Raw genomic sequence first — 44,268 nt, 5'->3', positions numbered from 1 at the left:
GACAAAGGTGCTGTCATTCCGGCGGTTTTGGCAGCACCTTTGTCGAGATCATCGCGGAGTAGGGGCGCATCGGGACGGTGGCCGCCACGAACGCGCTCAACCACCCGCCCACCTGGTCGCGCCACCTGCCCGGACCGCGGGGGCCTCGCGCCCGGCAGGCAGGGCCCGGGAACCGCCCTCCTCCGTCGTCGCCGCCCTCCACCCCGCACTCCGGCGGTCCGCCGCCCGGCTGGGGCCCAGGAGCGGGGTACCTGCTCAGCCGCCCGACCGCCCGCACCGACAGGAACCCGCCGCCGCCCGGATCGCAACCCCGGAACGCACCTCGGAGGGCGGCCGCACGTCGGCCCCGTCGTGCCCCACTCGGCCGGATCAGGGGGTGGGCTCGCCCGAGCCCGCGTACCTCTCCGCTCCGGCCAGGGCCAGGGTCACGATGCGGCGGGTCAGGGTCTCCGGGGTCTCCTCGGGGTGCTGGAGGAGCCAGTCGGTCAGGGCGTCCGCCGCTCCCGCCGCCATGTGGGCCAGCACCTCGGCGTCCTTCTCCGAGACCAGCCTGCCGCCGTCCTCGGTCGCCGTCCCCGTCACCACCAGGGAGGTGATCTCCTCCATCACCCTGCAGCGCGCCTGGAAGACCTCCCGGGAGAACGGCTCGCCCTGGGTCCTGGCCTGCTGGTAGAGGACGATCCAGCTCTCCCTGTTGTCGGCGACGAAGTCGAAGAACGCCCGCAGCCCGGCCCACAGCCCCGACTCCGGGGTCGGGCAGCCGGAAACGCCCGCGCGGACCGCCTCGACCAGGCGGTCGGCCTCGCGCCGGATGCACGCGGTGAACACGCCCTCCTTGGAACCGAGGTAGATGTAGACCATCGGCTTGGAGATGCCCGCCTCCTCGGCGATCTCCTCCACGCCGGCGCTGTGGTAGCCCCGGCGCGAGAAGACGCCGATGGCGGCGTCGATCATCTGCTGCTCGCGGACCTCCCGCGGAAGCCGCCTGTGCTTGGTTCCCACGGCGCACGACCCTATCGAGGCGCGCGGCGCCCCTCCCCCGCCGGTCGGCCCGGGCGGTGGGGAGGGGCCGGGGACACCGCGGGGCGATGGGCCCGTGTGCGGGGTGCCGGCCCCCGGGACCCGGAAAGGTCCGACCGTCACACCTGGACTCCCGGATGATTGCACTCCGTATACACGAAGTGGCCTGATCCGGCCGCCGAACCCCTCTGGACCTCTTCCCGGCCCCGGTCTAGGGGACCCATCCCGACCGTCGTGACCACCGGAGATAAAGCCCAGCTAAAGGCCGCTCCCGACGTTGGACCGACCGTCGCCCTCCGGCGCCTCCCCCTACCGCCGTGTATCGCCGCCCCCGCCCTCCGCTAGGCACGGTGTGCAACAGCCGTGTTGCTCGACGGGTGATTCGCTTATAGTCGCCAACTGTTTACCGATCGTCCGGTGGACACTCCGCCCGGCCCACAAGGCCGGGTGCCCCAAGACGCCGCCTCCCCGGCTCCGGCCGCAGGTCAGGCGGCGTACGACCGCTCGACGAGTTCGTTAACTCCCCACCGCAAGGAGTAAAGAACGTGCGGAAATCCCCCTTCATTCGCTTCCTCGGCGGATCGGTGCTGGCCGTGGGCCTGATCGCCGCCGCCCCCGCCGGCGCCCAGGCCGACGCCTTCCCCGAGGGCACCGAGCCGCTGGCCAAGGCCCTGGAGCGCGACCTGGGCGTCGCCTCCGGCCAGGCCGACGACCTCCTGAGCGCCGAGGCCGACGCCCGCTCCGTCCAGCAGGCCGCCGAGGAGGCCGCGGGCGCGGCGTTCGCCGGCGCGGTCTTCGACACCCGGACCCGCGAGCTGACCGTCTCGGTCGCCGACGCCTCCGCCGTGGAGGCCGTCGAGGCGACCGGCGCCCAGGCCCGCGTGGTCGAGGCCAGCCAGGACGACCTGGAGGCCGTCATGGCCGACCTGGACGCCGAGGCCGAGGACGGCGTCTCGGACAAGGTGACCGGCTGGTACGTCGACGTGGAGTCCAACTCCGTGGTCGTCGAGGCCGTGGACGGCGCCGAGGGCCTGGCCGAGGACCTCGTCGCCGAGGCCGGCATCGAGGCGTCCGAGGTCACCGTCAAGGAGGGCGCCGCCAAGCCGGAGCCCTTCGCCGCGATCGTCGGCGGCGACGCCTACTACCCCGGCAGCAGCCGCTGCTCGATCGGCTTCTCGGTGTCGGGCGGGTTCGTGACCGCCGGGCACTGCGGCAGCACCGGCACCTCCGTGCGCGGTTCGGCCGGCGAGTCGGGCACCGTGGCCGGCTCCATCTTCCCCGGCCGTGACATGGGCTGGGTGCGGGCGGGCTCCGGCTGGACCCCCTCCCCCTACGTGAACAACTACTCCGGCGGCCGGGTGACCGTCCGGGGCAGCCAGGAGGCGTCGGTCGGCGCCTCGGTGTGCCGCTCGGGCTCGACCACCGGCTGGCACTGCGGCACCATCCAGGCCAAGAACCAGACCGTCAACTACTCGCAGGGCGCCGTCCGCGGCCTGACCCGCACCACCGCGTGCGCCGAGCCGGGCGACTCCGGCGGCTCCTGGATGAGCGGCAACCAGGCCCAGGGCGTCACCTCCGGCGGCTCGGGCAACTGCACCTGGGGCGGGACCACCTTCTTCCAGCCGGTGAACCCGATCCTCAGCCAGTGGGGCCTGTCCCTGACCACCGGCTGACCCCTCGCGCTCCATCCCCTGCCTCGCAACGGCGGCGGCGTCCCCTCGGGGGCGTCGCCGCCCGGCGTATGCGAGGGCCGTGACCAGGGGTCCTGTGGGCCCCGGCCGGTCCGCCTCTAGATTACCGACCGGTTGGTCTTGTAGGCTCGCGCACACCCCCGGGGCGCGAACCCCCTCGTCGCGCCCCTGCCACGCACGCGCGGGAGACGCCACATGAGCACCACCGTCCGGGCCGCCCTGTTCACCTCCGCCGGTGAACCCCCCGCCATCGGCGAGGTCCTCCTCCCCGACCCGGGCCCCGGTCAGGTGCGGGTCCGGCTGTCGGCCGCGGGCGTGTGCCACTCCGACCTCTCGCTGTCCAACGGCACGCTCCCCCAGACGATGCCCGCCGTCCTGGGGCACGAGGGCGCGGGCACGGTCGAGGCCGTGGGCGCGGGCGTCACCTCCGCCTCCCCCGGCGACCGCGTCGTGCTGAACTGGGCCCCCGCCTGCCGCGACTGCTGGTTCTGCGCCAACGAAGAGCCGTACCTGTGCGAGCGCTCCGGCGAGGCCGCGCGCACGCCCTACGCCGCCCTCCCCGACGGCACGCCCGTGCACGCCGGGCTGGGCACCGCCGCCTTCGCCGAGGCGACCAACGTCCCCGAGAACGCCCTGGTCCCCCTGCCCGACGGCGTCGACGCGGCCGCCGCCGCGCTGCTGGGGTGCGCCGTCCTGACCGGCTGGGGCGCGGTCGCCAACTCCGCCGATGTGCGCGCGGGCGCCTCGGCCGCGGTCATCGGCCTGGGCGGGGTCGGGCTGGCGGCGCTTCAGGCCGCCCGCATCGCCGGGGCCGACCCGGTCATCGCCGTCGACGTCTCCCCCGCCAAGGAGGAACTCGCCCGCGCGCTGGGCGCCACCCACTTCGTCACCGCCGGCGACGCCGCGGCCAAGGAGGTCCGCGCCCTGACCGGGGGCCGCGGCGTCGACCACGCCTTCGAGGTGGTCGGCTCCTCCGCCGCGATCCGCAGCGCCTGGAGCATGACCCGGCGCGGCGGCACGACCACCGTCGTGGGCGTGGGCTCCAAGGACGACCGGGTCTCCTTCAGCGCGCTGGAGCTGTTCCACTTCGCCCGCACCCTGCGCGGCTGCGTCTACGGCTCCTCCGACCCCGCGCGCGACGTGCCCGCCCTGGCCGGGCTCGTCCGCGACGGGTCGCTCGACCTGGCCTCCATGGTCACCGACGAGATCGGCCTGGACGGCCTGCCCGACGCCTTCCTCCGGATGCGGGAGGGGCGCGGCGGCAGGTCGCTCGTCCGCTTCGGCCCCTGAGCCGGGGGCGCCCCTGGACGGGGCCGATCGCTGTTCCCTCCCCGCCCTGCCCCGGGCGGGGTCCGACCCTAGGGAGTGTGCGCATGACCGAACCCCCCGTCCAGCGACCGGTGCGCGCGATCGGCGCCGTGACCGCCCGCCTGCTCCATGCGGGAAGCCCCTATGAGATCGGGATCGCCGATGTCGGCGGGGTACCGACGCGGGTGTGGAAGCACGCCGTGCCGACGCTCCGGGCGGCCCTGGAGGCGAGCCGGGGCTTCGGCGACGCGCCCGCCCTCGTGTACGGGGACGAGCGCCTCACCCACGCCGAGTTCTACCGCCACGCCGCCACCATGGCGCGGCGCATGGCCGAGGAGTACGGGGTCGCCAAGGGCGACCGGGTGGCGCTGGCGCTGCGCAACTACCCCGAATGGGTCATCGCCTACTACGCCGCCGCCGCGATCGGCGCTGTCCTCGTCCCGCTGAACGCCTGGTGGAAGGGGAAGGAGCTGGAGTTCGGCCTCACCGACAGCGGGGCGAAGCTGCTGGTGGCCGACGGCGAGCGGATCGCCGCGCTGGGCGGGGCCCTGCCGCGCCTGGGCCTGCCGGTGATCGCGGTGCGCACCGATGGCCCGCTGCCCGATACGGCGCGCCCGTGGCCGGAGGTGCTGGGCGAGGTGGCCCCCGACGCCGAGCCCCCGGCGGCCGAGCTGCACCCCGACGAGCCGGCCAACATCTTCTACACCTCCGGCACGACCGGCCGCCCCAAGGGCGCGGTGGGCTCGCACCGGAACATGATCTCCAACCAGATCTCGGCCGACTACGCGCGCATCCGCTCGCTCATGCGGCTCGGCCTGGACATGCCCGACGCCCAGGCGTTCCTGGACGCGGTCGGGGCGGCCACGGTGCTGTGCACGGTGCCGCTGTTCCACACCACCGGCGCCCAGTCGGTGATGTACCCGGCGCTGGCCAAGGGCGGGGCGCTGGTGCTGATGTACAGGTGGGACGCCGAGGAGGCGCTGCGCCTCATCGAGCGGGAGAAGGTCACCGCCATCACCGCGGTCCCGGCGATGATCTCGCAGATGCTCGCCTCGCCCCGGCTCGGCGAGTACGACCTGTCGAGCCTGCTGGTGCTCTCCAGCGGGGGCGCCCCGGCGGCGCCGGCCCTGGTCTCGCGCGCCCGCTCGGGGCTGCACGACCTGATGCTGGGCCAGGGGTACGGGCTGACCGAGTCGTCGGCGATCGCCACGGTCAACGGCGGCAGCGACTACCTGCTGCGGCCCGACAGCGCCGGGCTGCCGGTGGCGGTGGTCGACGTGAAGATCGCCGGGCCGGACGGCACCGAGCTGCCGCCGGGCGAGGTCGGGGAGGTCCTGCTGAACGGTCCCGGGATCGTGCACGGGTACTGGAACCGCCCCGAGGCGACCGCCGAGACGTTCAAGGGCGGCTGGCTGCACACCGGCGACCTGGGCCGCCTGGACGAGGAGGGGTTCCTCTACATCGTCGACCGCGCCAAGGACATGATCATCCGCGGCGGGGAGAACGTGTACTGCGCCGAGGTGGAGGCGGCGATCCACGAGCACCCCGCCGTGGGCGAGGTGGCGGTGGTGGGCGTGCCGCACGAGGTGTACGGCGAGGAGGTGGCCGCGGTGGTCGGCCTGCTGCCGGGCGCCGAGCTCACCGGGGAGGGGCTGCGCGCCTACCTGGAGCCGAAGCTGGCGGCGTTCAAGATCCCCGCGCACATCCGCATCGTGTCCGAGGAGCTGCCGCGGAACGCGGCGGGCAAGCTGCTGAAGAAGCGGGTGAAGGAGGAGTTCGGCCTGGGGCGCGGACAGAAGGGCTGAGGCACCCGGGCGCACCGGCCCCTTCCGGCGTTGATCTCGGGGATCCGGGCCGGTGGGGCCCTCACGCGCGCCGGTCGCGGGGAAGGCCCAGGACGCGCTCGGCGATGATGTCGCGCTGCACCTCGTCGGTGCCCGCGTAGATGGTGTCGGCCCGCGAGAACAGGAACAGCCGCTGCCAGCGGTCCAGGTCGTAAGGGGGCCCGGAGGCGAGCACGCCTCCGGGCCCCGCGACGTCCATGGCCAGCTCGCCCAGGCGCCGGTGCCACCGTGCCCAGTGGATCTTGGAGATCGACGCCTCCGGGCCCGGTGCGCCCTCGGACAGGCCCGCCATGGTGCGCAGAGCGGTGGCGCGCATGGCCCGCACGTCGATCCACGCGCGTGTGAGCCGGTCGCGGAGCAGGGGGTCGCGGGCGGCGCCGTTGGCACGGGCCAGCTCGACCAGCGCGCGCAGTTCGCGCTCATAGCCGACCTGCCGCCCGAGCGTGGAGACGTCGCGCTCGAACCCCAGGGTGGCCATGGCGACGCGCCACCCCTCCCCCGGCGCGCCGACGATGTGGTCGGCCTCGGCGCGCGCGCCGTCGAAGAACACCTCGTTGAACTCCGACGTTCCGGTGAGCTGTGTGATGGGGCGGATCTCCACCCCGGCCTGGCGGAGGGGGACGAGGAGGTAGCCGAGACCGTGCCTGCGCGTGGAGGCGGGGTCGGTGCGCGCGAGTACGAAGCACCAGTCGGCCTCGCGCGCGTGGGAGGTCCACACCTTCTGCCCGTGGATGCGCCAGTGCGGGCCGCCCGGCCCGTCGCGCCATTCGGCGCGGGTGGAGACGGCCGCCAGGTCGGATCCGGCTCCGGGCTCGGAGTAGCCCTGACACCACAGTTCCTCACCGCGCCTGATGGGCGGGAGGAAGCGGCGCCGCTGTTCGGGCGTGCCCAGTGCGATGAGCGTAGGTCCCAGGAGTTCTTCGCCGATGTGGTTGACGCGCGCGGGGGCGTCGGCGAGAGCGTACTCCTCGTGGAAGGCGACCTGGCGTTCGATGTCGGCGCCGCGTCCGCCGTACTCGGTGGGCCAGCCGATGCAGGTCCACCCGGCGGCGGCCAGGTGCCGCTCCCATGAGCGGCGCAGGGCGAAGGCCTCATGGTCGCGGCCGGGGCCGCCTTTGCCGCGCGCGTCGGCGAAGGCACCGGTGAGGTTCTCCTCCAACCAGGAACGGAACGCACGGCGGAACCCGTCCACGGTGTCGGCGTCGGCTCGGGCAGAGTCGGCGGTGGACATGCACGGCCCCCTCTGGTCCACGGCGGCGCACGTGATTAACCTATCAAACGATTGTTAGGTGAACGAAGAGGGCCCCGGGGAGGCCGCCATGCGATTCCGTCCCGAGCACGCGGAGCTGCGCGCCGGAGTCCGGCGCCTGCTGGCCCGCCACGACGGCGGCGCGGCCTGGCGGCTCCTGGCGGAACAGGTCGGGGCGCCGGGGCTCGCCGTCCCTGAACGCTTCGGCGGCGCCGGGTTCGGGGCGCTGGAAGTGCACGCGGTGATGGAGGAGCTGGGGCACGCGCTCGCGGAGGTTCCGTTCCTGTCCTCTTCGGTCCTGGCCACGCAGGCGCTCTTGGGCTGCGAGGCCTCCCCCGCCCGGGACACGTGGCTCAGGCGTCTCGCGGAGGGGCAGGCCACCGCGACCCTGGCATGGGAGGAGGACGGCCGCGCGGCCGGGGAGGGGGGCGCTGACGCCTCCACGTGCTGGAGGATCACCGGCCGCAGGCCGCGCGTGCTGGACGCGGCGACGGCCGACCTCTTCATCGTGGCGGCGGCGACCGGCGACGGTCCGGCCCTGTTCGCGGTCGCACCGGACGCCGAAGGCGTCACGCTCACCGAACGCGTCCCCCTGGACCTCACGCGGCCCCGGGCCGACGTCGCGTTCGACCGCACGGAGGCGCTGCCGCTCACCTTCCAGGGCGAGCGGGTGCTGGCCGACGCCTTGACGGCCGCGAGCACCGCGCTCACGGCCGAACAGGTCGGCGGCGCCGCACGCTGCGTGGAGATGACGGTCGCGTACGCCGGGACGCGCGAGCAGTTCGGCCGCCCCATCGGGTCGTTCCAGGCGGTCAAGCACCGCCTCGCCGACATGTACGTGGCTCTGGAGAGCGCCCGTTCGCTCTCCTATGCGGCGGCGTTCTCCCTGGACTCCGGGAACGCCGAGGCGTGGGTCGACGCCTCGGCGGCGAAGTCCGCCTGCTCGGAGGCCTACCGGGAGATCGCCGGGGAGGCGATCCAGCTGCACGGCGGCATCGGCGTCACGTGGGAGCACGAGGCGCAGCGGCACTTCAAGCGCGCGCACGGCTCGGCGTCGCTCTTCGGAGCACCCGAATGGCACCGGCGGCGGCTGGAATCCGTCATAGGCCTGGAGGGCGGCGCCGCGGACCGGCATCCCGGCGGCGCACTCCCCTCGTGAGCACCCGGCCGCGGGGACGCAGCGGCACGGCCGCCCGACCGTGGAAGACGCATGCAGCAGCCGAACCATGACCACCCGTACGGCCATGACCCGCTGAAGGAAGGGATCCGTGTCGACGGTGTCCGGGCGAGCCCGGGCGGACGGCGGACCCTGCGGTTCGGGACGGGCGGTTACACGACCGACCCGCGCCCGATCGTGAAGGCGCTCGACCGCGTGTTCTCCGCCTGGCCCATGTTCACCGCGTTCATCGTCCTGGTCCTGTCGGCGATCGGGTGGATGGTCGGCGACCCCGGCACGCCGCTCCACGCGTTCCTCCCGGTGTTCCAGGGCGGCGTCGTCGGCGGCCTGGCGTACCTGATCGCGGGCCTGCTCTACCACCAGGGCGGGGAGATCCTCGGCGAGATCGCGGCGTACGCCCTGATGGGGGTGCTGCTGTGGCTGCTCATGGTGTGGGTGGTGGTCTGGCTGCTCCTGCTGCCGTTCCCGCCGGTGCGGCGGGCCCTGAAGGCGTGGTGGAAGAGGCGCTGGCCGGACAAGGAGGACGGGAGCCGCCGCAAGTGGCGCAAGCGGGCCGCGGGCGAGCGGGTGCCCTATTCCAAGGTGGCATCGGGGAGCCTCTCCTACGACCGGCGCGGCGGGGCGGTGGTCACCCTGTGGTTCGTGGACGGCAGCCGCATCGTGTACGCGGCCTGGGGCGAGTCCGGACAGCGCTTGGCCGGCGCCTTCCACCGGGCGCTGGGCGTCCGTCTGCGCACCGCCCTATAGACGCGGCCCCGGCAGCGGATCAGCTGCCGACCAGGGGTTGCACGGTGCCGAGGATGTCGGCCGTCTCCTCCGGGCGGCTGACATGGGGGCAGTGCCCGGAGGCCAGCTCCACGGGGCGGACGCCCAGCCGTTCCAGGGCGGCGCGGCGCATCCAGTCCGGGCGCAGCGTACGGTCCGCGGTCGGCAGGATGTAGGTGGAGCGGCCCTCCGGGCGGCCGGTGGCCGGGCGGCTCCGGTAGACCTCGGGCGGGGCGAACATGCGCAGCGTGCTGAGCGCCCACTCCTGCACGTCCTTGGCGCAGTCGTGGAACAGGAACCGGCGGGCGGCGTCGTGGTCGGAGGAGGGGTCGACGCCGATCCAGTCCTCGGCGAACATCGCCGCGGGGTCGGCCTGGGCCTCCTCCAGGAGGCTGCGCCCGCCGGCGGTGTCGGGGACGTAGGCAGCGAGCCAGACCAGGGCCCCGGCGCCGACGGCGCCGGCCACGGCGGGGAGCAGGGCGCCCGAGCCGGAGTGCGCCACCACCACCGGGGCACGGACGCGCGCGGGTATCTGCCCGGCTGCGATCCGCGCGTGGTCCTCGACGCCGAGGGCGGGATCGCCCGGCAGGTCGATGGGGATACCGGTGTGGCCGCGCTGCGCGAGCGCCTCGCGCAGCAGGTCCCACCCGGCCGGGGACTGGGTCGTTCCGTGTATGAGGACGAAGTCGGTCATGGCGCTCCCCTGCCCGCCCGGCGCCACTCCGACTCACGGCGCGGGCGATGTGTCCCGCAGGGAACTGCGATAGTCGTCCCATGGCGATGTACGACGGTGCACGGGTCGAGATCCACGACGAACTCTGGGGCGAAGGCGACGGGCCGGAACCGGAAACGGAGCTGAACCGCACCATCTCGGTCTGGGGGCGCGCCGCCTCCGGTGTGTGGCTGACGCCCGAGGATGCGCAATGCTCGCTCGTGGAGGAGGACATCGAGGTCCTGATGGAGAACGACGGCTTCCTGTTCGTCAGCCTGGACGGCAGAGAACAACTCGTCGAGCAGGTCTCCGCCGCCTTTCCCGGGGCCGATGTCCGCTACTTCTCCGAGGACGAGGACGGAGAGGACAGGGAACTGGACGTCGCCGGCGTGGCGCCCGTCTTCCAGATCGAGTACTCCATGGACATCCTCATGGACGACTGACGCCGACTCCCCCGCTGCTCGACGCGGCCGACGGCTTCGCCGCAGGCCCGGGCCCGAGAAGCGTCACGGCGAGCGCCCCCAGGGCGAGGGTGCCGCCGAGCACCATGGCCGATGTGCCGCCGAAGCCGTCGACCGCCCATCCCCCGACGAGTGCGCCGAGGGCGATGCTGGCGTTGAACACTCCGACGAACAGCGCCGTGACGGTCTCGGTGTTCTCGGGCGCGGCCTTCATCATCCATGTCTGGGACGCCACCGACACGCCCCCGTAGGCCAGGCCCCACAGGACCATCAAGGCGCCTGCGCCGAGAACGGTGACCCCGCCCCAGGGGACCACGAGCACGGCGCCGGCGATCTCCAGGGCGAGGAGGGTGGCTACAGGGGGTGAGTCCTCAGGTGTCTGAGGAACGCCTGCCACTCGTCGCTCGGGAAGTCGAGGTGACCGCGGCCTGGGTTCTGGCTGTCGCGGACTTGGACGACGTGGGCATGTGACCGGCACTCGACGCAGTTCGAGTCCCCCTTGCTAAAGCTGGACTTGTGCCAGCTCTCGCCGAGGCGGCACTCAACGCAGTTCGCGTCTCCGCCCTTCGAATGGCTCGACTTCTGCCACGTCTCACTAAGACGAAACTCGACACAGTCGTTGCTTCCACCGCTGTAGCTGGACTTGCGCCATTCATCCATCATGTTCGGATCCTATCCAGCTCGTCTCTCAGCAGCGCCAGCGACTGCCCAGGGGCCGCTGCCGCAGCCTGCAGCGACGCGAAGAGTGCCCGCCGACGGCACACAGTCCCCACACTCGTGAGGATCTGCCCGTGCTCTGGAGACTCCACATACGCCATGTCTCTCCCATCAGGCATTGTCAGCACCCTGAACCCGCCGCTGTTCCCTGGGTGCTCCGGCAGATCCTCTGGAACCACCTGCAGAGTGATGCGCCCCGACTCACCCAGCTGAATCACGTAATCGATCTGTTCAGCGGTGGCGCTCGCACCCCCATAACGCCGCCGAAGCACGGAGCTGTCCACCACGACCCAGATCATGGGGCGGTCGGACATTCGCATTTGCTCAACCCGCTTGAGGCGTTCCGCAAGGCGCACGTCAAGCTCTTCCTTGCTCATCCCAGGGAGCGCCGACCGGATGAGCGCGAAGGCGTATCCCTCAGTCTGAAGGTAGCTGGGAAAGGTGAGCGCCTGGTAATCGTAGACGGCATGCGCGGCACGCATGGCGGCGGCGATCTCTCCCAGCCACTCGGGGCGCCCGTCCCCCATGACCTCAGCCCACAGACGCCCCAGGCGCCCGCCGCCGACAACGGAATCCAAGGCTTCACGCAGGGCCGACGACGGGCTCATCTGCCCAAGCTCAACCCTGGACAGCTGGCTCTTATTGCTCTGGACGCGAGCCGCCAGGGCGACCAGCGTAAAACCGGAATCTAGCCGACATTTCCGAACTTCACGACCATACTTCTCCAAAGGCGTGGCCCCTGGGGAGTCCTGACGAGCCATACCACAAGGAGAGCACGTTCATCCCCCACCCGCGATCAGTTCCCAAGAATTCCCAGAGCTTGGGAATGTTTCTGCGACATTCCCGATCGTCTTCACTCCGACAGGCGGCGCACGCACACTCGATGCCACGAAGGGCCCCGGCGACCGCGTGACCGGCCCCGGGGCGTGGCCTCACCTGCATCGGAGATGAGACATATGGACGATATCCCACAGATCGCGACCACGGAGTACGAGGCCGCCATCACCCGCGTCGCGAACAAGGCCGCCGTCTACGGCCTCCGGCTCGATCGGCGCCCCACGCCCGCCGGGCAGCTCTACACGCTCACCGACCGCGGCGGCCGCGTCGTCGCCTCCCGTGCCTACCTGGCCGACATCCAGTCCGCCCTCCGCCGGCTCGGCATCGACGCCTGAAGCCGGGCTGCTGCGCGGTAGGCGAGGGGGCCGCGCAGCAGCCCACCCCGACCACCCGCCCCCATTGACAACACGTTGTCAATTCGACAGACTGTTGTCATGACGAACGGAACAGTCCACCTCGCCGTCTACGACACCCTCGCCGACTGGGAGACCGGGTACCTCACCCCGCACCTGCGCAGCGGGGTCGCGCACAAGAAGCCCGGCGGCTACGGCGTGACCACCGTCGGCCCCACCACCGACCCCGTCACCACCATGGGCGGCGTGCGCATCGCGCCCGACATCGCCCTCGCCGACCTCGACCCGGCCGACAGCGCGATGCTCATCCTCCCGGGCGCGTCGGCCTGGGACACCGACGCCGACCTGCTCGCCCCCTTCGCCCGGGCCGCGCGCGCCTTCCTCGACTCCGGCGTCCCCGTGGCCGCCATCTGCGGGGCCACCGCGGGCCTCGCCCGTGAAGGGCTGCTCGACGACCGGGCCCACACCTCGAACGCACCCGACTACCTGGCGGCGACCGGCTACGCAGGGGCCGCGCACTACTGCGACGAGCCCGCCGCCACCGGCGGGAACGTGGTCACCGCCGGGGCCACCGCCCCGGTCGCGTTCGCCCGGGAGGCCTTCGCCCTGCTCGACGTCTTCGAGCCCGACGTGCTCGACGCCTGGTACCGCCTCTTCGCCCACGAGGACACCAGCGCCTTCGAGGTGCTCCAGCGCGCCGCCGGCGCGACCGAGGGGGCCTGAGTGGCGGCGGAGTCCCCCACCGCACCGGACGCGCAGGAACTGCTCTCAGGGGCCGCGCTCACCTCGTTCCGGCTCAACGGCCGGTTCCTCGCGGTGGCCGAGGCCATGGCGCGGCCCGCCGGGCTCACCGCCGCGCGCTGGCAGGTGCTCGGCGCGGTCCTCCACGAGCCGCTGACGGTGTCGGGCATCGCCCGCGCCATGGGCATGACGCGCCAGGCGGTCCAGCGCACGGCCGATCTCCTCGTCGGGCAGGGCCTCGCCGAGTACCGGCCCAACCCCGCGCACAGCAGGGCCAAGCTGTTCGCTCCGACCGAAGAAGGCCTCGCCGCCGTGCGCGGGATCGGCCCCGCCCACGGCGAGTTCGCCGCACGCCTCGCCGACGCCATGGGCCCTGAGGAGCTGGCGCGCACCGTCGAGGCGATGCGCAGGCTGGCCGACGCCGTCGAGTCCCTGGAGGAGCCGGACGCCGGGCAGTGACGCCGCACCACCCCGCTTCCCCGTTGATCTCGGGGAAATAGACGTTAAAACCGCGCCTGTAGCGTCGCTTTTCCCGAGATCAACAACGGACCGGACCTGGCTCAGTCGGCGTTGGCCTCTTCGTAGGCGTCGACGACCTCGGCCGCCGTGCCGTCCATGATCAGCTCTCCGCGCTCCATCCACAGCGCGCGGTCGCACGTGTCGCGGATCGTCTTGTTGCTGTGACTGACCAGGAACACCGTCCCGGCCTTCTCCCGCAGCTCCTTGATGCGCTTCTCCGAGCGCTTGCGGAAGGCGCGGTCACCCGTCGCCAGCGCCTCATCGATCAGCAGCACGTCGTGGTCGCGCGCCGCGGCGATGGCGAAGCGCAACCGGGCCGCCATGCCCGAGGAGTAGGTGCGCATGGGCAGGGAGATGAAGTCGCCCTTGTCGTTGATCCCCGAGAAGTCGACGATGTCGTCGTAGCGCTCGCGCACCTCGGCCGGCGTCATGCCCATCGCCAGGCAGCCCAGCACCACGTTGCGCTCGCCCGGCAGCTCGTTCATCAGCGCGGCGTTCACGCCCAGCAGCGACGGCTGGCCGTTGGTGTACACCTGGCCGCGCTCCGGCGGGATCAGCCCGGCGACGGCCCGGAGCAGGGTCGACTTGCCCGACCCGTTGGAGCCGATGACGCCGATCGCCTCGCCCCTGCGGGCCACGAAGCTCACGCCCTTGACCGCGTGCACCTCGCGTGCACCGCCGCCGCCCTTGCGGCGGGTCAGCGCGCGCAGCAGGGCGGCTGGGCCCCCGCCGCCGGAGCGCCCGGCGGCGCCCCGCACCCGGTAGACCACGTGCAGCCCGTCGGCGATGACCGTCGGCTCTCCGAGGTCGGACGGGGCGTCGGGCGAAGCGGCGCCCAGCGCCTCGGCGGCCTCCGCCGCCTGCGCGGTCGCCGTGGCCCCCTCAGTCGCGGCCATAGCTCTCCTCCGCCTTCCAGAAGTAGACGAACCCGCCGATGAGCACCGCGACCGCCCACCCCGCGGCCGTCCACCACGCGTTGGGCGGCATCTCCGAGGCGGTGAAGCTGTCGATCAGCGCGAAGCGCATCAGGTCGATGTAGACGGCCGCCGGGTTGACGTCGAGGACGAACCGCACCGCCGCCGGGGCGTTGGCGGCCATCACCGAGATCGAGTACATCACGCCCGAGGCGTACATCCACGTCCGCAGGACGAACGGCATGAGCTGCGCCAGGTCGCTCACCTTGGCGCCGGCGCGGGCGAAGACCAGCGACAGGCCGGTGTTGAACAGCGCCTGCAGCAGCAGCGCGGGCACCGCCAGCAGCCAGTTCCACTGCGGCACCTGGCCGGTCACCATCACGATGACGAGCAGCACGCCCATCGTCACGAGCATCTGCCGCATCTGCACCAGCGCCAGCGAGATCGGCAGCGCGGCGCGCGGGAAGTGCAGTGCCCGGATCAGCCCCAGGTTCCCGGAGATCGCGCGCACCCCGGCCAGCACGGTCTGCTGGGTGAAGGTGAACACGAACACGCCGGTGACCAGGAAGGGGATGAAGTCCTCGACGCCGCGGTCGGTCTGCAGCAGCAGGCCGAAGATGAGGTAGTACACGGCCGCGTTGAGCAGCGGCGTGCCGACCTCCCACAGGCGCCCGAGGTTGGCCTTGCTGTACTTGGCGCTGGCCCGTGCGCGGGCGAAGGCGTCGATGAAGTGGCGGTGCCGCCACAGCGCCTTCAGGTACCGGCCCAGCGGCGGCCGCTTGCCGCTGGGGGCGAGTCCGTGCCGCGCGGCGAGTTCCGCGAGGCCTGCGGCCTCCGGGGCGCTCGGGGCGTCCGGGTCCGCGTCCGCCGGGGCGGCCGCCCGCGCGGAGGACGGGGAACTGCTCACGCTCGGCTCGCTTTCGATTCGGGACCGCGGTGGGTAGAGTCGTCGGCCGCTCCACCGTGACGCGACCGTTTCGCCGCTGGAGAGCGTAGGCGACGCCACGACAGAACGCAACCGTTTCGTCGCGGCCCTGCGTTAGGCTTCGTCACATGGCCGAACCCGAAACGCCCGCCCCCAGACGCGCCCCGGCCGGCGCCGCGGTCCTGCAGGAGGACGTCACGCGCGCCATCCGGGCCGCCGTCTTCACCGAGCTGGCCACGTCGGGCTACGGCCGGCTGTCCATCGAGGCCGTGGCCAAGCGCGCGGGGGTGGGCAAGACCGCCGTCTACCGCCGGTGGAAGTCCAAGCTGGAGCTGGTCCTGGACGTGGTGTCCGAGGTCGCCGGGCAGGTCACCCCCGTGCCCGACACCGGCTCGCTCCGCGGCGACGTGCACGAGCTCGTCACCACGGCCGCCCAGGCGCTGCGCCACCCGCTCGCCCGGCAGATCGTGCCCGACCTGCTGGCCGAGGCCGCGCGCAGCCCCGAGATCGCCGCCACCCTGGAGGAGGCGCTGCAGCGCACGCAGCGCGGCATCGCCGGTGTCGTCATCCGCAACGCCGTGGAGCGCGGAGAGCTTCCCGAGGGCACCGACCCCGAACTCGCGCTCGACCTCATCCTCGGCCCCGTGTACTGGCGGCTGGCGGTCATCCGCGAGGAGCTGACCCCGGCCCAGGCGCGGAGCCTAACGCGCGCCGCGATGGCGGCGCTGGCCGATGCCGGAACCGAATAGCGGCCGAAAGCCCCTTTCGTGTTCCGCAATCCCCCTCTCAAAAGGCGATCGGCGTTCTAGGGTGGACACGACGCCGGATCAAGAGAGGATGCCACGCATGCTCCACCGTGAGCGCGGTCGGGCCCGCCGCGCGATCACCGAGGCTGCGAACGAGTACCGACGCTCTCTCAAGTCGTTCGACGTCGGGACCCCGCCCCCGGCCACCTGGCGCCAGCACGCCTTCGACACCGACCCCGGCCGCCGCTCGCACGTCAGCGCCGCCCGCGTCCGGGAGGCCCTGGCCGACGTCGACACCGCGCTGCGCCGCATGCCGGAGATCCTGGAGGCCATCGACGCGGTCGAGGTGGACGACCTGATGGCGCAGGAGCTGATCAAGCTCAGCGGAGGCGACCCCGACTCCTTCTCGGACGAGCTGGACAACGCCGTCTGCGAGGAGCGGCTGCACCGCTCCGAGGAGCTCGGCTACACCGACGAGGTGGCCGCCTTCCTGCGGTTCGGCAACCTCGTCGTCCAGTCGCGCACGACCGACCGCTACCGGTGCCTCGTCCTCGACCTCAAGGAGTTCCGCCCCGAGCCCGCCCTGGCCTACAACATCTACGACGCCCTGCGCGTGTACAACAACCTGAGCAGTTCGCGGTTCCACGACACCGTGAAGATCTTCCGCGACATGGGGCGGATCGACTAGCACGGGCGGCCCCGCACCGCGGGGCCGGTGCGGGGCCGCTTCAGGACGGTCAGGGGAACGCCGATCGGGCGGTAATCCGAACGGGGAGGACTCCGCGGGCGATGCGCCGAACGGGGGATGCGTCCCGACGGTGCCGGTGGAGCCCGGTCACCCGGCCGAGGCGTTGGAGTCGCGCGACCCCAGCGCGGGGCCGTGCCGGAAGCGCCCCTCCGGCTCGGAGGCCGGGACCTCCGGGAACGGCGGCATCTCGCCCGCGGCGAGCCCGGCACCGGCCAGGCGCCCGTTCCCCATCGCGCTCAGCCGCGCGCCCACGTCCCTGCGCAGCTGCGGCAGCATCGCATAGAGGCGGTCGCCCGGGCAGGCGGTGGCGTTCAGGTCGCGGTGCCCGATGATGGCCGACGTCGGCCGCCCGTAGGCCGAGCACAGCCAGGCGCAGGTCTCCACCAGCGCGTTGTACAGCGCCGTCGTGGGCGTGGCCGAGGTGTAGGTGCCCTGGTTCTCGATGCCCACGGCCCGGGAGTTGTAGTTCGCCACGTGCGCGCCGACCACGTGGCGGCCGTTGTTGATGGCCGACAGCGAGGAGTTGCGGCCCTCCATGATGTGGCCGCCGCGGGAGATGGTGAGCTGCTGGCCCGTGTCCGCCCAGCCGTTGGAGTCCATGTGGTAGTTCTGGATCGACCTGGACAGGGCGTACGCGGCGGCCAGCGAGTAGTCGGTGCTGTTCCCCGTCGCGGTGTGGTGCACCACGATGTAGGTGGGGGCCTGGTTCAGCACCTGGGCCGGGCTCGTCGGCGGCCGGGCGTTCCAGGCGGCGCGCGTGCGCACGGTGGGCGCCGCCGCGGCGGCCGCGGCGCTCGGCGCCGCGACGGCCTGCGCCGCCCCGCCGAACAGCACGCCCCCCGCCACCGCCGCCCCCGTGAACAGGGCCGCGCGCCTGCTCACCGCCCGCCGGTCCGACGGATACTGTCTACGGTCTTCTGGCATCGTTCCGTCCTCGGAATCATCGGGTACCGGGTCGTACGCGAACGATCGAAACACGCTCCGTGGCGGCGCGAATAGGGATGCGGACGGGACTCCCCGACCGAAAGCGGCCTCCGAAAGGCCCTTGACGGCCGCCTCCGGCCCGCAGGCGCCGCTCCGTCCCCCGGTGCCGGTAATCTGCGGCGCGAAGGGAGGCCCCGTGGACGCCGTCGCCGCCCCCGCACGCCCCCTGGCCACCGCGCTCATCGCGGCCATGGCGCTGACCGCCGCCGTCGCGGCGGCGGTGCTGCTGTCCGGCCCGCCCGCGCCCGCACCGGCGTCGGCCCCCGAGGAGGCCTTCAGCGCCGAGCGGGCCGCCGTCCACCTGGAGGCCGTCGCCGCCGAGCCGAGGCCGCCCGGCTCCGACGGCCACGCGGCGGCGCGGGACCTGATCGCCGGGGAGCTGGAGAAGGCCGGGCTGGAGACCGAGGTCCAGTCCGCCGTGGGCACCACCTCCTCCCCGGGGTCCGTCAACGCCGCGGCGACCGAAAACGTGATCGGTGTGCTCCCCGGGACGGACCCCACGGGCCGGGTGGTGGTCGCAGCGCACTACGACACCGTCCCCGGGAGCCCCGGCGCGGGCGACGACGGGGCCGGGGTGGCGGCCATGCTCGAAGCGGCGCGCGCGATGGCCGCCGGGGAGGCGCCGCGCAACGACGTCGTCTTCCTGTTCACCGACGCCGAGGAGCCGGGGCTTCTCGGCGCGGAGGCGTTCACCTCCCAGCACCCCCTGGGGCGGGACGGGGGCGTGGTCCTGAACTGGGAGGGCCGCGGCTCCTCAGGCCCCTCGTCCGTCTTCCGCACGGCGCCGCTGAACGATTCGGGTGTCATCGGGGTCCTGGCCGAGGAGGCGCCCCACCCGCGCGGCGACTCGGCGTCGGCCGCGAGCTTCGCCGACCAGCCTTACGACACCGACATGACGGTGTTCACGGACGCCGGATTCGCGGGGCTGGACTCGGCCTTCGGCGGGGACGCGGCGCACTACCACAGCGCCCAGGACACGGTGGAGAACCTGTCCCGCGCGACGCTTCAGCACCACGGCGACAACATGCTCGGCATGGCCCGCGCCCTCGGCGGGCGCGACCTCGGTTCCCTGGAGAGCGGGGAACCGGCGACCTTCTTCAACGCGGCGGGGCGAATGGCGGCCTACCCCTCGTCCCTGGACCTGCCCATCGGCGCGGCGGCGCTGGCGCTGTCACTGGTCGCCGCCGTCGTGGCGCGCATGCGCCGGGCCGCGACCGTGCCGCGGATGCTGGGCGGCCTCGTCGCGGCGGCGGCCGCCGCGGCTCTGGCCTACGGCGCCGCGCTCGCCCTGTGGCAGGGCGTCCTCCTGCTGCGGCCGGACCTGGCACCCCTGGCGGTGGTGGGCGACCTGTACCGGCCCGCATGGCTGCGCGCGGCGTCGGTCGCCGTGACGGTCGGGGTGCTGGCCGGCTGGTACCTGGCCGCGCGGCGGCTGCTGGGGCCGACCGCGACGGCGGTCGGCGGCACGGTCGCGGTCGCGCTGCTGGGGGCGCTGAGCGCATTCGAGCCGGGCGTCTCCCACACGTACACGATCCCCGCGCTCCTCACGGGTGCAGGGCTCACGGCCGCTCTCGTCCTGCCGGAACGGATGTGGATCGCCCGGACGGCCGCCGTGGCCCTCGGATCGCTGGGCGCCGTGCTGCTGCTGGTCGCCCCCGCGGTCTCCGCGCTCACCGAGACCGGGATCCCGGGCGCTCCCGTGCTGGCGCTCCTGTGGGCGCCCGGGGCCGTGCTGCTCGCCCCGGTGCTGGAGATCGTCCTGCCGCGCGCGCGGCGGAACCCCGATACCGGGGACGGGACACCGGAGGAGGCGCCCGTCCCCCGCCCCCTGCGCCGACCCGTCTGGATCGCGGTCGCGCTGGTCTCCGCGGGGGCGGTGGTCGCGGCCGGGACGGTCCTGCGCCCCGGGTACACCGACGCCGAGCACCCCCTGCCGGTGGACCTGGCCTACGTCCTCGACGCGGACACCGGGGAGGCCGTGTGGGCCGCCCGCGGGTCCCACGAGCACCCGTGGGCGGCACCTTACGTCGAAGGCGACGTCCCGTTCGACGCCTCGGAGCTCCTGGTGTCGGTACCGCCGCGGTTCCCCGTCGCCCAGGGGCCCGCCACGGGCGCCGACCTCGCCGCCCCCACGGCCGAGGCGCGCCCCGCGCCGCCCGACGACGTGGCGGGCCGGGAGGCGGTGCTCCGGGTCGGCTCCGCACGAGGCGCCACCGACCTGCGCGTGGACCTGAACCGCGTCCCGGAGGAGCTGGAGATCGCCTACCCGGGGGTGGACGGACGCACCCCCGGCGTTGAGGAGCGGAAGGCCGAGATCCAGCGCAGCGACGAGGAGGACGCGGCATTCAGGATCGGCCTGTCGGCCGTCCCGGAGGACGGCGTGGAGCTGCGGATGCGGTTCGCCTCCGAAGAGGAGGTGGAGGTCAGGGTCACCGATCGCACGCGCGGGCTCGAAGGGCTGCCCGACTACACCGAACCGCCGGGGGATGTGGGGCCGTGGGTCATGCCGGATTCGCATTCGACGCTGGTGACACGGACGGTCCGGATCTGACGGGCGGTGCCCGCACGGCGGGGGAGGCGCCTCAGTCGCGTCCGGGGCCGGGGACCCGGCCCCTGTGCCCGGGGACGTGGGCGAGCGCCATCTCGACGATGGGGTACACGTCCAGCAGCTCGTCGATCCTGAGCGCGTCGAGGGTGCGCTGCACCTGCGGCGTCGGCTCGGCCAGGACCATGTGGCGCCCCTGGGCCGTCAGGACCTTGTAGGCGGTGAGGACCGCCCGGACGGCGCTGGCGTCGAAGAACGTCACCCGGGAGAGGTCGACCACCACGCATCTGCGCTCGGCGGCCGCGGCCGCCTCGATCACGTCATCGCGCATCCGGTCCGCGGTCGCGATGTCGATCTCGCCCCGGACCGGCACCACTGTGGCACTCCCGCATGGGAAGCGCTCCATAGGTCCTCCATGCACGCCGCGCCGCCTCTCAGTCGCGCCCCCGAGTAACTTCACGATCACCCCCGTGCGCAAGATCGTATCGCCCCATTGGCGCCTTGAGGGGGTTTTCTCGGAAATCCGCGGCGCGCCTCGCGTTCAAGGGACTTTCGTCCCCGTTCGCCAGCGCACCAGGGCCCGTCACCACCGTTCCCCCACCTCAGGCGTTCACCGGGGCCGCCTCCAACAGGCGCATCTCCAATGGCATCTCGGATTCGCCCACGGCACGCAGTCCGGCCTGTTTGAGGACGGCCTGATATTCGGATCCGGTGCGTTCCACGCCGCCCGTCATCACCATCATGTGCACGTCGAAGGCGAGCGACAGCCACGGGTGCCCGTGGTCGGGCAGGACGCGTTCGGCGATGAGCACGCGGCCGCCCCCGGCGGGCATGGCGGCGCGGCAATTGGAGAGGATCCGCTGCGCGGAGGCGTCGTCCCAGTTGTGCAGGACGCGGCCGAGGATGTGGACCTCGGCCTCGGGGACGCGTTCGAGGAAGTCTCCCTCGACGACCGTGCAGCGCCCCTCGGCGATGTAGGGCAGCAGGCGCTCGCGCGCGGGCTCCATGGCTGCGGGCAGGTCCAGGAGCACTCCGATGACGTGCTCGTGGCGGCTCAGGACGGCTTCGAGGACGACGCCGTCGCCGCCGCCGACGTCGGCGACCTTCGACACCCCGGAGAAGTCGAAGGACGACGCGAGCGCGTCGGCGTAGCCGACCCCGGCGGCCATGCCGGCGGAGAAGCGCCGGGCCTCCTCGGGGCGGGACGCGATGAAGGAGAAGACGTCCTCGCCGAACGCGGCCTCGAAGGGGCGCACCCCGGTCCGCACGCCCTCGGCGAGCCGGTCCCAGGCCTCGCGGAAGTAGTGCGAGTCGTAGAGGAGGGCCTGTTCGCGCATGGAGGCGGGGTGGGCGGAGCCGAGCAGCTCGCCGGTGGGGGTGAGCGCGTACCGCCCCTCGTCGTCGTGCACCAGGCCGACGGCGGCCAGCAGCCGCAGCAGCCGTTCGAGGGGCTCGCGCCGCACGCGCAGCTCATCGGCGAGCTCGGCGCCGGTGCGCGGACCGTCCGCGAGCCCGTCGGCCACCCCGAGCTCGGCGGCGGCGGCCACGGCCTTGCCGACCCACGGCCCCACGAGCAGCCTGAGCAGTTCCCTGCGGTCTGCGTCTCCCCCGGTCACAGCACTCTCCCCAGATCGATCGTCACCCACCGTATCCCGCCGACCGCGGACCGCCCCGCCACCCTCCGGGAACGCGCCGCAGGAGGGGCGCCGATGAGTCCGCACAGCGGTGTCCCACCCGTGACCCCCGACACCCTAGACGCCCGAGGGCGCCGGCCCACCCGGTGTCGCCGTGCGGCCCGAAAATGTCGTACCCGGCCCGTAGTTTCAGGGATGTGAGCACACACTGGAGCGCCGACGACGTCTGGGACCTCCTCCCCGACGGCTCCTCCCGGTCGGACGTCCTCACGGCGGCCGACGGGGGCTCCTGGCCCGTCCTGGGCGCGGCTCGGGAGGTGTGGGGTTCCGGGACCGGGCAGGACGGGTCCGGTCCCGGGACCACCGTCTGGGGCGAACACGCCCGGGACGCCTCCGCCCCGCTCCGCGTCGCCGTGCGCCTGCCGGACGCGGGCGGCGGCCCGCTCCACCGGTGCGGGTGCCCGGTCCGGCGCAGGATGTGCGCCCACGCGCTGGCCCTGCTCCTGCTGTGGATCCGGGGCCGTGCCGACGACACCCCTCCCCCCGACTGGGTGGTGCGCTGGCCCGGCCGCCGGGCCGCCGCCCTGCGGGCCGTCGAGCAGCGGGCCCTCCGCCGCGCCGACCGGGTCGCCGCCGGCCTGGCCGACCTCGAACTGTGGCTGCGCGACCAGGTCGACACCGGCCTGGCCGACGCGCGCACGGCCGGGTACGCGCACTGGGACGGCATGGCGGCGCGGCTGGTGGACGCCCAGGCGGGGCGGGTGGCCCGGCGGGTGCGCGCGCTTGCGGGGGCCGTCGGGTCCGCGGGTCCGCCGACCTCCCCCGACTGGCCGTCGCGGCTGCTGGCGGAGGCGGCGCTGCTGCGGCTGCTCGCCTCCGGGTACCGGCGCCGCGACCGGCTGCCCGAGGGGCTGCGCGCGACCGTGCTGTCCCGGGTCGGGCTCGGGCCGGGGCCGGAGTCGGCGCCGGTGCGGGACTCCTGGCAGGTCCTCGGTCGCCACGACTTCTCCAGCGGGCGGCTGGCGGGGTGCCGGACGTGGCTGCGCGGGGAGGTGAGCGGGCGGATCGGCCTGGTCCTGGCCTTCGCGCCGGAGGGCGGCGCGCCGGACGCCCCGCTGCCCCCGGCGACGGTGGCCGACGCGGAGGTGGTCTTCCGTGCGGCCGAGCACCGGGCGTCGGTGTCCCGTGTGCACGGCGAGCGTCCGCTCGCGGCGCCGTCCGGCGGAGGCGCGGGGGACGCGATGCGCTCCTGGGCCGGTGCGCTGGCCGAAGACCCGTGGCTGGAGGCCTGGCCCGTGGTGCTGGAGGGCGTGCGGCCCGCGCGGGACGCCTCGGGGTCGTGGTGCCTGGCCGATGCGGACGGCGCGGCGCTTCCCGTGTGCCCGCAGGCCGCGCCCCCGTGGCGGCTGCTGGCGGTGAGCGGCGGCGCGCCGGTGACGGTGGCCGCCGAATGGACCCCGGAGGGGGTCCGCCCGCTGACCGTGTGGCCGCCGGGCGACGACAGGGGAGTCCCGTGCTCCGGACCCGTTCGCCACGTCCAGGAGGAGCCGCAGTGAACTCCCTCGTGAGCGCGGAGCCGCCGTCGCTCTTCTGAACGCTCCCCGGGCCGGGCACCCGGCCCGGGGAGTCCGCCCCGCTCGCGGGCGGCGTGGTCTTCCCTCGCGCCGCCCGCGACCGGTGCCCCTTCGTGCGGACCGGCCGCTCCGCCCGTTCGGACTCCAACAGTGCACCCCACCCCGAAAGGCCCCCGTTGGACGCGTTCCCCCCTCCCCCGCCGGTCCCGTGGGACGAGCTGGTCGCCGCGGCGCTCGTGGGGACCGCGCGGGCCGGGGTCCCCGGCGGTGGGGACGACGCCTCCGACCACCCCGCGCTCGTCCTGCTCGACCGTGCGGCACTCGCGCTCATCCGGGACCGGGCCGGTGTCCGGCCCACCACCGCCACCCCCGTCCCGCCCGCACCCGGCGAGTCCTCCCCCTGGGCGAGCCCTGCCGCCGGCTCGGCGCTCGACGTCCTCCTCGACCGTGACGACCCCGAACTCATCGCCGAATGGCTGGAACTGGCCCGCGCGCGCGACCTGACCGCCCCGCCGCCCTCCCTCCCCGCGCTCCTGGACGCCGGGGCGCGCCACCGCGTCCTGCGCACCGCCATCGTGCCCGTCGCCGGAGAGCGCGGACGCTGGCTCGCCTCCATCTCCCCCGCGTGGTCCTTCCTGCTCGACTCCTGGCCGCCGGAGGAGCGCGTCCCCTCCGCCGACCGCTGGGCCGCCGAGGGCTCCGCCGGCAAACGCCGCATCCTCGCCTCCCTCGAAGAGCACCTGTCCCCCGGCGACGAGGACTTCCTCGCCACGGCGCTGCGCGACCCCGCGCCGGGCGTGCGCGCGCTCGCCTCCGCCCTCCTGTCGCGGCTCCCCTGCTCCAAGCGCGGCGACGCGCTCGCCCGCCGCGCCCGCTCCCATGTCCGCCCCGGCACCGGCGGCCGCCCCACCGTGCGCCTGCCCGACCCCTCTGACCGTGCGCTCGGTGCCGCCCTCGGCCTGCGCACCCTCCCGGCCGCGGGCCCCGCCGCCTCCCCGGAGATCCGGCGCGAATGGCTGTGGACCCTGGTCGCCCACGCCCCGCTGCGCACCTGGACCGGCCACCTCGCCGACGACCGCGCCGGAGTGGTCCGCGCGGCCTCCGCCGCCCGCGACTGGGACCTGCTCGACGCCCTGGCCAACGCCGCCATCGTGCAGCGCGACCGGGAGTGGGCAGAAGTCCTGCTCGGCCCGGTCATGGACCGCCTCCTGCAGGGCCACTCGGTCTACGGCAGCCGCGGCCCCGCCCTGCTGGCGCTACTGCCGCCCGAGCGGCGGTGCGCCTGGGCCGCCGATGCCATCGGCGACGCCGGGGCGCCCGGGTCGCAGTTCCCGCTCCGCGTCCTGGAGCACGTGCCCGGTCCGTGGAACGACGGGCTCGCCGCCCGCGCCCTGCGCGCCGTCGACGCCGCCTCCACCGGCCCGGACGAGTCCTACCTGCCCGAACTGTGCCGGATCGCGGCCCGCCGCCTTCCCCCGTCGTTCGGCGCCCGTGTGCGCCGCCCCCGGCCCGGCGACCCGCCCCGCGCCGCCGCGGCCCTGTCCGATCTGGAGGACGTCCTGCGCCTCCGCCGCCGGATCCACGAGGAGCTCCAGTGACCCCGACCGACGCCGGACCGCCCGCCGACGTGCTCCGCCCGCACGCCGAGCAGCGCCACGCCGACGAGCTCGCCGCGCTGGCGCGGGCCGACGACCGCGCCCGGCCGCCCGGATGGCGGTTGTCCCCCTGGGCGGTGGTGACCTATGTGCTCGGGGGCGAACTCGACGACGGCACCCTCGTCTCCCCCAAGTACGTGGGCGACCGCCGCATCGTGGAGGTGGCGGTGGCGACGCTGGCCACCGACCGGGCGCTATTGCTGGTCGGGGCCCCCGGCACGGCCAAGACGTGGCTGTCGGAGCACTTGGCCGCGGCCGTGTCGGGCGACTCCTCCCTCATGGTCCAGGGCACGGCCGGCACCTCCGAGGACGCCGTCCGCTACGGGTGGGACTACGCGCGGCTGCTCTCGGAGGGCCCATCGCGGCGCGCCCTCGTGCCCGGCCCCGTCATGACCGCCATGGCCGAGGGGCGCCTGGCCCGCGTCGAGGAGCTGACCCGCATCCCCTCGGAGGTCCAGGACGCGCTCATCACGGTCCTGTCGGAGAAGACCCTGCCCGTCCCCGAGCTCGGCGAGGAGGTGCAGGCGCGCCGCGGGTTCAACCTCATCGCCACCGCCAACGACCGCGACCGCGGGGTGAACGCCCCTTCTGGGGCCCTCCGGCGCCGGTTCAACACGGTGCACATGCCCTCGCCCGCGACCGCGGAGGAGGAGGTCGCCATCGTGGCCCGGCGCGTGGACGAGATGGGCCGCTCGCTGGGCCTGCCCGAGGTCTCCTCGGGCATGGAGGAGATCCGCCGCGTGGTCACGGTCTTCCGGGAGCTGCGCCGGGGCGCGACCGAGGACGGCCGCGCCGAGGTGGCCTCGCCCGGCGCGACGCTGAGCACCGCCGAGGCGATCTCGGTGCTGACCCAGGGGATGGCGCTGGCGGCGCATTTCGGCGACGGGGTGCTCCGCCCGGCCGACGTGGCCGCCGGGGTGCACGGGGCGGTGGTGCGCGACCCGGTGGCCGACGGGGTGGTGTGGCGGGAGTACCTGGAGACGGTCGCCCGGGACCGGGACGGTTGGGGCGAGTTCTACCGCGCGTGCCGGGAGGTGGGCGATTGAGCCGGCGGCACCAGGGAGGTGTGCGCGTGCTCGGGGTGCGGCACCACGGCCCGGGGTCCGCGCGCGCCGTGCGGGCGGAGCTGGAGGACTTCGCCCCCGACGCGGTCCTCGTCGAAGGGCCGAGCGACGCCGACCCTCTGCTGTCGCTGGTCGGCGGGCTTGAACCGCCGGTCGCACTGCTCGCGCACGCCCCCGGCGGGCGCGGCGGGCCGCGCCGGTCGGCCTTCTGGCCGTTCGCGTCCTTCTCGCCCGAGTGGCAGGCCCTTCACTACGCCCACGAGCACGGCTGCGACGTCCGCTTCTGCGACCTCCCGGCCTCGGTCTCACTCGCCGTGGAGGGTGACGGGGACGGCGGGAACGGCAAGGGCGCCCGACCCGCCGACCCGCTCGCCGAGCTCGCCGCGGCGGCCGGATACGACGACGCGGAGCGCTGGTGGGACGACACCGTCGAGCACCGGAGCCGCGAGCGCGGCAGCGCTCCGCCGCCGTCGCCGTTCGCCGCGATCGCCGAAGCCATGACCGAGGTCCGCGCCCGCACCGCCCCCGGCCCGCTGCCGCTCCACGAGGCCAGCCGTGAGGCCCACATGCGCCGGACCGTGCGCTCGGCCCTGCGCGCCGGCCACGCCAGGATCGCCGTCGTGTGCGGCGCCTGGCACGTCCCGGCCCTCCTGGAGCGCCCCAAGGCCGCCGATGACGCCGCCCTGCTGCGCCGCCTGCCCCGCGTCACCGCCGAGACGACGTGGATCCCCTGGAGCCACGGCCGCCTGAGCGCCTCCTCCGGCTACGGCGCGGGCGTACGCGCCCCCGGCTGGTACCACCACCTCTTCACCGCCCCCGACCGGCCGCTGGAGCGGTGGCTGTCCGAAGCCGCACGCCTCCTGCGCGCCGAGGGCGAGCACGTCTCCACGGCGCACGTCATCGAAGGCGTCCGGCTGTGCGAAGCGCTGGCCGCCCTGCGCGGCCGCCCCCTTCCCGGGCTCGACGAGGCCGGGGAGGCGGTGGTCTCGGTCCTGTGCGAAGGGTCCGCCCTCAAGGCCGAACGCGTGCGCGCGGCCATGGAGACCGCCGAGCGCCTGGGCCGCGTCCCGCTGTCGGTGCCCAGGGTGCCGCTCCAGCGGGACCTCGAAGCACAACAGCGCCGACTCCGCCTGCGCCCTGAGGCCGAGCCGCGCGACCTCGATCTCGACCTGCGCGAGGAGAACGGGCGCGCGCGCAGCGCGCTGCTGCACCGGCTGCGCATGCTGGACGTGGACTGGGGTGTGCCCCTCGCCGACCCGGTGCGCGTGCTGGGGTCCTTCCACGAGCGCTGGCGCCTCGCCTGGCTCCCGGAGATGGAGGCGGCGGTCGTCGACGCCTCTCTCTGGGGAACGGACGTCGCCTCGGCCGCCGACGCGCGCACACGCGAACGCGCGGCGCACGCGGGGCTCACCGACCTGACCGCCCTCGCGGAGCGGTGCCTGAAGGCCGGTCTCGACGGCGCCTTGGAAGCGGTGCTGGACCGCGCCTCGGCGCGCGCGGCGCACGTGGCCGATACGGCCGCGTTCATGGACGCCGTCCCGCCACTGGCCCGCGCCGCCCGGTACGGGGACGTGCGCGGCACCGGGAGCGCCCCTTTGCGGCGGGTGGCGGCGATGCTGCTGGACCGGGTGTGCGCCGGGATCGGGCCTGCCGTCTCGGGGCTTTCGGAGGAGGCCGCCGCGGGGATGTGCGGTGCGGTGGAGGCGGTGCACCGGTCGGCGGCACTGATCGGGGGCGCCTCCGAGCGCTCGTGGTGGGAGGCGCTGGTCCGGCTGTCCACGCGCACGGGCGTTCCCGGCCTCGTGGCGGGCCGGGTACACCGGCTGCTGCGCGACGGCGGACGCCTCGACGATGGGGAACTGCTCCGGCGGTTGAGCCGAGCGGTGTCGCGGGGTTCGGATCCCCAGCGCGCGGCGGCATGGATCACGGGCTTCCTCGGGGGCGAGGGCCTGGTGCTCGTGCACGACGAGGGCCTATTGCACCTTGTCGACGAGTGGCTGTGCGGTTTGGACGGCGAATCGTTCGACGCGGTGCTGCCGCTGCTGCGCCGCACGTTCGGCGGCTTCTCCAACGGTGAGCGCCGCGCGATCGCCCAGAGGGTGCGCACGATCGGTGCCGACCCCCGGACGGCGTCCCGGGCGCCCGAGGCCGACCTCGACCGCGCATCGGCGGCGATGGCCACCGCCGCTCTGCTCCTGGACAGGGAAACGAGCACGACATCTGGAGAGCCATGACGCACCCTGGTACCACCGTCTCCGACGAGCGGCTCCGGCGCTGGCGCCTCGTCCTCGGCGAACCCTCCGGGTACGGGCCGCTGCACGGACGCGACGCGCGGGTCGACTCCGCCCTCGCCGCCCTCTACGACGGCGGCCCCGACGCCACCGCCCCGCGCGGGGCGACGCTCGGCGACTCCTCTCCCCGCGTCGCGCGCTGGCTCGGCGAGGTCCGCGACCTCTTCCCCTCGCGCGTCGTGCGCGTCCTCCAGGCCGACGCCCTCGACCGCCTCGGTCTGCGCCGCATGCTCCTCGACCCGGGCCTCGCGGAGGCGGTCCGCCCGGACGTCCACCTTGCGGCGGCGGTGCTGGCCCTGGCCGACTCCCTGCCCGAGGAGGCCCGCGCGCCCGCCCGCGCCCTCGTCCGGCGGGTGACCGACGACCTGGAGGAGCGCCTGGCGCACCGGATGCGCTCGGAGCTGCGCGGCGCCCTGGACCGCTCCGCCCGCACCCGCCGCCCCCGCTCGGCCGCCGACATCGACTGGCACGCCACCATCCGCCGCAACCTGCGCCACTACGTGCCCGAGCGCGGCGTGCTGGTCCCCGCCTCCGTCGTGGGCCGGGCCCGCAGCGGCCCGGGGGTGCGCGGCCATGTGGTGCTCGCCGTCGACCAGAGCGGGTCGATGGCCGCCTCCCTGGTGTACGCCGGGGTGTTCGCCTCGGTCCTGGCCTCGCTGCGCTCCCTGGACACCCGCCTGGTGGCCTTCGGCACCGACGTGGCCGACCTGACCGACCGCCTGTCCGACCCGGTCGACGCGCTGTTCGGGGCCTCCATCGGCGGCGGCACCGATGTCGGGCGCGCGCTCGCCTACTGCGAAGGGCTCATCACCGATCCCGCCGAGACGGTCCTGGTCCTCATCACCGACCTGCACGAGGGCGGGTCCTCTGAGGAGATGCTCCGCCGCCTGGCCGCGCTGCGCTCCGCCGGGGTCCGGGTGGTCGTCCTGCCCGCGCTCGCCGACGACGGCACGCCCGCCTACCACGCGGAGAACGCCGCCGCCCTGGCCTCCCTGGGGATTCCGGCGTTCGCCTGCCCTCCCGACGACTTCCCCGATCTCATGGCCGCCGCGCTCGAAGGGCGGCCGCCGTCGGAGTGGTCCCGAGAACTCGGGAACGGGCGTTAGTCGATCACCATCGGGGTCAGAGGACCGCCATGGGACTTCTACTTCTCATTCTCGGAATCGTCCTCATCGTCGCCGGCGTCTTCGCCCTCATCCGGGGACAGCTCCTGTGGGGCGCCGTCCTCGTCATCGTCGGCCTGGTCGTCGCACCCAGCAACCTCGTCCTCGGCCTGTGAGCGGCTCACATCCAGTCGCGCACCTTGAAGACCACATAGAGCGTGACGCTGATCCCCAGCATCAGCACCAGCGCCAGGGGATAACCGAAGATCCAGTGCAGCTCCGGCATGTGCGTGAAATTCATTCCGTACACCGCCCCGACCAGGCTGGGCGCGAACAGGATCGCCGCCCACGCTGAGATCTTCTTGGTGTTCTCCCCCTGCTCATAGCTGGCCTCGGTCAGGCGGCGCATCTCCTCGTTCTGCCGCTGCGAGACCAGCGTGGCGTTCACCTGCAGGATGTCCTGGAGCATCTGCCGGAAGCCGTCCACGCGCTCGGCGACCGTCGTGGCGTGGTCGGCCACGTCGCGCAGGTGCCGGCGCAGTTCCTCATCGGTGCCGTAGCGGTCGAACCCCTCGGCCAGCCGCCTGAGCATGGACAGCAGCGGGCGCGTCGCGCGCTGGAACTCGATGACCTCGCGCGAGAGCTTGTAGATGCGCCGGGAGGCCGCTGGGTCCCCGTTGAACACCTGCGTCTCGATCTCGTCGATGTCGTTCTGCAGGCCCGCCACCACCGGCGCGTACCCGTCCACGACGGTGTCCATGATCGCGTACAGCACCGCCTCGGGGCCCAGCGCGAGCAGGTCCGGGTCGCCCTCCAGTCGGCGCCTGACCGCTGCCAGGTCGGGCGCCTCGGCGTGGCGCACCGTCAGTACGAAGCGCTGGCCCGTGAACACGTGCAGCTCGCCGAAGCGGACCTCTTCCGCCTCGTCGAGGTAGCGCGCCGCCTTGAGCACCACGAAGAGCGTCTGGCCGTAGCGCTCCAGCTTGGGCCGCTGGTGGGCGACGATCGCGTCCTCGACGGCCAGCTCGTGCAGACCGAACTCCTCGGCCACCACGACGAGCTGCGAGGCCGCGGGGCGGTACAGCCCCACCCAGGCCATGGCGCCCGGCTCGGCGTAGGTCTGGCGGTGCAGCTCGGCCAGGTCGGAGAGGTCCTCGGGCCCCTGGCCCCGCTTGCCGTCGACGTAGATGGCGGCATCGATGACGCTCTGCCGCAGCGGCGGGGCCTCCCGCTCGTCCTCGGCCCGGGGGTCCATGGAGTACTCGGGCGCCTCGCTCGGCACCTCACGGCGTTCCTGGCGCCGGGTGCCGCGGAGTCCCGGAAGCCAGCCCAACGGTCGGCGCTGCGGCATGGCGACCACCCCCCGGTCCCTCACAGTAACCGGACGGCCGGTGTGCCCCCGCACGCCGCGCCCGCGGAACACGTTTGCCTCACCGGGTCCGGCGGTGGTGCCATGGAGCCATGTCCCCACCACCCGCAATTCCGGTCCGGCACGCGCGCCCGGACGACGCCGAGCTGATCGAAGAGATCAGGGTCGCCGGTTGGAAGGCCGCCTATCGCGGCCTCATGCCGGACGAGTTCCTGGACGCCCTGACACCCGATCACGGACGGCGCGCCGCGCAGCTGGACGACCCCATGGGGACCGACCTCGTCGCCGACGTGGACGGGCGCGTCACGGGGTGGCTCAGCTACGGGCCCGCCCGCGACGGCGACGCCCCGCCCGGGGCGAACGAGGTCTACGCCTGCTATGTCGCCCCGGAGGCGTGGCGCGGAGGCGTCGGCCGCGCCCTCCTGGAAACGGCCCTCGCCCACCTGGACGGGGATCCCGCGCTGCTGTGGGTACTGAAGGGGAATCGGCGCGCCATCGGTTTCTACGCCGCCTTCGGATTCCACCCGGACGGCGCCGAGCGCGCGCTGGAACGGCGGGGGGCAGCGGACGGCACGGCGGGGCAGGGCATCCTCGAAGTGCGCTGCCGCCGCGAACCGGAAGGACGGGTCCGATGAGCGAAGCACTGTTCGAGGCCGGACCGGTCGAGGTCGCCCCCGGGGCGGTGCACGTCCCCGGGTGGCTGCGCCCGGACGCCCAGGCCGAGCTGGTGGACCTGTGCCGGCGCTGGTCGCGCGGCCCCGGCGGCATGCTGCGCCACCGCATGCCGCGCGGCGGCGAGATGAGCGTCCGCATGACGTCGCTCGGGTGGTTCTGGCGGCCCTACGCCTACAGCAGGAGCCTGCCCGGCGGCGAGGCGGTGCGCCCCTTCCCGCGCATCCTCGGGGAACTGGCGCACGACGGTGTCGCCGCCGCCTATGGGTCTCCCCCTCCCGAGGAGGCGCCCGAGTACGACGTGGCCCTGGTGAACTTCTACGACGCCGACGCCAGGATGGGCATGCACCAGGACCGCGAGGAGGAGGCGGACGCCCCGGTGGTGTCGCTGAGCCTGGGCGACGCGTGCGTCTTCCGCTTCGGCAACACCGAGAACCGCAACCGCCCCTACACCGATGTCGTCCTGCGCAGCGGAGACCTGTTCGTCTTCGGCGGGCCCTCGCGCATGGCCTATCACGGCGTCCCCCGCACCATGCCCGGAACGGGCCCCACGGAGCTGGGGCTTGACGGACGGCTGAACATCACCATCCGCGCATCGGGGCTCGCCTGAGCGCCCCCGGTTCACTCCTCGGCGGCCGCCAGTCCGTACCGGGTCTGGCGGACCAGGAGGTCGACGACGTCGCTCAGGCGCCCCCGCCGGGCGTAGGCCGCGCGCTGCCGGCACGCCCCCGACCCCACGGCGATGACCCGTTCGAGGAGTGCGGCGGCCGATTCCGCCTCTCCCGCGGCGGCGAGCGCGGGCTCGGCATGGGCGAACATCCGCTCCACCATGGCGCGCGCGGGCTCCGACTCCCCGGTCGCGGGGTCGAACGCCTCCCCTTCGAGGCCGTCCCGGGCCGCCCGCCACAGGGCCAGGCGCAGGGGGCGGTCGGCGGGCCCAGGCGACGGCGCCGGGACCCCCGCGAGCCCGCGCACCAGCACGGCCGCGAGTACCGCCTCCTCCGCGGTGGCGGCCACGTCGCCCACCCTCACCTCCGCGGTCGGCAGTTCCGGGGCCGGCCGCACGTCCCAATAGACCATGCGCCGGTCCAGGGCCGCACCGGAGGCGGTCAGCTCCTGGACCGCGCGCCCGTACTGGGCCGAGGAGTCCATCCGGGGCGGGGGCCCAGCCGAGGGCAGCCACCCCCAGGACACGCGCCGCCAGCTCGCGTGGCCGGTGTCGCGGCCGCGCAGGAACGGCGAGTTGGCGGTGAGCGCGAGCAGGGCGGGGAGCCAGGGCCGCAGCCGGTTGACGGCCTCCAGCACGGCGGCGGTGCCGTTCGCGCCCACGTGCACGTGGCACCCGCACACCGCGTGCGAGTCGCGCAGCGCGCCGAACTCGTCGGCGATGGCGCGGTAGCGCGGCCCCCGGGTGAGCGGGGCTGCGGCGACGTCGCCGAGGACGGCCGTGCCGGTGGCGGCCACGGCCAGGGAGCAATCGGCGGCGGCGTCGGCCAGCTCGGCCCGGGCCCTCGCCAGTCCCCGCGCCATCTCCTCGGCGGTGCGGCACACCGGCCCCGAGGCCTCGACCTGGAAGCGGGTCATCTCCGCTCCCAAGCGCGCTCCGGACTGCGGGCGGTCGGCGAACCGGGCGCGGACGGCTTCGAGGACGTCCCCCGCGCGCGGGGCGACCAGGCGGGAGTCGGGGTCGACGACGAAGAACTCCTCTTCCTGCCCGAAGGTCGGGAGCGTCGCGGGCACGGGCGGCTGGGGGCCGGAGATGGCGGCGGCTCCGACTGAGGGCGGGTGGGGCGGGGTCCGGTCGGTGTGGCTCATTCGGCGCCTCGTTTCGACAGGCCCGGGGGGCGGACGCGCGGCGCTCGGCGCCCGGTTCGTTCGGTCCGGAGTGATACCCGCACCGCCGCCCCGCCGACCGCTCCCGAGGGGCCCGGATCCCCGGCTCACTTGCGCACGAGGTCCCTGATGTTGACGAACAGCAGGATCGCCACCACGATCCCGGTCGGCACCAGGACGGCGATGCGCCAGTTCCAGATGAACGCCACGATGATGCCCGCGATCACGGCCGCCACCAGGGCCAGGATCGCCACCCCCGTCAGGAACGACCACAGCTTGCGCCGGGCGAACGCGTCGATGGTGGCGAAGGCGAGCACGATGCCGATCATCGCCGGCATCACGTTGCTCCCCGGGAGGAAGTACAGGCTGGCCCCCAGGGCGATGATCAGCAGCGGCGTGCTGAGCGTGGCCCAGATGTTCAGGAACCGCGACGGGCGCTGCCCGCCGGAGGAGAAGGGCATGTGCGGGGCGCGCAGGTGCTCGGTGGGCCCCAGGGCGAGGGGGCGGTCCGAGGCCAGGGCCTCCTGGTGCTCCTCCACCTCGTCCCTCATCAGCACGCGCTCGCGGTAGAGCGCCGCCAGCTCGCGCTCCTGCTCGGCGATCTGCTCGCCGTACTCCGACGCCCGCTCCCGCGAGTGCGCGTCGCGCTTGAGGACCACGCGCGCGGCCGACAGGCGGCGCAGGCGGTCGCGGCGCTCGGCGATCTCCTCGTCGGCCTTGGAGATCCGCTCCTCCAGGTCGGCGATGTGCTCCTGGAGGCCGGCCCGGGCCGCTTCGTCGGTGGCGGACACCTTCTGCAGGCCCACCCACTCCAGCGGGTCGGACCAGGACCGGCGCACGTTCCCGTCGCGCTCGTACCGGGGGCCGCTGGGCGCGCGCTCACCGTCGAAGAAGTCGCGGGTGTCGCGCCCCCACAGCCCGCGGAAGCCGCGCACCCACGGGGTGTCGTCGTCGATGAGCACCGGCCGCCACTCGCGGTCGCCGCCGGGGCCCACGGCGATGCCGTCGCCGCGCGCGTAGTCGACGAACGGGACGCCGATGCCGTGCCGCATGCCGGCGCTGCCGGGGAACAGCCGCTCGGTGATGCGGCGCCACAGCCGCACCACGCCCCGCAGCACGGCCGGGTCGACCTGGATGAGGTAGTCCCCGGGGAGCAGCTGGTGCGAGTGGGACCCGGCGCCGGGGTAGACCACCGGGTGGTCGTTGATGCGGTGCAGCGACGGGTCGTCCCAGGAGCGGCGCAGGTCGTCGCCCCGGTACTCGTGGGAGGAGGCCCCCACCCACAGCGGGCGGGTGCTCCCGTCGGGCTCCTCCACCACGTAGACCATGACCTTTTCCCAGTCGGCCTCGTGGTCGTTGACGCCCCCGTAGATGGAGCGCCAGTCGTTCATGGCGTAGAAGAACCAGTACTGCAGCGCGATGTAGCCGCCCTCGCGGACGACGCGGCCGTAGTACACGGCGCCGCCGTCGTCGACCCGGTCACGGTAGCGGGTGGCGGCCGCGGCGGCCACGCCGCCGGGGACGGCGCCGCGGATCAGCAGCGAGAACTTGACCAGGACGTCGAGCAGGCGGCCGAGCACGCCGACGGCGGCCAGGCGCCCGTGCTTGGGGATGACCGGGCGCGTGGTGCGGCGGAACCGGCGCGCCTCGGCGCGCAGCGAGGCCTCCTGGACGAACCTCAGGTGGGCCCAGCGCCCGGGGAACTCCCGGTCCGCGCCGGCCAGCCGGTCGAGGTCGAGCTCGCCCGCGGGGACGACCTCGCGTTCCTTGCCGCCCTCCTCCACCCAGAGGCTGCAGGCCTCGACGTAGGGGCGCACGTCCGTGGGAAAGAACAGCTCGCCTCTGGTGTACCGGAGCACGGGCTCGTACCGGCGCAGCAGTTCCAGGTCTGATTCTTTGCTCATGGTCGGATCCGACATTAGTGGATCGTGGAACCTCCGTATTCCCACCCGTCACCGCCCGAGCACGCCCGGGGCGGGCGTTTCCCCCCGCTCCCGGGGAGGCGTAGCGTTGGGTGCCATGGAGCAGGACACGATCGCGGAGCTGGCGGAGTCGGTGCACGACGAGTCGCCGATGGTCGCGCTGATGGCCACCGTCAAGCTGCGCGACGAGGTGGAGCGCCTGCTGACGCTGCACGTCCGGCGTGCGCGCGCGCAGGGCGCCACCTGGTCGGAGATCGCGATGATCCTCGGCATCAGCAAGCAGGCGGTGCATAAGAAGTACGGCGGGAAGCGCCGCGAGCCCTGAGGCGCTCCCCGGAGTCCGCGGCGGGCACGGGCTGCGGCGTGCGGTCGCCCCTCGCGGCACCGGCGCCCGCGGCCACCACCAGCATCATCCCGGCGACCTGCCCCCAGCCCGGCACCTGGTGGATCAGCACCAGGCCCATGACCAGGCTGACGGCGGGCTCCAGCGCGGCGAAGACGCTGAAGGCGGCCCGGCTCATCCGCTGCAGCGCCACCATCTCCAGCAGGAACGGCACGATGGGGAAGAGCAGGGCGATCCCCAGCACCGCCAGCAGCGCCCCCGGGGAGGGGTCGGCCAGCGCGGCGGGCGCGCCGAAGGGGGCGGTGACCACCGCGCCGACCGCCATGGACAGGGCCAGGGCGTGCACGGGCCGGAAGCTCCCGCCGACCTTCTGGGTGAGGACGATGTACAGCGCGACCGTGACCGCCCCGGCCAGGCCGAACGCGATGCCGACCGGGTCGGTGCCGCCGGTCCAGGGGCGGGTGAGCAGGGCCACCCCGGCCACCGCCGCGGCGATCCACACCAGCTCGGCCCTGCGGCGCATCGCCACCACGGCCACCACCAGGGGGCCGAGGAACTCCAGGGCGGTGGCGGTGCCGAGCGGGATGCGGGCCGTGGCCTCGGAGTAGAAGGCCATCATCCCCGCGCTCACTGTGCCCAGGATCACCACCGATCCCAGCTCACGGCGGCCCGCGCGGCGCACGGCGGTCCACAGCGACGGCCCCGACAGCACCACCAGCAGCGCCGCGGCGAACGTCAGCCGCAGCCACGTCACGCCCAGCGAGCCCATCCGGTCGAACAGGTGCACCGCCAGCGCACTGCCGGTGTGCAGGGTGAACATGCCGAACAGCACCAGCAGGGGCGCGGGGGTCCGCGCGCCCGCGGCGCGCACTCGGGTGAGGAGGGAGATGATCACCCGACCATTGGACCCACGCCCTTTGTTTCTGTCCACGGAGCACAGGCGAATGGACCGTGTACTTTTACGACATGGACCTGACACGGCTGCGCCTGCTCGTGGAGCTGCAGCGGCTGGGCACGATGGCCGCCGTCGGCGAGGTCGCCGGCATGGGCACCTCCGCGGTCTCCAAGCACTTCGCGGTGCTGGAGAAGGAGGTGGGGGTGGCGCTGCTGGCCCCGGACGGGCGCCGGGTGCGCCTGACCCCGGCCGGGCACCGGCTGGCCGCCTACGCGGTGGACATCCTGGCCCGGGTGGAGGAGGCCGAGGCCGAGCTGGCCGGGACGGGCGAGCCGGCCGGGCGCGTGGACCTGGCCACCTTCATCAGCGTCACCACGCCCATCGTGCTGCCCGCGCTGGGCCGCCTGGAGGCCGACCACCCGGGCGTGGACGTGCGCATCATCGAGCACGAGCCGGACGAGGCGCTGGCCCTGCTCCAGGACGGCGGCGCGGACCTGGCCCTGGTCTACGAGTACAGCCTGGTCCCCCGGCGCTTCCCCGAGTCGCTGACGCTGCACCTGATCGGCACCGAGCCGCTGCTGCTCTCCCAGCCCTCCTCCGACCCCGGCGCGGACAGCCGCCCGCTCACCCGGCGGCGGCTGCGGGGGCTGTCGGAGGCGCGCTGGATCGCCAACTCGCGCGGGAGCGACGAGGACGAGCTGGTCGGGCGGCTGTGCGCGTCGGCCGGGTTCGCCCCGCGCATCCGGCACCGGGTGGACAACCTCGAGGTGGTGGAGCGCTTCGTGGCGGCGGGGCAGGCGGTCGGGGTGATGCCCAAGCTCGCGGCGGCCACCCGGCGCGGCGTGGTGCACTCGCCGCTGGGCGACCTGGGCGGGAACCGCCGGGTGTACCTGGCGGGGCGCACCGGCGCGTGGGCCTGGGCGCCGATCCGGCTGGTGGCGCGGCGCCTGCACGAGGCGGCCGGCGACGTCCTGGACGGGGTGGGGCCGCTGCCCGCCGAACTGGCCGCCCCCGCGCGCGGGCAGGGCGGCGCCGGAAGCCCTTAGGGCTCCGCGACGGCCGTGCGCTCGGTCCCGACCGACATCATCGGGCCCACCGCGGGGACCGGGACCTTGCTCGCGGCCTCGCGGATCGCGCTGAGCAGCGGCTCGGGCGACGCGCCCGCGCGGGTCAGGGCGATGATGTGGCGCCGGGCCGTGTTGCGGACGGTGCGCACGACCACGTTGGGCGAGGCCAGGCCGGTCCACCCCATCCGGGGCATCAGCGCGACCCCCAGACCGGCCTGCACCAGCGCCATCACCGCGCTGAACTCGTCCACGGTGTGCACGATGCGCGGCTGGAACCCGGCCTGGTTGCAGGCGGCGGTGACGCAGTCGTACCAGGCGGTGCCCGGCGCCGACATGATCCAGTCGACGTCGGCCAGGTCGGAGGCCAGCTCCAGGTCGGAGCGGGAGGCCAGCGGGTGGTGGTAGGGCAGCACCGCGTCGAAGGGCTCCACCATGATCGGGTCCATGCGGAACTCCGGGGAGCCGCTGTGCGGCAGGTGCACCGAGGACATGGTGACGGCCAGGTCCAGGGAGCCGGTGCTGAGCAGCTCGGTGCTCTCCTCGGGCTCGGCCTGGACGATCTCGAAGCGCCAGCCCGGGTGGGTGCGGCCCAGCGCCGCCACGGCCGGGGCCAGCAGGTCGGAGATGCCGGTGGAGAAGGACCCGGTGCGGGCCACGCCCACCCCGCCTTCGGCGTAGGCGGCCAGGTCGGCCTCGGCGCTCTCCATCTCGGCGAAGATGACGTCGGCGTGCTCCAGCAGCACCCGCCCGGCGCCGGTGAGCAGGAAGCGGCGCCCGCGCCGCTCGACCAGCGCGGCGCCCGGCTCCTTGGCCAGGGCCGCCAGCTGCTGCGAGACGGCGGAGGGGGTGACGTTGAGTGCCTCTGCGGTGGCCGCCACGGTGCGGTGTTTGGACAGCGCCTGCAGCAGCTGCAATCGCCGGACGTCGATCATGATCCTTAATCTAGGCGAGACCGGAACGCGTTCCGGCCATCCCGGGCGCCCGGAAGGGTGATCCGTTCCACGCGCCCGGCGGAGCGTCCGTGTCACCGGCACCGGCGGCGGTGTCCCCGGGCGTCCCGCGCGCCGCCGGTGACGAGGAACTCATCCCTCCCGCGCGCTCCGATTGGCGGCGTCGACGCGTTCGAGGTCGGCGACGATGCGATCCGTCACCGGCGTTTCGACCCCCGACTCCCGCGCGGCGCGCAGGAAGGCGCCGCCGAGGGCGTCGACCTCCATCGGCCGGCCCGCCTCGCGGTCGCGCAGCATCGAGGGCTTGGTGTCGGGAGGGATGGAGTCGACCGCGCGCGCGATGTGGTCGGAGTCCAGGGCGACCCCGATGCGGGCGGCGGCCTTCTCCACCTCCCCTGCGACCCCCAGCAGGTCGGCGCGGCGCCCGCCGGCGCGCACGCCGCCGATGGCGGACTCGGCGTGCGTGCACACCAGGGCGGTCGGCAGCAGGAAGTGCATCTTCCTCCAGAGGACCTCGTCCTCGGTGCCCTGGGCGCTCATCGTGAGCCCGGCGGCCTGGATCGCTCCGGCGAACGCGGCGGCGCGTGGGCCGGGGTCGGGATCGGAGGCGATCGCGAAGGCGGCGAAAGGGCTGGACTGGACGATGTGCCCGGGCGCGACGCGGGTCGACTCCACCCTGATGGCCGCGCCGACCGTCGTGGCGTCGGGGAACCGTCTGCGGAGCGTCCGCATGTGCTCGAAGCCGTTGAGCAGCGGGACGATGAGGGCGCCGCGCACGTGCTCGGCGGGGATGCGGTCCAGGGCGTCGTCGAGGGCGGTGGCCTTGCAGCCGACGACGAGGACGTCGGCGGGCTCCTGCAGGCGCGGGGCGGCGGGGGTACGGACGGTGAAGTCGCCGAAGGCCGCGGAGTCGACGCGCAGCCCGTTCTCGCGGATGCGCTCGGCCGTGGACTCGGTGGCCACCACCGTCACATCGTGCCCGTCGCGGTGGAGGAGTCCGGCCAGCAGGCCGCCCACGCCTCCGGGGGACAGCACCGCGATGCGGCCCGGCCCCTCGGCGCCGTTCCACTCGGGGGCGTCCGCGTGCTCCCGGTCCCCGTCGGCCGTCCGGTCCTGGTTCACCATGGTGGCTCCTTCCGTCGGGGCTCGGTTGTCCGAACCCCTCATATCTTCCAAAACGGGCCCCGGGTGCGCGCCATGGGCTTCCGCCTTGCGGCCGGCCCGCGTGCCGACCCGCCCCGCCCCGGGCACCCTCAGGCCGTGTCGGCCTCGTCCCGCAGCAGGTCGGCGACGAGGCGCTCGGCCACCGGCACCTCCAGGCCCGCGGACCGGGCGGCGCGGATGAGCGCCCCGCCCAGGGAGTCGGTCTCCATCGGGCGGCCGGTCTCCCGGTCGAACAGGAGCGAGGGGCGGGTGTGCGCGGGGCGCTCGGCGATGGTGCGCCGCACGGCGTCCGCGTCGACGGGCACCCCTCGGGCGGCGGCGACGCGCACGACCTCCTCCAGCACCGCATCCATGTCGGCACGGCGCTCTTCGCGCGCGCGGCCGATCGGCATCAGCGCGTGGGCGCACACCAGGGCGGTGGGCAGGAGGAAGGCGTACTTGTCCCACAGGACGCGGTCGCCGTCCTCAACGACGTCCACCTGGACACCGGCGTTGCGCAGGACCTCGGCGAGCGCGCGTGCCCCCTCGCCCGCGATCTCCATACGGTTGTAGGGGCTGGTGTGCCGGATGGCCCCGGGGGCGTCCCGGGAGGCGCCGACGTGGATCGCGGCGGGGAGGACGCGGGCGCCGGGGTACCGGTCGCGCAGGATCTCCACGTGCTCGAAGCCGTTGAGCAGGGGGACGATGAGGGCGCCGTGCACGTGCTCGGCGGGGACCCGGTCCAGGGCGTCGCGCAGGCCGGTGCCCTTCGTCGTCACGAAGAGGGCGTCGGTGGGCTCGGCCAGCTCCTGGGCCGCGTCGGGCCGGGCGGTGAAGTCGCCGTAGACGGGCGAGCCGACCGACAGGCCGGCGTCGGCGATGCGCGTGGCGGTCCCCTCGGTGGCCAGCACGCGGGTGCGCTCGCCCGCACGCGCCAGCAGGGCGGCGAGGAGGCCGCCGACACCCCCGGGCCCCAAAATCGTAAAATCCTTCAATTCTTCTGACTTCGGCACGTCACACCGTCCTTTTCTTCGTGTCGGACACTTGTCCCACCGGGCATGCACGTAGTGTCAGGAACACAGCTCAACCCCGTAGGGGATGCGGCCCACTACGGGGAGAGGGCGCGCCGATGCGGGTGGAACGGGTGGGAAGAACATGCAAACTTCGTTGGCTGCCAAAACGACGACGCCTACCGAGGGCCACATGCGGTTCCGCTACCTGGGGACCGACGACGTCGAGGAGCTCGCGGACCTGTGGAGCGTGGTGCACGAGCGGCACACCTCCGTCGCCCCCGCCCTGCAGGACGTGATCGCGTCGCTCGGGGCGGACGAGGCCTGGCGGCGCCGCCGCGCGCAGTACCGGAACTGGCTGACCGAGCCGTCGGCGCTGGCGGTGCTCGCCGAGCGCGGCGGGGTGCCGGTCGGGTACGCGATGGTGACCGTGCGGGAGAACCCGCAGGGCAGCTGGGACCGCGGTGAGCGCGTCGCGGTGGTGCAGACCCTGGCGATCCACCCCGAGGCCGAGGGCACGGGCGTGGGGTCGGGCCTGCTCGACGAGATCCGGCTCCAGGTGGCCGCGCAGGGCGTGCGGGACATCGAACTGTCCGCGCTCGCCGGCAGCTCCGAGGACATCCGCTTCTTCGAGCGCGAGGGCTTCCGCCCCTTCGTGACCACGATGGTCTGCCGCATCGGCGGCACGGGGGCACTGGACTGAACGCACGGAGCGCAACGTTACGCAGGGGCGCCATCCGCCGGCCGGGCGGGTGGCGCCCTTCGCCGTGCACGGCCCCTTCACTCCGCCGGGACACGCATGGTACAACTAAGCACTAGTACATAAATATATTTGAACCATGCAAAGGTGCCCCGATGGACGACGCCCCCGCCTACTCGCCGACGCCCCGGACCCGGGCCACGCGCAACCGCGACCGGGTGCGGTACGACGCCGCGACCGTGCACGCGATCCTCGATGAGGGGCGCCTGTGCCACCTGGGGTTCGTCGCCGACGGCGCGCCGGTGGTGCTGCCGACCCTGTACGCCCGCGTGGGCGGGGTGCTGTACCTGCACGGCTCCACGGGCGCCGCGGCCATGCGGGCGGCGCGGGACGGCGGCCTGGAGGTGTGCGCGACCGTCACGCTCACCGACGGCCTGGTCCTGGCCCGCTCGGGGATGCACCACTCGGTCAACTACCGCTCGGTGGTCGTGCGCGGGACCGCCCGCCGCGTGAGCGACGAGGCCGAGCAGCGGTCGGCGCTGGACGCGATCGTCGACGCCGTGGTGCCGGGGCGCTCGGCCGACTGCCGCCCCGCCGACGCCAAGGAGCTGGCCCAGACGGCGGTACTGCGGCTGGAACTCCGGGAGGTGTCGGCGAAGGTGCGCACGGGCGGGGTCAACGAGGAGCCCGAGGACCTGGACCTGCCGCACTGGGCGGGCGTGGTGCCGGTGACCGAGACGATCGGCGCCCCGGAGCCGGACGCGGCGATGGCACCGGGGACGCCCCTGCCGGGGTACCTGCGCACGTTCACCGGCGCGTCGGACTGAAGGGGCCCAGGGCGGCCCACCGGTCGGCCGCACGACGCTCCGCCCGCGCGCGCCGCCTCCACCTCGACGAGCCGCCCGGCCGCACACCGCCTTCGCGCCGCCCGCGCGCACGCACCGCCCGTCGCCCGGCGAGCCGTTAGGCTCGTCGGGTGGCCGACGACGCGAACACCTGTAACTTCCCCGGATGCGACCGGCCGGTCCCGCGCAGCAGCTCCCCTGGGCGCCCGGCCCAGTACTGCGACCTGCCCGAGCACACGCGCTGGCGCGCCTGGAAGGAGCGCCAGCGCATGCAGCAGGAGGAGGAGCGCGCGCTGGAGGCCGCCGGGGACGGGCAGGCGCCCTCCTCGACGGGGGCGCAGCCGGCCGCCGTCGAGCCCGGCTCCCCTCCCCCGCAGGCCACCCCGGTGAGCGACGCCCGCCTCCGGGCGGACGACCTGCTGCGCCGGTTCGCCGTCCAGGCCGAGCAGCTCTCATCGACCCTGGCGTCGGCCACCGACGCCTTCCGCACGATGACCGACCCCGCGACGGCGGAGGCCCAGGTCGAGGCGGCCCGGTTGCACGCCGACCGGCGCGTCGCCGAAGCCGACGCCGCGCGTCTGGAGGCCGAGAACCGCAGGCGCGAGGCCGAACGGGAGCGGGTCCGCGCCGACGAGGCCGCGGCATCGGCGGTCGCGGCGGCCGGTGCGGCGGAGCGGATGGCCGACGCCGCCCTGCACCGGCGGGAGGAGGCCCTGGAAGAGGCCCGCATCGCGGGCGAGGAACGCGAGGCGGCCGTCGGGGAACGGGAGTCGGCCATTCGCGAGCGCGACGCCGCCCTCCACGAGCGCGACGCGCTGCGCGAGGAGCTCGACTCCGCCAGGGACGAGGCACGGCGACAGGTCCAGGAGGCCCAAGAGGAGGCGGCCCGACGAGTCGCCGAGGCCGAGCAGGAGGCGGCGCGGCGCGTGGAGGCGGCGCGCGCGGAGACGGCCCGGGTCGCCGAGGAGCGCGACCGCTCCGAGGAGGCCCGGCAGCACGCCGAAGAGGCTCGGCAACACGCCGATGAGGCCCGGCAGCACGCCGAAAACGGGCTCGCGACCGCGACGCGGGCGCGGGAGCAGGCCGAAGCCGACGCCGCCAAGGCGAAGGAGAGGGCCGCAGACCTGGAGCAGCGCCTCGGTGCGGAGCGGGAACGTGCGGCCACGACGGTGGAAGGGCTCAGGGCCCGGATCGACGAGGAGCGCGAGCGTTCCCGAGGCGAGCTGGAGGAGCAGCGCCGAGCCGCGGCAGAGGCACTGACCGAGGCCAAGCGCTCCGCCGAGGAGCGGTTGAGCGCCATGGAGGACGCCCGGTCCCAGGCCGTCCACCGCGCAGAACGGGCGGAGGCCCAACTCGACGAGGCGATGACCGAACTCCGCCGCCTACGCGAACGGACCGACGACCACGCCGCAGAGAGTCGCTAGAAACCAGAACAGGGGCCGGTCCCCTTCAAGGGCTTCAGGGGCCCCGACCGGGCGACGGGCCGCCGGGGAATAAAGCGGGAGAGCAGCGACGAGGACAGGCTGGCGGCCCTCCCCGCAGCATTGTCGGCCGCAGCGCGTGCGGGCGGTCACCGTGAAGAGCAGCGACGGAGCAAGCCGGGCGGTTCCCTGGCCCCACCAGCCGGGCGGCGGGCCCCTCGCGGTTCAGGTGGGCGGGCGGATCAGCAGGTCCCCCGCTTCAGGGGCCCCAGCCGGGTAGCAGGCCGCCGGAGTGTGGGGTGGAAGGCAGCGACGAGGCCAGGTCGGCGGCCCTGGTCGCAGCGTTGTCGACCGCAGCGCGTGTACGTGGTCGCCGTGGTTGGCGGCGACGGGGTGAGCGGGGTGGTTCCCCGGCCCTGCCTGCCGGGCAGCGGGCCTCCCGTGGTCCGGGAGAGCGGCGCGGTTCGGAGGGCGGGTGGTCGTCCGCGTTCGTGGCGGCCGCCGGGCCTGCCGGGCCCTTG

General features: G+C 74.2%; 43 protein-coding genes. 25 read left to right on the top strand and 18 right to left on the bottom strand.

Annotated features, from left to right (window positions below; translation table 11 throughout):
• Positions 1-369: 369 nt before the first annotated feature.
• Entirely contained in the window at positions 370-1,002 is a 633-nt protein-coding gene (locus tag O4J56_RS19030) for a TetR/AcrR family transcriptional regulator (protein WP_270687409.1), read from the bottom strand.
• A gap of 563 nt (positions 1,003-1,565) precedes the next feature.
• Between O4J56_RS19030 and O4J56_RS19025 the strand changes: the two genes are divergently transcribed.
• From O4J56_RS19025 to O4J56_RS19015, 3 genes are all read left to right on the top strand, one after another.
• A complete protein-coding gene (locus O4J56_RS19025) occupies positions 1,566-2,693 on the top strand; it encodes a S1 family peptidase (RefSeq protein WP_270687408.1) in 1,128 nt (375 codons plus the stop codon).
• A 213-nt stretch (positions 2,694-2,906) separates the two neighbouring features.
• On the top strand, positions 2,907-4,001 hold the full coding sequence (locus O4J56_RS19020) for a zinc-binding dehydrogenase (protein WP_270687407.1): 1,095 nt from the start codon (positions 2,907-2,909) through the stop codon (positions 3,999-4,001).
• An 83-nt stretch (positions 4,002-4,084) separates the two neighbouring features.
• Positions 4,085-5,824, top strand: coding sequence for a class I adenylate-forming enzyme family protein (locus O4J56_RS19015; RefSeq protein ID WP_270687406.1), 1,740 nt, complete (start codon positions 4,085-4,087; stop codon positions 5,822-5,824).
• Between the two features lie 61 nt (positions 5,825-5,885).
• On the opposite strand, the gene O4J56_RS19010 is transcribed toward O4J56_RS19015, so the two are convergent.
• On the bottom strand, positions 5,886-7,094 hold the full coding sequence (locus O4J56_RS19010; RefSeq protein ID WP_270687405.1) for an acyl-CoA dehydrogenase family protein: 1,209 nt from the start codon (positions 7,092-7,094) through the stop codon (positions 5,886-5,888).
• 88 nt (positions 7,095-7,182) lie between these two features.
• Between O4J56_RS19010 and O4J56_RS19005 the strand changes: the two genes are divergently transcribed.
• Positions 7,183-8,271, top strand: coding sequence for an acyl-CoA dehydrogenase family protein (locus O4J56_RS19005; protein WP_270687404.1), 1,089 nt, complete (start codon positions 7,183-7,185; stop codon positions 8,269-8,271).
• A 51-nt stretch (positions 8,272-8,322) separates the two neighbouring features.
• A complete protein-coding gene (locus O4J56_RS19000) occupies positions 8,323-9,036 on the top strand; it encodes a hypothetical protein (RefSeq protein ID WP_270687403.1) in 714 nt (237 codons plus the stop codon).
• Positions 9,037-9,055: 19 nt separating this feature from the next.
• Here O4J56_RS19000 and O4J56_RS18995 read toward each other — a convergent pair whose 3' ends face one another.
• Positions 9,056-9,748 (bottom strand): alpha/beta hydrolase, encoded by a 693-nt coding sequence (locus O4J56_RS18995; RefSeq protein ID WP_270687402.1) that lies wholly within the window; start codon positions 9,746-9,748, stop codon positions 9,056-9,058.
• A gap of 80 nt (positions 9,749-9,828) precedes the next feature.
• Between O4J56_RS18995 and O4J56_RS18990 the strand changes: the two genes are divergently transcribed.
• A complete protein-coding gene (locus O4J56_RS18990) occupies positions 9,829-10,209 on the top strand; it encodes a hypothetical protein (protein WP_270687400.1) in 381 nt (126 codons plus the stop codon).
• On the opposite strand, the gene O4J56_RS18985 is transcribed toward O4J56_RS18990, so the two are convergent.
• The 3 genes from O4J56_RS18985 to O4J56_RS18975 are packed head-to-tail and all read right to left on the bottom strand — an operon-like array spanning position 10,196 to position 11,672.
• A complete protein-coding gene (locus O4J56_RS18985; protein WP_270687398.1) occupies positions 10,196-10,624 on the bottom strand; it encodes an MFS transporter in 429 nt (142 codons plus the stop codon). The two genes, O4J56_RS18990 and O4J56_RS18985, sit on opposite strands and share 14 nt — an antisense overlap.
• Complete coding sequence (locus tag O4J56_RS18980; RefSeq protein WP_270687410.1) at positions 10,582-10,887, bottom strand: DUF397 domain-containing protein; 306 nt, start codon at positions 10,885-10,887, stop codon at positions 10,582-10,584. The genes O4J56_RS18985 and O4J56_RS18980 overlap by 43 nt, the downstream gene beginning before the upstream one ends.
• A complete protein-coding gene (locus tag O4J56_RS18975) occupies positions 10,887-11,672 on the bottom strand; it encodes a helix-turn-helix domain-containing protein (RefSeq protein ID WP_270687397.1) in 786 nt (261 codons plus the stop codon). The genes O4J56_RS18980 and O4J56_RS18975 overlap by 1 nt, the downstream gene beginning before the upstream one ends.
• 228 nt (positions 11,673-11,900) lie before the next feature.
• On the opposite strand from O4J56_RS18975, the gene O4J56_RS18970 reads away from it, so the two are divergent.
• The 3 genes from O4J56_RS18970 to O4J56_RS18960 all read left to right on the top strand — a co-directional run bounded on the left by O4J56_RS18970 (position 11,901) and on the right by O4J56_RS18960 (position 13,334).
• The gene (locus O4J56_RS18970; RefSeq protein WP_017624490.1) at positions 11,901-12,116 is read left to right on the top strand and encodes a hypothetical protein; all 216 of its coding nucleotides are present in this window, start codon (positions 11,901-11,903) and stop codon (positions 12,114-12,116) included.
• A 99-nt stretch (positions 12,117-12,215) separates the two neighbouring features.
• A complete protein-coding gene (locus tag O4J56_RS18965; protein WP_270687395.1) occupies positions 12,216-12,857 on the top strand; it encodes a DJ-1/PfpI family protein in 642 nt (213 codons plus the stop codon).
• The gene (locus O4J56_RS18960) at positions 12,858-13,334 is read left to right on the top strand and encodes a MarR family winged helix-turn-helix transcriptional regulator (protein WP_270687394.1); all 477 of its coding nucleotides are present in this window, start codon (positions 12,858-12,860) and stop codon (positions 13,332-13,334) included.
• 101 nt (positions 13,335-13,435) lie between these two features.
• Here the strand turns inward: O4J56_RS18960 and O4J56_RS18955 are convergent, their stop codons facing one another.
• Both O4J56_RS18955 and O4J56_RS18950 read right to left on the bottom strand, forming a co-directional pair.
• Positions 13,436-14,290 carry an ABC transporter ATP-binding protein gene (locus O4J56_RS18955; protein WP_270687393.1) on the bottom strand — a complete coding sequence of 285 codons (855 nt, stop codon included), beginning with the start codon at positions 14,288-14,290 and terminating at the stop codon, positions 13,436-13,438.
• The gene (locus O4J56_RS18950) at positions 14,277-15,215 is read right to left on the bottom strand and encodes an ABC transporter permease (protein ID WP_270687392.1); all 939 of its coding nucleotides are present in this window, start codon (positions 15,213-15,215) and stop codon (positions 14,277-14,279) included. Before O4J56_RS18950 ends, O4J56_RS18955 begins: the two co-directional genes overlap by 14 nt.
• A gap of 146 nt (positions 15,216-15,361) precedes the next feature.
• On the opposite strand from O4J56_RS18950, the gene O4J56_RS18945 reads away from it, so the two are divergent.
• Together O4J56_RS18945 and O4J56_RS18940 are read left to right on the top strand one after the other, a co-directional pair.
• Positions 15,362-15,982, top strand: coding sequence for a TetR/AcrR family transcriptional regulator (locus O4J56_RS18945; protein ID WP_270687390.1), 621 nt, complete (start codon positions 15,362-15,364; stop codon positions 15,980-15,982).
• Positions 15,983-16,079: 97 nt separating this feature from the next.
• The gene (locus O4J56_RS18940) at positions 16,080-16,667 is read left to right on the top strand and encodes a hypothetical protein (protein WP_270687388.1); all 588 of its coding nucleotides are present in this window, start codon (positions 16,080-16,082) and stop codon (positions 16,665-16,667) included.
• Between the two features lie 147 nt (positions 16,668-16,814).
• On the opposite strand, the gene O4J56_RS18935 is transcribed toward O4J56_RS18940, so the two are convergent.
• The gene (locus O4J56_RS18935) at positions 16,815-17,651 is read right to left on the bottom strand and encodes a peptidoglycan recognition protein family protein (protein ID WP_270687387.1); all 837 of its coding nucleotides are present in this window, start codon (positions 17,649-17,651) and stop codon (positions 16,815-16,817) included.
• Positions 17,652-17,847: 196 nt separating this feature from the next.
• Here O4J56_RS18935 and O4J56_RS18930 point away from each other — a divergent pair, with 196 nt between their 5' ends.
• The gene (locus tag O4J56_RS18930) at positions 17,848-20,262 is read left to right on the top strand and encodes a M20/M25/M40 family metallo-hydrolase (RefSeq protein ID WP_270687386.1); all 2,415 of its coding nucleotides are present in this window, start codon (positions 17,848-17,850) and stop codon (positions 20,260-20,262) included.
• A gap of 31 nt (positions 20,263-20,293) precedes the next feature.
• On the opposite strand, the gene O4J56_RS18925 is transcribed toward O4J56_RS18930, so the two are convergent.
• Together O4J56_RS18925 and O4J56_RS18920 are read right to left on the bottom strand one after the other, a co-directional pair.
• The gene (locus O4J56_RS18925; protein WP_270687385.1) at positions 20,294-20,662 is read right to left on the bottom strand and encodes an STAS domain-containing protein; all 369 of its coding nucleotides are present in this window, start codon (positions 20,660-20,662) and stop codon (positions 20,294-20,296) included.
• A gap of 196 nt (positions 20,663-20,858) precedes the next feature.
• Positions 20,859-21,872 (bottom strand): methyltransferase, encoded by a 1,014-nt coding sequence (locus tag O4J56_RS18920; protein ID WP_270687383.1) that lies wholly within the window; start codon positions 21,870-21,872, stop codon positions 20,859-20,861.
• Between the two features lie 215 nt (positions 21,873-22,087).
• Between O4J56_RS18920 and O4J56_RS18915 the strand changes: the two genes are divergently transcribed.
• From O4J56_RS18915 to O4J56_RS18890, 6 genes are all read left to right on the top strand, one after another.
• Positions 22,088-23,446 (top strand): serine/threonine-protein kinase, encoded by a 1,359-nt coding sequence (locus O4J56_RS18915; protein WP_270687381.1) that lies wholly within the window; start codon positions 22,088-22,090, stop codon positions 23,444-23,446.
• 194 nt (positions 23,447-23,640) lie between these two features.
• On the top strand, positions 23,641-25,062 hold the full coding sequence (locus O4J56_RS18910; protein WP_270687380.1) for a DUF5691 domain-containing protein: 1,422 nt from the start codon (positions 23,641-23,643) through the stop codon (positions 25,060-25,062).
• A complete protein-coding gene (locus O4J56_RS18905) occupies positions 25,059-26,165 on the top strand; it encodes an ATP-binding protein (RefSeq protein ID WP_270687378.1) in 1,107 nt (368 codons plus the stop codon). The genes O4J56_RS18910 and O4J56_RS18905 overlap by 4 nt, the downstream gene beginning before the upstream one ends.
• Positions 26,162-28,417 carry a DUF5682 family protein gene (locus O4J56_RS18900; RefSeq protein ID WP_270687376.1) on the top strand — a complete coding sequence of 752 codons (2,256 nt, stop codon included), beginning with the start codon at positions 26,162-26,164 and terminating at the stop codon, positions 28,415-28,417. Before O4J56_RS18905 ends, O4J56_RS18900 begins: the two co-directional genes overlap by 4 nt.
• Positions 28,414-29,580 carry a VWA domain-containing protein gene (locus O4J56_RS18895; RefSeq protein ID WP_270687375.1) on the top strand — a complete coding sequence of 389 codons (1,167 nt, stop codon included), beginning with the start codon at positions 28,414-28,416 and terminating at the stop codon, positions 29,578-29,580. Before O4J56_RS18900 ends, O4J56_RS18895 begins: the two co-directional genes overlap by 4 nt.
• A 29-nt stretch (positions 29,581-29,609) precedes the next feature.
• A complete protein-coding gene (locus O4J56_RS18890) occupies positions 29,610-29,753 on the top strand; it encodes a GPGG-motif small membrane protein (protein ID WP_270677671.1) in 144 nt (47 codons plus the stop codon).
• Positions 29,754-29,758: 5 nt separating this feature from the next.
• Here O4J56_RS18890 and O4J56_RS18885 read toward each other — a convergent pair whose 3' ends face one another.
• A complete protein-coding gene (locus O4J56_RS18885; protein WP_270687373.1) occupies positions 29,759-30,928 on the bottom strand; it encodes a magnesium and cobalt transport protein CorA in 1,170 nt (389 codons plus the stop codon).
• Positions 30,929-31,038: 110 nt separating this feature from the next.
• Here O4J56_RS18885 and O4J56_RS18880 point away from each other — a divergent pair, with 110 nt between their 5' ends.
• Positions 31,039-31,581: a GNAT family N-acetyltransferase gene (locus tag O4J56_RS18880; protein ID WP_270687372.1), complete on the top strand. Its 543-nt coding sequence runs from the start codon at positions 31,039-31,041 to the stop codon at positions 31,579-31,581.
• Positions 31,578-32,228 (top strand): alpha-ketoglutarate-dependent dioxygenase AlkB family protein, encoded by a 651-nt coding sequence (locus tag O4J56_RS18875; RefSeq protein WP_270687370.1) that lies wholly within the window; start codon positions 31,578-31,580, stop codon positions 32,226-32,228. Before O4J56_RS18880 ends, O4J56_RS18875 begins: the two co-directional genes overlap by 4 nt.
• Positions 32,229-32,239: 11 nt before the next feature.
• Here O4J56_RS18875 and O4J56_RS18870 read toward each other — a convergent pair whose 3' ends face one another.
• Positions 32,240-33,433, bottom strand: coding sequence for a carboxylate-amine ligase (locus tag O4J56_RS18870; RefSeq protein WP_270687369.1), 1,194 nt, complete (start codon positions 33,431-33,433; stop codon positions 32,240-32,242).
• Between the two features lie 125 nt (positions 33,434-33,558).
• Positions 33,559-35,355, bottom strand: coding sequence for a hypothetical protein (locus tag O4J56_RS18865; RefSeq protein ID WP_270687367.1), 1,797 nt, complete (start codon positions 35,353-35,355; stop codon positions 33,559-33,561).
• 115 nt (positions 35,356-35,470) lie between these two features.
• Between O4J56_RS18865 and O4J56_RS18860 the strand changes: the two genes are divergently transcribed.
• Positions 35,471-35,698, top strand: a complete 228-nt coding sequence (locus O4J56_RS18860; RefSeq protein WP_017624373.1) for a hypothetical protein — start codon at positions 35,471-35,473, stop codon at positions 35,696-35,698.
• Here the strand turns inward: O4J56_RS18860 and O4J56_RS18855 are convergent.
• Complete coding sequence (locus tag O4J56_RS18855; RefSeq protein WP_270687365.1) at positions 35,646-36,611, bottom strand: EamA family transporter; 966 nt, start codon at positions 36,609-36,611, stop codon at positions 35,646-35,648. The two genes, O4J56_RS18860 and O4J56_RS18855, sit on opposite strands and share 53 nt — an antisense overlap.
• Positions 36,612-36,682: 71 nt before the next feature.
• Between O4J56_RS18855 and O4J56_RS18850 the strand changes: the two genes are divergently transcribed.
• Complete coding sequence (locus O4J56_RS18850) at positions 36,683-37,657, top strand: LysR family transcriptional regulator (protein WP_270687364.1); 975 nt, start codon at positions 36,683-36,685, stop codon at positions 37,655-37,657.
• Here O4J56_RS18850 and O4J56_RS18845 read toward each other — a convergent pair.
• The 3 genes from O4J56_RS18845 to O4J56_RS18835 form a co-directional block, all read right to left on the bottom strand.
• Complete coding sequence (locus tag O4J56_RS18845) at positions 37,654-38,610, bottom strand: LysR family transcriptional regulator (protein WP_270687363.1); 957 nt, start codon at positions 38,608-38,610, stop codon at positions 37,654-37,656. The genes O4J56_RS18850 and O4J56_RS18845 overlap by 4 nt on opposite strands.
• Positions 38,611-38,760: 150 nt before the next feature.
• Positions 38,761-39,753 (bottom strand): ketopantoate reductase family protein, encoded by a 993-nt coding sequence (locus O4J56_RS18840; protein ID WP_270687361.1) that lies wholly within the window; start codon positions 39,751-39,753, stop codon positions 38,761-38,763.
• Positions 39,754-39,881: 128 nt separating this feature from the next.
• Positions 39,882-40,748 carry a ketopantoate reductase family protein gene (locus O4J56_RS18835; protein ID WP_270687359.1) on the bottom strand — a complete coding sequence of 289 codons (867 nt, stop codon included), beginning with the start codon at positions 40,746-40,748 and terminating at the stop codon, positions 39,882-39,884.
• A gap of 226 nt (positions 40,749-40,974) precedes the next feature.
• Here O4J56_RS18835 and O4J56_RS18830 point away from each other — a divergent pair, with 226 nt between their 5' ends.
• The 3 genes from O4J56_RS18830 (at position 40,975) to O4J56_RS18820 (ending at position 43,750) form a co-directional block, all read left to right on the top strand.
• Positions 40,975-41,484, top strand: coding sequence for a GNAT family N-acetyltransferase (locus O4J56_RS18830; protein WP_270687358.1), 510 nt, complete (start codon positions 40,975-40,977; stop codon positions 41,482-41,484).
• Between the two features lie 152 nt (positions 41,485-41,636).
• A complete protein-coding gene (locus tag O4J56_RS18825) occupies positions 41,637-42,308 on the top strand; it encodes a pyridoxamine 5'-phosphate oxidase family protein (RefSeq protein WP_270687357.1) in 672 nt (223 codons plus the stop codon).
• Between the two features lie 149 nt (positions 42,309-42,457).
• Positions 42,458-43,750, top strand: a complete 1,293-nt coding sequence (locus O4J56_RS18820; RefSeq protein ID WP_270687355.1) for a coiled-coil domain-containing protein — start codon at positions 42,458-42,460, stop codon at positions 43,748-43,750.
• Positions 43,751-44,268: the final 518 nt, after the last annotated feature.

This window comes from Nocardiopsis endophytica, from assembly GCF_027706725.1.
GTDB lineage: Bacteria > Actinomycetota > Actinomycetes > Streptosporangiales > Streptosporangiaceae > Nocardiopsis_A > Nocardiopsis_A endophytica.
The sequence above is the reverse complement of the archived record's forward strand: the minus strand, read 5'-3'. Positions and strand labels throughout refer to the sequence as shown.

Bases quoted from the DNA above. Each gene is read 5' to 3' on its own strand.
- O4J56_RS19020 (WP_270687407.1), top strand. From the start codon at position 2,907: ATGAGCACCACCGTCCGGGCCGCCCTGTTCACCTCCGCCGGTGAACCC.
- O4J56_RS18895 (WP_270687375.1), top strand. From the start codon at position 28,414: ATGACGCACCCTGGTACCACCGTCTCCGACGAGCGGCTCCGGCGCTGG.
- O4J56_RS18840 (WP_270687361.1), bottom strand. From the start codon at position 39,753: ATGGTGAACCAGGACCGGACGGCCGACGGGGACCGGGAGCACGCGGAC.
- O4J56_RS19000 (WP_270687403.1), top strand. From the start codon at position 8,323: ATGCAGCAGCCGAACCATGACCACCCGTACGGCCATGACCCGCTGAAG.
- O4J56_RS18990 (WP_270687400.1), top strand. From the start codon at position 9,829: ATGGCGATGTACGACGGTGCACGGGTCGAGATCCACGACGAACTCTGG.
- O4J56_RS18830 (WP_270687358.1), top strand. From the start codon at position 40,975: ATGCGGTTCCGCTACCTGGGGACCGACGACGTCGAGGAGCTCGCGGAC.
- O4J56_RS18875 (WP_270687370.1), top strand. From the start codon at position 31,578: ATGAGCGAAGCACTGTTCGAGGCCGGACCGGTCGAGGTCGCCCCCGGG.
- O4J56_RS18885 (WP_270687373.1), bottom strand. From the start codon at position 30,928: ATGCCGCAGCGCCGACCGTTGGGCTGGCTTCCGGGACTCCGCGGCACC.
- O4J56_RS18865 (WP_270687367.1), bottom strand. From the start codon at position 35,355: ATGAGCAAAGAATCAGACCTGGAACTGCTGCGCCGGTACGAGCCCGTG.
- O4J56_RS19005 (WP_270687404.1), top strand. From the start codon at position 7,183: ATGCGATTCCGTCCCGAGCACGCGGAGCTGCGCGCCGGAGTCCGGCGC.
- O4J56_RS18970 (WP_017624490.1), top strand. From the start codon at position 11,901: ATGGACGATATCCCACAGATCGCGACCACGGAGTACGAGGCCGCCATC.
- O4J56_RS19015 (WP_270687406.1), top strand. From the start codon at position 4,085: ATGACCGAACCCCCCGTCCAGCGACCGGTGCGCGCGATCGGCGCCGTG.
- O4J56_RS18890 (WP_270677671.1), top strand. From the start codon at position 29,610: ATGGGACTTCTACTTCTCATTCTCGGAATCGTCCTCATCGTCGCCGGC.
- O4J56_RS18980 (WP_270687410.1), bottom strand. From the start codon at position 10,887: ATGGATGAATGGCGCAAGTCCAGCTACAGCGGTGGAAGCAACGACTGT.
- O4J56_RS18880 (WP_270687372.1), top strand. From the start codon at position 31,039: ATGTCCCCACCACCCGCAATTCCGGTCCGGCACGCGCGCCCGGACGAC.
- O4J56_RS18945 (WP_270687390.1), top strand. From the start codon at position 15,362: ATGGCCGAACCCGAAACGCCCGCCCCCAGACGCGCCCCGGCCGGCGCC.
- O4J56_RS18935 (WP_270687387.1), bottom strand. From the start codon at position 17,651: ATGCCAGAAGACCGTAGACAGTATCCGTCGGACCGGCGGGCGGTGAGC.
- O4J56_RS18940 (WP_270687388.1), top strand. From the start codon at position 16,080: ATGCTCCACCGTGAGCGCGGTCGGGCCCGCCGCGCGATCACCGAGGCT.
- O4J56_RS18955 (WP_270687393.1), bottom strand. From the start codon at position 14,290: ATGGCCGCGACTGAGGGGGCCACGGCGACCGCGCAGGCGGCGGAGGCC.
- O4J56_RS18965 (WP_270687395.1), top strand. From the start codon at position 12,216: ATGACGAACGGAACAGTCCACCTCGCCGTCTACGACACCCTCGCCGAC.
- O4J56_RS18995 (WP_270687402.1), bottom strand. From the start codon at position 9,748: ATGACCGACTTCGTCCTCATACACGGAACGACCCAGTCCCCGGCCGGG.
- O4J56_RS18925 (WP_270687385.1), bottom strand. From the start codon at position 20,662: ATGGAGCGCTTCCCATGCGGGAGTGCCACAGTGGTGCCGGTCCGGGGC.
- O4J56_RS18825 (WP_270687357.1), top strand. From the start codon at position 41,637: ATGGACGACGCCCCCGCCTACTCGCCGACGCCCCGGACCCGGGCCACG.
- O4J56_RS18860 (WP_017624373.1), top strand. From the start codon at position 35,471: ATGGAGCAGGACACGATCGCGGAGCTGGCGGAGTCGGTGCACGACGAG.
- O4J56_RS18870 (WP_270687369.1), bottom strand. From the start codon at position 33,433: ATGAGCCACACCGACCGGACCCCGCCCCACCCGCCCTCAGTCGGAGCC.
- O4J56_RS18850 (WP_270687364.1), top strand. From the start codon at position 36,683: ATGGACCTGACACGGCTGCGCCTGCTCGTGGAGCTGCAGCGGCTGGGC.
- O4J56_RS18845 (WP_270687363.1), bottom strand. From the start codon at position 38,610: ATGATCGACGTCCGGCGATTGCAGCTGCTGCAGGCGCTGTCCAAACAC.
- O4J56_RS19010 (WP_270687405.1), bottom strand. From the start codon at position 7,094: ATGTCCACCGCCGACTCTGCCCGAGCCGACGCCGACACCGTGGACGGG.